Annotated in this window: 48 protein-coding genes and 1 tRNA gene (2 of these 49 only partly in view); 26 read left to right on the forward strand and 23 right to left on the reverse strand. The window is 66.8% G+C overall.

Features of this window, described 5'->3' with window-relative positions; genetic code table 11:
* Positions 1 to 835, reverse strand: partial view of an oxygen-dependent coproporphyrinogen oxidase gene (gene hemF, locus ACL58G_RS09550; RefSeq protein WP_440966512.1) — the 5' portion only. 77 nt of this gene lie to the left of the window's left edge; the window shows 835 of its 912 coding nt (coding positions 1-835); its start codon is at positions 833 to 835; its stop codon lies off the left edge, out of view.
* 456 nt (positions 836 to 1,291) lie between these two features.
* On the opposite strand from hemF, the gene ACL58G_RS09555 reads away from it, so the two are divergent.
* The 3 genes from ACL58G_RS09555 (at position 1,292) to ACL58G_RS09565 (ending at position 4,723) form a co-directional block, all read left to right on the forward strand.
* Entirely contained in the window at positions 1,292 to 3,664 is a 2,373-nt protein-coding gene (locus tag ACL58G_RS09555) for a dockerin (protein WP_440966514.1), read from the forward strand.
* A gap of 60 nt (positions 3,665 to 3,724) precedes the next feature.
* On the forward strand, positions 3,725 to 4,309 hold the full coding sequence (locus ACL58G_RS09560; RefSeq protein ID WP_413382710.1) for a VPLPA-CTERM sorting domain-containing protein: 585 nt from the start codon (positions 3,725 to 3,727) through the stop codon (positions 4,307 to 4,309).
* Positions 4,310 to 4,429: 120 nt separating this feature from the next.
* Positions 4,430 to 4,723, forward strand: a complete 294-nt coding sequence (locus ACL58G_RS09565) for a GIY-YIG nuclease family protein (protein ID WP_413382713.1) — start codon at positions 4,430 to 4,432, stop codon at positions 4,721 to 4,723.
* A 108-nt stretch (positions 4,724 to 4,831) separates the two neighbouring features.
* On the opposite strand, the gene purD is transcribed toward ACL58G_RS09565, so the two are convergent.
* The 3 genes from purD to ACL58G_RS09580 form a co-directional block, all read right to left on the reverse strand.
* Positions 4,832 to 6,103 carry a phosphoribosylamine--glycine ligase gene (gene purD / locus ACL58G_RS09570; RefSeq protein WP_413337379.1) on the reverse strand — a complete coding sequence of 424 codons (1,272 nt, stop codon included), beginning with the start codon at positions 6,101 to 6,103 and terminating at the stop codon, positions 4,832 to 4,834.
* Positions 6,104 to 6,119: 16 nt separating this feature from the next.
* Positions 6,120 to 6,845: a YebC/PmpR family DNA-binding transcriptional regulator gene (locus ACL58G_RS09575; protein WP_413382716.1), complete on the reverse strand. Its 726-nt coding sequence runs from the start codon at positions 6,843 to 6,845 to the stop codon at positions 6,120 to 6,122.
* Between the two features lie 104 nt (positions 6,846 to 6,949).
* Positions 6,950 to 7,720: a DUF2182 domain-containing protein gene (locus ACL58G_RS09580; RefSeq protein ID WP_440966517.1), complete on the reverse strand. Its 771-nt coding sequence runs from the start codon at positions 7,718 to 7,720 to the stop codon at positions 6,950 to 6,952.
* Between the two features lie 167 nt (positions 7,721 to 7,887).
* Here ACL58G_RS09580 and ACL58G_RS09585 point away from each other — a divergent pair, with 167 nt between their 5' ends.
* The 4 genes from ACL58G_RS09585 to ACL58G_RS09600 are packed head-to-tail and all read left to right on the forward strand — an operon-like array spanning position 7,888 to position 10,359.
* A complete protein-coding gene (locus ACL58G_RS09585; RefSeq protein WP_440966519.1) occupies positions 7,888 to 8,814 on the forward strand; it encodes a DMT family transporter in 927 nt (308 codons plus the stop codon).
* A 21-nt stretch (positions 8,815 to 8,835) separates the two neighbouring features.
* A complete protein-coding gene (locus ACL58G_RS09590) occupies positions 8,836 to 9,216 on the forward strand; it encodes a methylglyoxal synthase (RefSeq protein ID WP_056130395.1) in 381 nt (126 codons plus the stop codon).
* Positions 9,217 to 9,235: 19 nt separating this feature from the next.
* Positions 9,236 to 10,216: a quinone oxidoreductase family protein gene (locus tag ACL58G_RS09595; RefSeq protein WP_440966521.1), complete on the forward strand. Its 981-nt coding sequence runs from the start codon at positions 9,236 to 9,238 to the stop codon at positions 10,214 to 10,216.
* Complete coding sequence (locus ACL58G_RS09600; RefSeq protein WP_440966523.1) at positions 10,213 to 10,359, forward strand: hypothetical protein; 147 nt, start codon at positions 10,213 to 10,215, stop codon at positions 10,357 to 10,359. Before ACL58G_RS09595 ends, ACL58G_RS09600 begins: the two co-directional genes overlap by 4 nt.
* A 99-nt stretch (positions 10,360 to 10,458) precedes the next feature.
* On the opposite strand, the gene ACL58G_RS09605 is transcribed toward ACL58G_RS09600, so the two are convergent.
* A complete protein-coding gene (locus ACL58G_RS09605) occupies positions 10,459 to 11,097 on the reverse strand; it encodes a DUF4136 domain-containing protein (protein ID WP_413382728.1) in 639 nt (212 codons plus the stop codon).
* Positions 11,098 to 11,313: 216 nt separating this feature from the next.
* Here ACL58G_RS09605 and pepN point away from each other — a divergent pair, with 216 nt between their 5' ends.
* The 3 genes from pepN (at position 11,314) to ACL58G_RS09620 (ending at position 15,372) form a co-directional block, all read left to right on the forward strand.
* A complete protein-coding gene (gene pepN / locus ACL58G_RS09610; protein WP_440966524.1) occupies positions 11,314 to 13,971 on the forward strand; it encodes an aminopeptidase N in 2,658 nt (885 codons plus the stop codon).
* Positions 13,972 to 14,116: 145 nt separating this feature from the next.
* Complete coding sequence (locus ACL58G_RS09615; protein ID WP_440966525.1) at positions 14,117 to 15,118, forward strand: class 1 fructose-bisphosphatase; 1,002 nt, start codon at positions 14,117 to 14,119, stop codon at positions 15,116 to 15,118.
* A 178-nt stretch (positions 15,119 to 15,296) separates the two neighbouring features.
* Positions 15,297 to 15,372: transfer RNA gene (locus ACL58G_RS09620), tRNA-Thr, on the forward strand.
* Positions 15,373 to 15,531: 159 nt separating this feature from the next.
* Here the strand turns inward: ACL58G_RS09620 and ACL58G_RS09625 are convergent.
* The 3 genes from ACL58G_RS09625 to ACL58G_RS09635 are packed head-to-tail and all read right to left on the reverse strand — an operon-like array spanning position 15,532 to position 16,929.
* On the reverse strand, positions 15,532 to 15,909 hold the full coding sequence (locus ACL58G_RS09625) for a hypothetical protein (protein ID WP_413382737.1): 378 nt from the start codon (positions 15,907 to 15,909) through the stop codon (positions 15,532 to 15,534).
* Positions 15,906 to 16,427 carry a penicillin-insensitive murein endopeptidase gene (locus ACL58G_RS09630; RefSeq protein WP_413382740.1) on the reverse strand — a complete coding sequence of 174 codons (522 nt, stop codon included), beginning with the start codon at positions 16,425 to 16,427 and terminating at the stop codon, positions 15,906 to 15,908. Before ACL58G_RS09630 ends, ACL58G_RS09625 begins: the two co-directional genes overlap by 4 nt.
* Before the next feature lie 10 nt (positions 16,428 to 16,437).
* Positions 16,438 to 16,929, reverse strand: coding sequence for an Hcp family type VI secretion system effector (locus ACL58G_RS09635; RefSeq protein ID WP_440966527.1), 492 nt, complete (start codon positions 16,927 to 16,929; stop codon positions 16,438 to 16,440).
* A 271-nt stretch (positions 16,930 to 17,200) separates the two neighbouring features.
* Here ACL58G_RS09635 and ACL58G_RS09640 point away from each other — a divergent pair, with 271 nt between their 5' ends.
* The 3 genes from ACL58G_RS09640 (at position 17,201) to ACL58G_RS09650 (ending at position 20,497) form a co-directional block, all read left to right on the forward strand.
* Entirely contained in the window at positions 17,201 to 18,208 is a 1,008-nt protein-coding gene (locus ACL58G_RS09640; RefSeq protein ID WP_413382745.1) for an MBOAT family O-acyltransferase, read from the forward strand.
* 15 nt (positions 18,209 to 18,223) lie between these two features.
* Complete coding sequence (locus ACL58G_RS09645) at positions 18,224 to 19,504, forward strand: hypothetical protein (RefSeq protein WP_440966529.1); 1,281 nt, start codon at positions 18,224 to 18,226, stop codon at positions 19,502 to 19,504.
* A gap of 225 nt (positions 19,505 to 19,729) precedes the next feature.
* Entirely contained in the window at positions 19,730 to 20,497 is a 768-nt protein-coding gene (locus ACL58G_RS09650; protein WP_440966530.1) for a hypothetical protein, read from the forward strand.
* Positions 20,498 to 20,562: 65 nt separating this feature from the next.
* Here the strand turns inward: ACL58G_RS09650 and ACL58G_RS09655 are convergent, their stop codons facing one another.
* Genes ACL58G_RS09655 through ACL58G_RS09665 form a run of 3 tightly spaced genes read right to left on the reverse strand, consistent with a single transcriptional unit; the run spans position 20,563 to position 25,194 of the window.
* Positions 20,563 to 23,679: an efflux RND transporter permease subunit gene (locus ACL58G_RS09655; RefSeq protein ID WP_413382757.1), complete on the reverse strand. Its 3,117-nt coding sequence runs from the start codon at positions 23,677 to 23,679 to the stop codon at positions 20,563 to 20,565.
* Positions 23,680 to 23,689: 10 nt separating this feature from the next.
* The gene (locus ACL58G_RS09660) at positions 23,690 to 24,838 is read right to left on the reverse strand and encodes an efflux RND transporter periplasmic adaptor subunit (protein ID WP_440966532.1); all 1,149 of its coding nucleotides are present in this window, start codon (positions 24,836 to 24,838) and stop codon (positions 23,690 to 23,692) included.
* Positions 24,839 to 24,843: 5 nt separating this feature from the next.
* Complete coding sequence (locus ACL58G_RS09665; protein ID WP_413382763.1) at positions 24,844 to 25,194, reverse strand: DUF3147 family protein; 351 nt, start codon at positions 25,192 to 25,194, stop codon at positions 24,844 to 24,846.
* Positions 25,195 to 25,363: 169 nt separating this feature from the next.
* Here ACL58G_RS09665 and ACL58G_RS09670 point away from each other — a divergent pair, with 169 nt between their 5' ends.
* Positions 25,364 to 26,845, forward strand: coding sequence for a DUF1800 domain-containing protein (locus ACL58G_RS09670; RefSeq protein ID WP_440966535.1), 1,482 nt, complete (start codon positions 25,364 to 25,366; stop codon positions 26,843 to 26,845).
* A 17-nt stretch (positions 26,846 to 26,862) separates the two neighbouring features.
* Positions 26,863 to 28,107: a DUF1501 domain-containing protein gene (locus ACL58G_RS09675; RefSeq protein WP_440966537.1), complete on the forward strand. Its 1,245-nt coding sequence runs from the start codon at positions 26,863 to 26,865 to the stop codon at positions 28,105 to 28,107.
* 254 nt (positions 28,108 to 28,361) lie between these two features.
* On the opposite strand, the gene ACL58G_RS09680 is transcribed toward ACL58G_RS09675, so the two are convergent.
* The 5 genes from ACL58G_RS09680 to lplT form a co-directional block, all read right to left on the reverse strand.
* Entirely contained in the window at positions 28,362 to 29,114 is a 753-nt protein-coding gene (locus ACL58G_RS09680) for a 2OG-Fe dioxygenase family protein (RefSeq protein WP_440966539.1), read from the reverse strand.
* A gap of 41 nt (positions 29,115 to 29,155) precedes the next feature.
* A complete protein-coding gene (locus ACL58G_RS09685) occupies positions 29,156 to 31,144 on the reverse strand; it encodes a TonB-dependent receptor (protein ID WP_440966540.1) in 1,989 nt (662 codons plus the stop codon).
* A complete protein-coding gene (locus ACL58G_RS09690) occupies positions 31,144 to 31,629 on the reverse strand; it encodes a DUF6702 family protein (protein WP_413382778.1) in 486 nt (161 codons plus the stop codon). The genes ACL58G_RS09685 and ACL58G_RS09690 overlap by 1 nt, the downstream gene beginning before the upstream one ends.
* Positions 31,630 to 31,687: 58 nt before the next feature.
* Positions 31,688 to 34,030, reverse strand: a complete 2,343-nt coding sequence (locus tag ACL58G_RS09695; protein WP_413382781.1) for a M1 family metallopeptidase — start codon at positions 34,028 to 34,030, stop codon at positions 31,688 to 31,690.
* Positions 34,031 to 34,203: 173 nt separating this feature from the next.
* The gene (lplT, locus tag ACL58G_RS09700) at positions 34,204 to 35,418 is read right to left on the reverse strand and encodes a lysophospholipid transporter LplT (RefSeq protein ID WP_440966542.1); all 1,215 of its coding nucleotides are present in this window, start codon (positions 35,416 to 35,418) and stop codon (positions 34,204 to 34,206) included.
* A 142-nt stretch (positions 35,419 to 35,560) separates the two neighbouring features.
* Here lplT and ACL58G_RS09705 point away from each other — a divergent pair, with 142 nt between their 5' ends.
* Positions 35,561 to 36,766, forward strand: a complete 1,206-nt coding sequence (locus ACL58G_RS09705) for a GGDEF domain-containing protein (protein WP_413382786.1) — start codon at positions 35,561 to 35,563, stop codon at positions 36,764 to 36,766.
* Between the two features lie 16 nt (positions 36,767 to 36,782).
* On the opposite strand, the gene ACL58G_RS09710 is transcribed toward ACL58G_RS09705, so the two are convergent.
* The 5 genes from ACL58G_RS09710 to ACL58G_RS09730 form a co-directional block, all read right to left on the reverse strand.
* A complete protein-coding gene (locus ACL58G_RS09710; RefSeq protein WP_440966544.1) occupies positions 36,783 to 38,057 on the reverse strand; it encodes a glucan 1,4-alpha-maltotetraohydrolase domain-containing protein in 1,275 nt (424 codons plus the stop codon).
* 187 nt (positions 38,058 to 38,244) lie between these two features.
* The gene (locus tag ACL58G_RS09715) at positions 38,245 to 39,108 is read right to left on the reverse strand and encodes an NmrA family NAD(P)-binding protein (protein WP_440966546.1); all 864 of its coding nucleotides are present in this window, start codon (positions 39,106 to 39,108) and stop codon (positions 38,245 to 38,247) included.
* Between the two features lie 448 nt (positions 39,109 to 39,556).
* Positions 39,557 to 39,715 carry a hypothetical protein gene (locus ACL58G_RS09720; protein WP_440966548.1) on the reverse strand — a complete coding sequence of 53 codons (159 nt, stop codon included), beginning with the start codon at positions 39,713 to 39,715 and terminating at the stop codon, positions 39,557 to 39,559.
* Positions 39,716 to 39,763: 48 nt separating this feature from the next.
* Positions 39,764 to 40,603: a phytanoyl-CoA dioxygenase family protein gene (locus tag ACL58G_RS09725; RefSeq protein ID WP_440966549.1), complete on the reverse strand. Its 840-nt coding sequence runs from the start codon at positions 40,601 to 40,603 to the stop codon at positions 39,764 to 39,766.
* Positions 40,604 to 40,638: 35 nt separating this feature from the next.
* On the reverse strand, positions 40,639 to 41,676 hold the full coding sequence (locus ACL58G_RS09730) for a hypothetical protein (protein WP_440966551.1): 1,038 nt from the start codon (positions 41,674 to 41,676) through the stop codon (positions 40,639 to 40,641).
* 100 nt (positions 41,677 to 41,776) lie between these two features.
* On the opposite strand from ACL58G_RS09730, the gene ACL58G_RS09735 reads away from it, so the two are divergent.
* The 6 genes from ACL58G_RS09735 (at position 41,777) to ACL58G_RS09760 (ending at position 50,492) form a co-directional block, all read left to right on the forward strand.
* The gene (locus tag ACL58G_RS09735) at positions 41,777 to 42,268 is read left to right on the forward strand and encodes a DUF3828 domain-containing protein (protein ID WP_440966552.1); all 492 of its coding nucleotides are present in this window, start codon (positions 41,777 to 41,779) and stop codon (positions 42,266 to 42,268) included.
* Positions 42,269 to 42,403: 135 nt separating this feature from the next.
* On the forward strand, positions 42,404 to 43,912 hold the full coding sequence (locus tag ACL58G_RS09740; RefSeq protein WP_440966553.1) for a hypothetical protein: 1,509 nt from the start codon (positions 42,404 to 42,406) through the stop codon (positions 43,910 to 43,912).
* Positions 43,909 to 45,390, forward strand: a complete 1,482-nt coding sequence (locus tag ACL58G_RS09745; protein WP_413382808.1) for a hypothetical protein — start codon at positions 43,909 to 43,911, stop codon at positions 45,388 to 45,390. The genes ACL58G_RS09740 and ACL58G_RS09745 overlap by 4 nt, the downstream gene beginning before the upstream one ends.
* The gene (locus ACL58G_RS09750; protein WP_440966555.1) at positions 45,387 to 45,884 is read left to right on the forward strand and encodes a hypothetical protein; all 498 of its coding nucleotides are present in this window, start codon (positions 45,387 to 45,389) and stop codon (positions 45,882 to 45,884) included. Before ACL58G_RS09745 ends, ACL58G_RS09750 begins: the two co-directional genes overlap by 4 nt.
* An 18-nt stretch (positions 45,885 to 45,902) precedes the next feature.
* The gene (locus ACL58G_RS09755; protein WP_413382810.1) at positions 45,903 to 49,628 is read left to right on the forward strand and encodes a tubulin-like doman-containing protein; all 3,726 of its coding nucleotides are present in this window, start codon (positions 45,903 to 45,905) and stop codon (positions 49,626 to 49,628) included.
* A 9-nt stretch (positions 49,629 to 49,637) separates the two neighbouring features.
* Complete coding sequence (locus ACL58G_RS09760) at positions 49,638 to 50,492, forward strand: hypothetical protein (RefSeq protein WP_440966556.1); 855 nt, start codon at positions 49,638 to 49,640, stop codon at positions 50,490 to 50,492.
* Positions 50,493 to 50,498: 6 nt separating this feature from the next.
* On the opposite strand, the gene ACL58G_RS09765 is transcribed toward ACL58G_RS09760, so the two are convergent.
* The gene (locus ACL58G_RS09765; protein WP_413382814.1) at positions 50,499 to 52,286 is read right to left on the reverse strand and encodes an FAD-dependent oxidoreductase; all 1,788 of its coding nucleotides are present in this window, start codon (positions 52,284 to 52,286) and stop codon (positions 50,499 to 50,501) included.
* 102 nt (positions 52,287 to 52,388) lie between these two features.
* Entirely contained in the window at positions 52,389 to 52,808 is a 420-nt protein-coding gene (locus ACL58G_RS09770) for a PACE efflux transporter (protein ID WP_413382816.1), read from the reverse strand.
* Positions 52,809 to 52,897: 89 nt separating this feature from the next.
* Between ACL58G_RS09770 and ACL58G_RS09775 the strand changes: the two genes are divergently transcribed.
* The 4 genes in view from ACL58G_RS09775 to ACL58G_RS09790 are tightly spaced (at most 60 nt apart) and all read left to right on the forward strand, a layout consistent with a single transcriptional unit that may run on beyond the window.
* The gene (locus ACL58G_RS09775; protein WP_440966559.1) at positions 52,898 to 53,785 is read left to right on the forward strand and encodes a LysR family transcriptional regulator; all 888 of its coding nucleotides are present in this window, start codon (positions 52,898 to 52,900) and stop codon (positions 53,783 to 53,785) included.
* 60 nt (positions 53,786 to 53,845) lie between these two features.
* The gene (locus ACL58G_RS09780; RefSeq protein WP_440966561.1) at positions 53,846 to 55,255 is read left to right on the forward strand and encodes a metallophosphoesterase family protein; all 1,410 of its coding nucleotides are present in this window, start codon (positions 53,846 to 53,848) and stop codon (positions 55,253 to 55,255) included.
* Positions 55,245 to 56,498: a cytochrome-c peroxidase gene (locus ACL58G_RS09785; protein WP_440966562.1), complete on the forward strand. Its 1,254-nt coding sequence runs from the start codon at positions 55,245 to 55,247 to the stop codon at positions 56,496 to 56,498. The genes ACL58G_RS09780 and ACL58G_RS09785 overlap by 11 nt, the downstream gene beginning before the upstream one ends.
* Positions 56,495 to 56,843, forward strand: partial view of a hypothetical protein gene (locus ACL58G_RS09790; RefSeq protein ID WP_440966564.1) — the 5' portion only. Its footprint extends 5 nt past the window's final position; 349 of the gene's 354 nt are visible here — the first part of the coding sequence; it begins with the start codon at positions 56,495 to 56,497; the stop codon falls past the right edge of the window. Before ACL58G_RS09785 ends, ACL58G_RS09790 begins: the two co-directional genes overlap by 4 nt.

The raw sequence follows: 56,843 nt of genomic DNA on the forward strand, positions 1-56,843 counted from the left end.
AGTCGTAGCGCCATTTGACGATCGGCGGCATCGACATCAGGATCGCTTCCGTCCGTCCGCCCGACTGCAGGCCGAACAGGGTGCCGCGGTCCCACACGAGGTTGAACTCGACGTAGCGGCCGCGCCGGTACGCCTGGAAATCGCGCTCGCGTTCGCCGTACGGCTGGTCCTTGCGGCGTTGCAGGATCGGCAGGTAGGCATCGAGGAAGCAGTTGCCGACGCTCTGCACCATCGCATACGACTGCTCGAACCCGAGTTCGTTGAAGTCGTCGAAGAAGATGCCGCCGACGCCGCGCGCTTCCTTGCGGTGCTTGATATAGAAATAATCGTCGCACCAGCGCTTGAAGCGCGGATGCAGTTCGTCGCCGAACGGCGCCAGCGCGTCGTGGCAGACCTGGTGGAAGTGGCGCGTGTCATCCATGTCGCCGTAATAGGGCGTCAGGTCCATGCCGCCGCCGAACCACCAGACGGGATCCTTGCCCTCGGCTGTCGCTTCGAAAAAGCGCACGTTCATATGCACGGTGGGTGCGTACGGATTGTGCGGGTGCAGCACGAGCGACACGCCCATCGCTTCCCAGGCGCGTCCCGCGAGCTCCGGCCGCGCGGCCATTGCCGACGCCGGCAGGCTGGCGCCGCGCACGTGCGAAAAATTCACGCCGCCGCGCTCGATCACATTTCCGCCTTCGATGAGGCGCGATACGCCGCCGCCACCTTCGGCCCGTTCCCACGTGTCGCGCAAGAAGGACTTGCCGTCGACGTCTTCCAGCGCTTGCACGATGCGCGCCTGGAGGTCGAGCAGCCAGGCCTTGACGGCGGCCGGATTAATTGTAGCCATGTGGAAATGTGAGAGAAAAAAAGCGAACGGGGATTGTACACTGATGAACTGGATCGTGACAGGCACCCGCCAACACCGTTTCCAACACCCCTCCGGCGCGAATAAAAATCCTGCGCAAATCTCTATAATTTTCTGCACTTTTCCAGCTTTTTTCGTTACGAATGCAAGAAACGCGTACGTATTGCTAATAGTCTAGGTCGAAAGAAACCGATTTCATGCCAGCCGCACAAGCCGGTGTCGGAACGAGTTAATAACGAAAACGACGGAGACCTTCATGGAACACACGATCCCTCTTCGGCCGCGACCTTGACGCGGTCCGCACCCGGGCGGTAACGCCACCAGTCATTCCCCATCCATCATTTCGATCGTGACGGACTGTCTTCGGCCGTGCCCGGCGGGGTGGTGCATCGCAGCAAACGACCGGCAACAACGGTTCAACTTTCTCGGAGTCCAAGTATGAAGAAGCAATATCTTGCGCTGGCCTGCGCTGTGGCGGGCCTGGTGGCAGCGTGCGGTGGCGGTAGCAGCCCGTCCTCGCAATCGCCTTCTTTTGCCGCCATGATCGGCAGCGCGTCCGGCGGCGGCGCAAACGTTGCGACGACGGGTAGCCGATGGCAGAGCGTCAAGTACGGCGGCAGCGGCTACGTGACCGGGCTGATCTTCCACCCGACCAGCCCGAACGTGCTGTATGCGCGCACCGACATGGGCGGGGTCTACCGCAGGGATACGGCCACTTCCGGCTGGACGCCGATCACGGACAGCTTCGGCATCCGCGAAGAATTCTATAACGGGGCCGAAAGCGTGGCCCTGGATCCGACCGACGACAAGCGCGTGTACCTCGTCACGGGCATGTACGACTGGTCGGGACCCAATGCCCGCCTGTATATTTCCACCGACCGCGGCGACAACTGGACGCACGTGGACCTGCCGTTCCGCGCCGGTTCCAACGATCCGGGCCGCGCCATCGGCGAGCGCCTGATGGTCGATCCGAACCAGCCGTCGGTCCTGTACTACGGTTCGCGCACGTCGGGTTTGTGGAAGAGCTCGGACTACGGCCAGACCTGGAACCAGGTCACGTCGCTGACGTCGTTCCAGTATCCGGGCGACCAGATCGGTTCCCTGCCGGGCCGTACCTCGGGCGGCATCGAGAGCGTGCTGTTTGACACCTCGACCACGGGCGCGGGCACGGCCACGCAGACCATCTACACGGCGGTGGCCCCGGATTACGCCGCCGCGGCCGGCCTGACCGCCAACCTGTACAAGTCGACCGACGGCGGCGCGACCTGGACCGGTATCGCGACGCCGGTCACGGGCTACTATATTCCGCACATGGTGCGTGCCAAGGACGGCATCATCTACGTGGCGTTCACCAGGGACATGGGCCCCGGCGCCGGCGGCCCGGCCCGCCTGTACAAGTTCGACGGTACGAACTGGACGCTGCTGAAGAGCTACGATACGGAGCAATGGGTGAACTTCGGCATGGGCGGCCTGTCGGTCTCCGGTTCCGGCCCGACCACCCGTATCGCGCTGGGCGTGTCGAACTCGTGGGGTAACTGGCAGGGCCAGCCGGTCGTGCAGGTGTCGGACGACGCCGGCCTGACCTGGCGCGAGATCGCGTCGATGACTCCGCACACCCCGTCCGACGTGGACTTCTCCGGTTGGGTGGACGACGTCGAGATCGATCCGAACAACCCCGACCACATCCTGCACGTGTTCGGCGGCGGCATCTGGGAGACGAAGACCGCATCGGCCACCACGCCCACGTGGAACCTGGACGTGACCAACCTCGAGGAAACCGCGACGATCAGTCTGACGACCCCGCCGAAGGGCGCCAACTATGCGCTGCTGCGCAGCTCGGGCGACATCGGCACGCACGTGCAGACCGAGGTGCTGAAGAAACCGACGCGCGGCCCGCTCGGCTACTTCAGCAATGGCCACTCCGCCGACACGGCCTGGTCGAATCCGGCCTACATCGCGGCGGTCGGCACCGGCGGCTGGGTCCAGAACAACCCGCGCGGCGCCTACTCGACCGACTCCGGCGTGACCTGGACGCCGTTCGCCAGCAAGCACCCGGACGCGGCATCGAACGACCACCAGGGCGGCGAGGAAACGATCGCCGTGACGGCGCCGGGCAAGGCCGTGTGGGCACCGTCCGGTGCGCGTCCGGCCTACACGACCGACAACGGCGCCACCTGGACGTACACGAACCTGCCGGACCTGCCTGCGGTGGGCATCGGCCGCGGCTACCGCGTCGTCGCCGACCGCAAGAACCCGAACAAGGTCTATGCCTTCAACTCGGGCGGCGCGTGGTGGAACCAGTGGGCGGACACGTCGCACTTCTGGTACTCGAACGACGGCGGCCACACCTTCACCGAGAGCACGACGTTCGTGAGCGCCGGCGCGCGGGTGGCGGCGTTCTACCAGTCGTCGATCGCCGTCAATCCGAATGCCGAAGGCGATGTCTGGGTGGTCGACGGTTTCAGCATCCTGCACTCGACCGACTCGGGCGCAACCTGGACGAAGCTGGACGTGACGGCGCCGGACTGGGGCAGCAACGAGACGTGGAGCTACCCGCAGGTGTACGGCGCGACGTCCATCGCGCTGGGCAAGGCGCCCGCCGGTGCGACGTACTCGTCCTCGATCTACATCGTCGGCATCATCAACAACGTGTGGGGCGTGTACCGCTCGGATGACGGTGCCAAGACCTGGCGCCGGATCAACGACGACAAGCACCAGTACGCCGGCATCAGCAACCTGGCGGCCGACCAGACCGTACCTGGACGCGTCTATGCCGCCGGCGCGGGCCGCGGCGTGTTCTTCACCTACTGATGATGGCAATGCCGGCGCCCGCGATGGCGCCGGCGGTATCGAATATTTTCGGAGACTTTCATGAAATTCAAATCCATTCTCGCCGCCGTCGCCTTCATGGCAGCAGGCAGCGCCGGCGCCACCGTCCTGAACTTCGATGGCCTGACCGAGATGATGTACGGCGACGGCTTCCCGCTGGCCGCCAGCATGACGTACAACGGCCCGAACCTGACCTATGTGGAATCGGGCTTCCAGGTCACGCTGAACGCGCCGGGCGCGGACGCGGACGCGGCCCACGTCGGCGACGGCACGTACGAGCCGTCGACGTACAACTGGCACGACGGCATGGAAAACGGCTGGGACACGTTCGTCACGCTGACCCGCGTGGGCGGCGGCAAGTTCAACCTGAACAGCTTCGACTACTTCATGGATTGGAGCGACGTGTCGGCCGACGGCGTGTCGGTCGGTTCGATCCAGGACTCGGGTACGTGGAGCACGGTCCTGACCGGCATCACCGAACTGCGCATCGGCTCGGGTGCCTACAACCAGATCGACAACGTCAACGTGGAAGCGGCCGCGCCGAGCGGTTCGGTGCCGCTGCCGGGGACGCTGGCGCTGATGCTGGGGGGACTGGCCGCGGGTGGCGTGGCGCGTCGCCGGAAATAACGTCGTTCCCGCGGAGGCGGGAACCTAATTTCGCCTTCGAAGTCGATTTTCTTGCGACTTCTCAGCATCACATCGAGTCCTCGACCCGACCATGCCGTTTTCGGAACCGGGGACTCGAACATGGACAAGTCGAGCTACGTCTATATGCTCGCAAGCGAACCTTACGGGACGTTATACGTCGGTGTAACGTCCGATCTTGTCAAACGCGTTTGGCAACATCGCCAGGGTTTCGTCGGTGGATTCACGAAAGACCACGGTACGAAACACCTCGTCTGGTACGAGGTACACGCCGATATCATGCAGGCCATTACGCGCGAAAAGCAGATCAAGCGATGGCGGCGGGATTGGAAGGTCAATCTCATCCAGGGGATGAATGCCGGTTGGCGGGATCTCTACGATGAGATTTGCAGGTAAGTTACGAAAACTTGGATCCCCGCCTGCGCGGGGACGACGTGTTCAATGTGTTGGCCTCAAAACCGTCGTCCCTGCGAAGGCAGGGACCCAATTTCGCTAAAGCAGCGCTTACGCCTGCTTGATCCCACGCCACCCGATGTCGCGCCGATACTGCGCACCATTGAAGTGGATCTTCTCGACGGTCTCGTACGCCTGCTTCTGCGCCATCTTGACGCTGTCGCCCAGGCCGACGACGCACAGTACGCGGCCGCCCGACGTCTGCAGCGTGCCGCCCACGATCTGGGTGCCGGCGTGGAAGGTGACGCATTCCGGCGTTTCGGCCGGGATGCCGTCGATGATGTCGCCCTTGGCCGGCGCGTCCGGATAGCCGGCCGCCGCCATCACGACGCCCACCGCCGTGCGGCGGTCCCATTCCAGTTCCACCTTGTCCAGGGTGCTGTTGCAGGCGTGTTCGAGCACCGTCACGAAGTCGCTCTTCAGGCGCGTCATGATCGGCTGCGTTTCCGGGTCGCCCATGCGGCAGTTGAATTCGATGACCTTCGGCACGCCGGCCGCGTCGATCATCAGGCCCGCGTACAGGAAGCCGCTGTACGGGATGCCGTCCTTGGCCATGCCCTGGATGGTCGGGTTGATGATCTCGCGCATCACGCGCGCGTGGATCGACGGCGTGACGACCGGTGCCGGCGAGTATGCGCCCATGCCGCCCGTGTTCGGGCCCTGGTCGTGGTCCTTCAGGCGCTTGTGGTCTTGCGACGTGGCCAGGGCGATGACGTTCTTGCCATCGCACATGACGATGAAGCTGGCTTCTTCGCCGGCGAGGAATTCCTCGATGACGATGCGTGCGCCCGCGTCGCCGAAGCGGTTGCCCGACAACATGTCGTCGGCCGCCTGGTGCGCTTCTTCCAGCGTCATCGCGACGACGACGCCCTTGCCGGCGGCGAGGCCGTCGGCCTTGATGACGATCGGTGCGCCCTGGGCGTCGATATAGGCGTGGGCCTGGGCGACGTCGGTGAACGTCTGGTACTGCGCCGTCGGGATGCCGTGGCGGTGCATGAAGGCCTTCGCGAAGTCCTTCGAGCTTTCCAGCTGGGCCGCTTCCCTGGTCGGGCCGAAGACCTTCAGGCCGCGCGCGCGGAACAGGTTGACGATGCCGGCCGCCAGCGGCTGTTCCGGCCCGACCAGCGTCAGGTTGACGTGTTCCGCGACGACGAAGTCGGCCAGCGCGGCCGGGTCGGTGATGTCGATGTTGATCAGGCGCGCATCGCGCGCGGTACCGCCATTGCCCGGTGCGACGTAGACCATCTGGACGCGATCGGATTGGGCCAGTTTCCAGGCCAGGGCATGTTCACGGCCGCCAGAGCCGACTACCAGGATTTTCATGGATTGCTTTCGCTGCTTACTCTTCAATGACTGCGTTCGTATAGACTTCCTGCACGTCGTCCAGGTTTTCCAGGGCGTCGAGCAGTTTCTGCATCTTGAGCGCGTCTTCGCCGGTGAACACCGTCTCGGTGTCCGGCTTCATGATGACTTCGGCGGAATCGGCCTTGAAGCCGGACTTTTCCAGGGCTTCCTTGACGCCGGCAAAGGCGTTCGGGTCGCACAGCACTTCGAAGCCGCCTTCGTCGTCCGGGATGACGTCGTCGGCACCGGCTTCCAGCGCCGCTTCCATCAGCTTGTCTTCTTCGACGCCGGGTGCGAACAGGAACTGGCCCGTGTGCTTGAACATGAACGCGACGGAGCCTTCGGTCCCCATATTGCCGCCGAACTTGCTGAACGCGTGGCGGACTTCGGCCACCGTGCGTACGCGGTTGTCGGTCATGCAGTCGACGATGATCGCCGCGCCGCCGATACCATAGCCTTCGTAGCGGATTTCTTCGTAGTTGACGCCTTCCAGGCCGCCCGAACCGCGCTGCACGGCGCGGTTGACGTTATCCTTCGGCATATTGGCGTCGGCCGCTTTTTCGATGGCGAGGCGCAGGCGCGGGTTGGTGTTGGCGTCGCCGCCGCCCATGCGGGCCGCGACGGTGATTTCCTTGATCAGTCGGGTCCAGATCTTGCCGCGCTTGGCATCAGTGGCGGCTTTCTTGTGCTTGATGTTGGCCCATTTGCTGTGTCCAGCCATGTCGAGTCTTCCTTAGACAGGGAACCTCGGCAAACTGCAATCTTCGAGGTCCCGGGTATTGATAATCCTCGACATTTTATCATAGCGCATCCGTCTAAATACTGTCAGGGAAACAACAACGCCGTGCCCAGTCCGACCAGCCCGAGCCCGGTCGCGCACGCCACCACGTGCCCGCCGGGCAGCAGTTTTTCGGCGAGGATCAGCGCGATGAGCCCGGCGATGACGGGCAGGTTCAGCACGCCCGCCGGCAGCACGAGCGCGAGCAGCAGCCAGCAGCAGCCCGTGCAATACCGCGCATCCGCGATGCCCATGCGGAACGCGCCCCACATCCCGCGGCGCCAGTGCGTCAGGACGAACGCCAGCGGCGCGCGGCAGTTGTCGAGGCACACGTGCTTGGCGGGCGTCCACTGGTAGACGCCGGCCGCGACGAGGGCGAGGGCGCCGACCGTCGGGTGCGCGATGGCCATCGTCTCGTCGAGCCCGCCGGCGTCGTGCAGCTGCCAGTCGGCCAGCGTCGCGGCGAGGGCGCAGCAGGTCCAGACGAACAGATAGCCCAGCATGAACAGGAACGTGGACGGATAGACCCAGCGCTCGCGCACGAGCCGCTTCACGCGGGCGTACAGCAGCACGGACGGCGCGGCCGCCGGCAGCATCATCGCGGCGATGACGACGGTCCACAGCGCCAGCAGGCGCGCGAGGTCGTCCTCGCGGTACGGCCCGACCCGGAAATGGGCCGCGTTACCCGTCCCCAGCGGCGACAGGCGACCGACGCGAAACAGCAGAAACGCCCAGCACAGCGCCGCGAGCAGCACGAGCAGGGTCAGGACGACGGTGCGGTCGGCACCGGGGCGGCCGACGCCGCTGGCGCGGCTCATCGGGGGCGCGCTCCGGCCGGTTGCGCGGTTGCGTGGTGTGCCATGGACATCTCCCGAAAAGTTGAGCTGTGATGCGGTTGAGTATCGACAGCGATTGGACCGCATCCGGCCGGCTGCGTTCGGAGGCGTCCTCAGCCGGCTATGCGGATTCCCCGTACAATCGTCGGATGAGTAAAACCGCAGCCGACTTACCTGTTGTACCGACCATACGCCCGGCCGCGCTGGGCGGCCTGGCGATCGCCATCGGCGGTGCCGTTCTGTTTTCCACGAAGGCCATCGTCGCCAAACTGCTGTACCGCTACCACATCGACGCCGTCACATTGATCGCGTTCAGAATGCTGTTCTCGCTTCCGGTGTTTGCGGCCGTGGCGGTGTGGAAGATGCGGACCGAGCCGCCGCTCGCCGTGCGCGACCGCTGGCGCCTCGCCGGACTGGGCCTGATCGGCTACTACCTGTCGAGCTACCTCGATTTCCTCGGCCTGCAATACATCTCGGTGGGCCTCGAGCGCCTGATCCTGTTCCTCACGCCGACGTTCGTCCTCCTGATCACGGCGCTCGTCTTCAAGCGCCGCATCGGCCGCGCGGAGTGGATCGCGCTCGCGCTGTCGTACTGCGGCATCGTGCTCGTGTTCGCGCACGACCTGAAGGGCGGCGGGGGGAGCACGGTCACGGGCTCGCTGCTCGTGCTCGGTTCGGCGGCGTGCTACGCGGCCTACCTGCTCGGCACGGGCGAGATGGTGCGCCGCATCGGTTCGCTGCGCCTCGTCGCGTACGCGATGTGCGTGTCGAGCGCCGCGTGCATCGCGCAGTTCTTCATCCTGCGGCCCGCCGGCATGCTGGTGCAGCCGCTGCCGGTTTACGGGCTCTCGCTCGTGAATGGGATATTCTGTACCATCTTCCCCGTCTTCATGACGATGGCGGCGGTCCAGCGCATCGGTGCGACGACGGCATCCCAGGCCGGCATGATCGGTCCGGTGTCGACGCTGTTCCTGGGCTGGGCGCTGCTGGGAGAACCGATCACGACCGTGCAACTGGCCGGAACGGGCCTGGTGCTGGGCGGGATCTATTTGCTGTCGAAGAAAAAAACACCCTGACAAACCGAAACGGAACGGAACATGAAACCTCGCATCGCCCTGATCGCCCACGACAAGAAAAAAGACGACATGATCGCCCTCGCCGCCGAGTACGTGGATTTCCTGCGCGGCTGCACGTTGTCGGCCACCGGCACCACGGGCGGCCGCCTGATCAACGAGCTGGGCCTGGAGGTGACGCGCATGCATTCCGGTCCCGTCGGCGGCGACCTGCAAATCGGCGCCCAGCTGGTCGAGGGCGAGATCGACTGCGTGATCTTCCTGCGCGACCCGATGACCCCGCAGCCGCACGAACCGGACATCAACGCGCTGGTCCGCGCCTGCGACGTCCACAACATCCCGTGCGCGACGAACGTGGCGAGCGCCCATCTCGTGCTGTCGCAGCTGCAGTCGAAGGCCGACTGATTCCCGGGGGAGAGCGGCCATGACGACGGCAAAGGCGATCCGCTTCGCGCGCACCGGCGGGCCCGAGGTGCTGGAATACGTCGACGTCGAGGTCGGCGATCCCGGCCCCGGCGAGGCACGCGTGCGCAACCACGCGATCGGCGTGAATTTCATCGACACGTATTTCCGCTCCGGCCTGTACCCGCTCGACCTGCCGAACGGCCTCGGCCAGGAAGCGGCGGGCGTCGTCGAGGCGGTGGGCGAGGGCGTCACGCACGTGAAACCGGGCGACCGCGTGGCGTACGCGGCGCGCCCGAACGGCGCCTACAGCCAGCTGCGGGTGATGCCGGCCGACGTGCTCGTGCACCTGCCGGACGCCATCCCGTTCGAGACGGGCGCCGCGATGCTGCTGCAGGGCCTGACCGTGCAATACCTCCTCAAGCAGACTTATGCCGTGCAGCCGGGCGAGACGATCCTGTTCCACGCGGCGGCCGGCGGCGTCGGCCTGATCGCGTGCCAATGGGCGCGTGCACTGGGCGTGAACCTCATCGGCACGGTGGGGTCAAACGAGAAAGCGGCGCTGGCGCGGCAGCGTGGGGCGGCGCATGTCATCAACTATCGTGACGAGGATGTCGTGCAGCGCGTACTGGAGATCACGAACGGAGCAAAGGTGCCGGTCGTCTACGATTCGGTCGGCAAGGACATGTTCACGCGCTCGCTGGACTGCCTGCGGCCGCGCGGGCTGATGGTCAGCTTCGGCAATTCGTCGGGACCGGTGGCGCCGTTCTCGCTGAACGAATTGTCGGCGCGCGGCTCGCTCTACATCACGCGGCCGACCCTGCAGTCGTATGCGGCCACGCGCGCGCAGCGGGAGGCGATGGCGGCCGACCTGTTCGACGTGGTGGCGAGCGGTAAAGTGAGCATCGACATCCACCAGCGTTTTCCCCTCGCCGACGCGGCCCAGGCCCACATCGCCCTCGAAGGGCGCCGCACGACGGGCAAGACCATTTTGCTGCCATGAGAGAATTTAGCGACGACAACGAACCGCCGATCGATCCGCAACCGGCGGCGGAGCCGCACTTCGGGCGCTTGCTCCTGGTGCTGATGCTGGCGGTGCTCTTGATTATCGGGATTACGTTCCTGTCGGAAGCGTACCTGGGATGAAACCAACGTCGTCCCCGCGCAGGCGGGGACCCAAGTTTGCATGAACGCACAGGAAATTGGACCCCCGCCTTCGCGGGGGCGACGGTAATTTTGCGGCACTTAGCCGTTCTGCCGGGGCTCCTGCTTCAACTCGATCACGCGCGACCCGCCATTCGGTCCCGGGAACCCTTCGAACGCGCTCTGCACGAGGGCCGGCATCACGGCCGGGGTCGACATCTGCCGGCTCACGTTGCGCACCGTGACGTCGAACAGGCGCTTGCCGTCCGCGGCCGAGGCGATCGACAGCTGCAGTTGGCGGTGGTAGCGGTGTTCTTCCTGCACATCGTACGCTGGTACCGGGCCCCAGAACGGATCGTAGAACGGGCTGTACCAGCCGCCCCAGTAGCGCCGGCGCCAGCCCATGTAGGCGAAACGGGGCGAGTAGTACGTCGGCGCGAAGGTCGGGTACAGCACCTGCGTGGGCACGTCGATGGTCGAGAAGCGCATCGATACCTTCAGCGCGGGCGCCCCCTGCGCCTCGTGGAAACCGAGGCGGGCGAGCTGGGCGCGCACGAGGTTTTCGTAGCTCTGCAGCTCGAGCGTGTTGTCCTGCGGAGGCGGCGTCTCGAACGCATAGCTCTTGTCGGGCAGCTGGGCGGGCCACTGGTTGAAGGTGGTGACGTCACTGCGGATCGTCGTCGCGCAGCCGCCCAGCAACAGGCTCAGCGATGCGACCGCCGTGATCATGGTACGTTTCATGACGAGCTCCATCTATTCGGTTCCCGATGTGTCGGGTTTCAATTCCTGTAATCGGTCTTGTTCAGGAGTACATCTTATTCCTGATGCGTGATGTACGTCGATACATTTACGCGTGGTTACTACCTGTACATGGTGATACATTCGAAAGGTACGGATCGTGGTGTAAAGCTGTTGGTAAAATAAGCATCCCACCAACGGCTTTGCGGACTCCCGACCATGCGCACCGATACGCCCCAGACTATCTACCGGAAGGATTACACTGCCCCCAGCTACCTGGTTGATACCGTCGAACTCGGCTTCGACCTCGACCCGGCCCGTACCGTCGTCGCCAACCGGATGACGGTGCGCCGCAACCCTGCCAGCGCGCAGCGCGAAATCGAGCTGTACGGCGAAGACATCGAACTGGTGACCTTGCGCCTGAACGGCCGCACGCTGGCCGAGGGGGATTACGTGATCGAAGGCACCCTGCTGCGCATCCCCAACGCCCCGGAAGAAGCGACGCTGGAAATCGAGACCATCTGCGTTCCGGAGAGCAATACTACCCTCAGCGGCCTGTACACGTCCAATGGCAGCTTCTATACGCAGTGCGAAGCCGAGGGTTTTCGTCGGATCACGTATTTTCCAGACCGCCCGGACGTGATGGCGCGCTTCACCGTCATGCTGCGCGCCGACAAGGACAAGTACCCGGTGCTGCTGTCGAACGGTAACCTGATCGAGGAAGGCGACCTTCCCGACGGCCGCCACTACGCGCTGTGGGAAGACCCGTTCAAGAAGCCGTCGTACCTGTTTGCCCTCGTCGCCGCGCGCCTCGTCTGCCAGGAAGAGAATTTCGAACTGGCCGACGGCCGCACCGCGCTGCTGCAGGTCTGGGTGGAAGAGGGCAACCTCGACAAGACGGACTACGCGCTGCAGTCGCTGAAGCACAGCATCCGCTGGGACGAGCAGCGCTGGAACCTGGAACTCGACCTGGACCGCTTCATGATCGTCGCCGTGGGCGACTTCAACATGGGCGCGATGGAAAACAAGGGCCTGAACATCTTCAACACGAAGTTCGTGCTGGCCAATCCGCGCGTCGCGACGGACGTCGACTTCCAGGGCATCGAGGCCGTCGTCGGCCACGAATACTTCCACAACTGGACGGGCAACCGCGTCACCTGCCGCGACTGGTTCCAGCTGTCGCTGAAGGAAGGCCTGACCGTGTTCCGCGACCAGGAATTTTCGGCCGACATGATCGGCACGAACACGGGCCGCGCCGTCACCCGCATCGACCAGGTGCGCACCCTGCGCCAGGCCCAGTTTCCGGAAGACGCGGGCCCGATGGCCCACCCGGTCCGTCCCGACTCCTTCGTCGAGATCAATAATTTTTATACCGTCACCGTCTACGAAAAGGGCGCCGAGGTCGTGCGCATGTACCAGACCCTGCTGGGCCGCGAAGGCTTCCGCAAGGGCATGGACCTGTACTTCCAGCGCCACGACGAGCAGGCCGTCACGTGCGACGATTTCCGCCTGGCGATGGCCGATGCCAACGGCCGCGACCTGACGCAGTTCGAGCGCTGGTACAGCCAGGCCGGCACGCCGGTCGTGCAGGCCGAAACACGCTGGGACGAGCAGGCGCAGACCTACACCCTGCGCCTGATCCAGTCGTGCCCGCCGACGCCGGGCCAGGCCGAGAAACTGCCGTTCCACATCCCGGTCGCCGTCGGCCTGCTGGGCCGGGACGGCCGCGACCTGCCGCTGACCATCGACGGCAAGGACCATGGGACGACGGCCGTGCTGGAGCTGACGGAGGCGGACCAGACCTTCGTCTTCACGGGCGTGATGGAACAGCCGACGCCGTCGATCCTGCGCGATTTTTCCGCCCCGGTGATCCTGAAGCATGGCTACAGCGACGCCGAACTGGTGCACCTGTTCAGCCATGACAGCGACCCCGTCAACCGCTGGGAAGCGGGCCAGCGCCTCGCGATGAGCCGCCTGCTGAAGCTGGCCGGGCAGGTGGCCGGCGCCGGCAACGTCGTCGACCGGCTCGACCTGGACGACACGTTCGTCGACGCCATGCGCAAGATCCTCGTGGACGACACGCTCGATCCGTCCTTCCGCGAGCAGGCGCTGCTGCTGCCGACGGAATCGATGATCGCCGACCAGCTGGACGTCGTCGACCCGCTCGCCATCCACCTGGCGCGCCAGTTCGTCCGCGCCGACATCGGCGCGCGCCTGCGCACCGAGCTGCTGGCCCAGTACGATGCCAACCAGACGCCGGGCGAGTACAGCCCGGATGCCGGGTCGATCGGCAAGCGCGCCCTGAAGAACCTCGCGCTGGCCTATCTGAATGCCGCGCCGGACGAGGCGAGCCTGGCCCTCGCGCAGAAACAGTTCGACGGCGCGACGAACATGACGGACCGCGTGGCCGCGCTGTCGGCCCTCGTGCATGCGCGCGCGCCCGCGGCGGCGGATGCGCTGCAGCGCTTCTACGACGAGTTCCAGGGTGAAGCGCTGGTCGTCGATAAATGGTTCGCGATGCAGGCCGCGGCGCCGACCACGGACGTCAACCGCGTACGCGAATTGATGACGCACAAGGCCTTCACGCTGCGTAACCCGAACCGTGCGCGCAGCCTGGTGTCTACGTTCTGTGCCGGCAATGCGGTGGGCTTCCATGCGCCGGACGGCAGCGGCTACGCATTCTGGGCCGAGCAGGTGATCGCGCTGGACGCGCTGAACCCGCAGGTCGCCAGCCGCCTTGCCCGTGCGATGGACCGCTGGCGCCGCTACACGCCGGACCTGCAGGCCCACATGAAGCGGGCGCTGCAGCAGGTCGCGGGGCAGGCGAAGCTGTCGAACGACGTGCGCGAAGTGGTCAGCAAGGCGCTCGCGAATTGATGGGATGCAGGGTGGGCACGGGGTGCCCACCCTACGGTTGTTTTTGTCGCGATCGTGAATACATGACGGACCGTAGGGTGGGAGGCCTCCGCCCACCATTGCGCAACCACCGCAATAACGAATTTCCACAAACCAAAGGAAGTCCATGAAACGTGTCAGCCTGACGCAATACCTCGTCGAGGAACAGCGTCTCCACAACAATATCCCGGCATCGCTGCGCCTCCTGATCGAGGTGGTGGCCCGCGCCTGCAAGACCATTTCCCACTCGGTCGGCAAGGGCGCGCTCGGCGACATCCTCGGCAGCGCGAACACGGAGAACATCCAGGGCGAGGTGCAGAAGAAGCTCGACGTGATCTCCAACGAGATCCTGCTCGAAGCCAATGAATGGGGCGGCCACCTGGCGGCGATGGCATCGGAAGAAATGGAATCCATCCACCCGATTCCGAACCGCTATCCGATGGGCGAATACATGCTGCTGTTCGATCCGCTGGACGGCTCGTCGAACATCGACGTCAACGTCTCCATCGGCACCATCTTCTCCGTGCTGAAGGCGCCGGAAGGCATGACGGCCCCGACCGAAGCCGACTTCATGCAGGCCGGCAGCAAGCAGGTCGCAGCCGGCTATGCCGTGTACGGCCCGCAGACGATGCTGGTGCTGACCACGGGCGCGGGCGTCAACTGCTTCACGCTGGACCGCGAGATGGGTTCCTGGGTCCTCACGCAGAAGGACCTGCAGATCCCGGAAGAGACGAAGGAATTCGCCATCAACATGTCGAACCAGCGCCACTGGTATCCGCCCGTCACGCGCTATGTCGACGAAATGTTGGCTGGTAAAACCGGCCCGCGCGGCAAGGATTTCAACATGCGCTGGATCGCCTCGATGGTGGCCGACGTGCACCGCATCCTGAACCGCGGCGGCATCTTCATGTACCCGGCCGACCAGCGCGACCCGTCGCAGCCGGGCAAGCTGCGCCTGATGTACGAAGCGAACCCGATGGCCTTCATCGTCGAGCAGGCGGGCGGCGCCGCGACGGACGGCAAACAGCGCATCCTCGACATCGCGCCGCAGAAACTGCACCAGCGCGTGCCCGTGTTCCTGGGCTCGAAGAGCGAGGTGGAACGCGTGACGAGCTACCACCAGGAATAATTTTCAGCGTGTCCGCATAAAATTGCCGAGCCGGACTAGCAAGTTTGCGGAGTTGTTGTTAGAATGCGGGCTCCTTCGCGCTGCAGCTCATCTGATGAGCGAAGCGCGCGAGACCTCGGGTCGCCAACAGTCTGATGGCAGGTAGCACGGACACAGGTTAAACGGTTGTTCCGGTTTAGCCGCTGTAGCTCAGTCGGTAGAGCAGCGCATTCGTAATGCGAAGGTCACCAGTTCGATTCCGGTCAGCGGCACCAAAATTCAGCAGTAAGATCAAAGGGTTACAGGCGAAAGCGTGTAACCCTTTTTTCTTTTCGGCGCCACTCTCGGGCTTGTGTAACCGCTGTGTAAGCCGCGTGCACCTATACTGTTGGCCAAGGTGGATACGAAGTTGATCCACCAAACCCGACATGCGATCAGCAGATCGACCCGTTCGTGCTCTTGCCTGTTGGTACGTCAAGACCAAAATAGCAAGAATATCCCTCCTTCTCGGTGTAGGTGCAGGAGAGGTCGCCTTTGTTCCTCTCTCGGTAATCCTCGGCACCGCTACAAGGGGTCTTTGTGTCTGGCCCAATCTGGTCGAACAGCCCCTTCGCGAGTGGCCCCTTGAACATGAACGCCACCTTCTGGTCCTTTTTCGTTGGGGGCATCATGTCACCCAGCTCGCCGCCGTACACTTGGTAGTCGCCCTTCAGCGGCTTCGGGCGGCCGTCCCAGGCTTCCGGCTTCTCGGCGGCCTGGGCTAGCGTGTACAGGGCAAAGGCCGCGACGATGAACACCGCGCGCGCGCTCATGATGCGTACCTCGGCCAGAGCTCGACGTGGAAGTGGTCGTTGTGGTTTATGACAGTCTTCACGCGCGCGGGACCTAGCGCTTTTTGCGCCACCTCGTCATTGAAAAAAACGATCCTCGTCCACGGGTGATCTAGGAACAGACGAATCAGCGTGACCGTGGCCTCCTGGTCGTACACCTTGTCCTTGTAGTTGCAGCGAGCGCCTTGGCCCGTCACGTAGTCTTTGCGCACCGGGCGGCAGTCCATCTCGATACCGAGCTGGTGCGTTTTGTGTCCGTCGAACGGCTCGCCTCCGTCGATGCTGATGTTCCCGATCCCGAACTTCCGGTCACACATGGCTTGCCACTCTCGTTCGATCTGGAAAATGAAACTGAGCATGTTGGGGTGGGCGTACTGCGCCAGATGGCCGGTGCCAGGCACTTGGTGCAGGTTCCCGTACACGTAGTAGCCCGCATCCTCGGGCGCTTGCGGCAGCATGAAGTAGCCGCGCTGGTCTTTCGGTTGAATCGGGATCGCCATGGCGAGTTCCTTAAGCGCACTTCTTGGCAGCAAGGTCCCAGCCACCGGAGGTGCTGCCACTGGCGCCCCCGCTGATCTTCTGCTGGGTATAAGTCCACTTGACCTTGGAAAAGCACAGTCCTATCTCGTCCTGGACCAGGCCGCCGTCACGCATTACCTGATCCATATGGGAGATCATGACGTTGTCCAGCTCGATCTGATAGTACTTCACCGGTTTGCCGTCACCGTCGGCTCGCATGAATTCCAGCTTGGCTTTCGGGATCGTTTTACCTGTCGAGCAGTGCTGCATCAGGACAGGTGATGCAAGGTCAGCCAGCTTGGTGAGAGACAACGTACGGTGTTCGCTGTGCCCGGCCGTATGGCCGCCGGCAGTCGATACGCTGGTGCTCCTGGGTTGCGTTACGCCCCAATGAGCGGAGGCGATCTCGATCCAGCCCTGATGCGCAAAATCGGCCGATTCTCCTTTGATGCCATCAATTTGCAAATATGCATCGATTGCCATGTCTGATCTCCGATGAGTTGAGTGCATCGAACATTCTTCTGTAGTCAGTCGTGTCGACGGTTGGGACGGCGCAATCGATTGGCGAGATAGGTTTGCTGCTTTGTGTTATTGCAAGCATGTCTTTCTGCCTTGGTCGCGCCGTTTTGCTTGTTGTCAGCCTGCCTCATCCTGTATTGATGACAAGGAAACGATGCTATATTGCCGGGATGGCCAAGATGAGACCGTCCGGCCTGACGCCGCCCCAGCCGTTTTTCCTACCCGACCGGTCGCGATGCTCTTTAATTCCTTCACGTTCCTGCTCCTGTTCCTGCCCGGCACCGCGATCGGCTACTTCCTGCTGGCACGCAGGATTCACGTCCAGGCCGCCGCTTGGCTGGCGCTCGCGTCGCTGACGTTTTATGGCTGGTGGAGCTATTACTACATTCCGCTGCTGCTGGGCTCCATCGTCTTCAACTACTGGATCGGGCAGCGCATCGGGCACGCGGCCGGTCCGGCGCGAAGGCGGTGGCGGCCGGCGGCCGTGGCCACCGACCTGGGCCTGCTCGCCTATTACAAGTACGCCAACATCGTCGATTTCTGGCGCCGTTGGCACATGACCCTGTCGCGCTTCCTGCGCGACTACCTGTACGTGCCGCTGGGCGGCAACCGCAAGGGACCCGTGCGCCGCTACGTCAACCTGATGACGACGATGCTGCTGGGCGGCCTGTGGCATGGCGCGGGCATGAACTTCGTCATCTGGGGCGCGCTGCACGGCATCTATCTCGTGATCAACCACGGCTGGAATGCGGTGGCCGACAGGCTGCGCCTGCCGCGCGGCCGCGCCTGGGCCGTGTTCAGCTGGGCGCTGACGTTCGCGGCCGTGTGCGTGGCGTGGGTGTTCTTCCGCGCCACCAGCTTCGACAAGGCGATGACGATCCTGCACGGCATGGCCGGCCTCGACGGCATCGGCCTGCCGGCGTCGATCGGCCTGCAGCTCGGACCGCTGAAGGCGCTGCTCGAGCAATGGGGCGTGACGTTCTACCTGGGCGGCGGGTCGCGCTTCATCGAGACGTGGCAATGGGTCGTCATCGGCGGCTTCATCGCGTTCTGCCTGCCCAATACCCAGCAGATCATGGGCCGCTACGAAGCGGCGCTCGGCACGATGGCCGGGCCGCGCCTGGCCGCCCGCTGGCAGCTCTGGCAGCCGTCGCGGCGCTGGAGCTTGTATATCGGGGCGATCCTGCTCGGCAGCCTGCTGTCGCTCAGCCGTCCCGCCGAATTCCTGTATTTCCAGTTCTAAGTCCGGGGGAGCCCAATGGAACAGATCCAACGCTACGACGACGAGGCCCCGGTCCTGGTGGGAGCGCCGGCGACCGCCGCGGCGCAAGCCCCAGTGTCCTACAAACGCTTCACCGCATGGTGCGCGACGGTCGTCGGTGCCGGCGTGCTGCTGGTGACGGGCTTCGTGGCCGTCATCGACCCCTACCACCTGTACGGGTTCGTCGACAGCCCGGCACTGAACCACGTGAAGCCGTTGCCGGAACAGTACCGCGAGCAGATCAAGCTGGCCCAGGCCACGGCCGTGCGGCCCGACCTGATCCTGCTGGGAAATTCGCGCGTCGAAGTCGGCCTCGATCCGGACAGCCCGCAGGTGAGCGCGCATGGCCGCACGGCGTACAACATGGGGCTCTCGGGCACGAGCCTGACCACCTCCGAGCGCATGTACGTGCAGCTGCGCGAGAGCGCGGCGCCGGCCGCGATGGCCGTGATCGGCGTCGAGTTCCTGGATTTCCTCGTCAAGCCGGACGAAGCCCCGGCGCCGCCTGCGTCCAGCGGACCGTTGCCGTGGCAATGGCGGTTCGATACGCTGTTCTCGATCAAGTCCGTGTCCGACGCGCTGCGTACCGTGCGCCTGCAGAAGGCGGCCGATCCGGAGACCATGACGGGGCGCGGCCAGACCCCGCTGCGCAATTACCACCAGTTCGCGCGCCAGGAGGGCTATTACGCGATCTTCCAGCAAAAGGCCGGGGACAACGCGAAGAACCTCGTGCGCAAGCCGCACAACCTGTTCGTTGCCGGCACGAACCGTTCGGAAAGCATCGATCGCCTGCGCACGCTGCTGGACACGATGGCGCGCGACCGCACCGAGGTACACCTGGTGATCTACCCGTACCACGCGCAGTTGATGGCCATGTTCGAGGAAGCCGGCCTGCAATCCACCATGGACGACTGGAAGCAGCTGCTGGTGCGCGAGGCGGACGCCGTGCGCGCCCGCTATCCGAATGCCCGCATCAACGTGTGGGACTTCAGCGGCTATGGCGGCATGCGCTGCGAACGCATCCCGGCCCCCGGCGACACGCATACGGCGACGCGCTGGTACTGGGAAGCCGGCCACTTCAAGTCGACGCTGGGCGAGCGCATCCTGCAGCGCATCCTCGGCGGCGAAACGGCGTTCGGCTTCCGCCTCGGCGCGGACACGCTGGCCGCCAACCGCCAGCGCATCGCCGCCGAGCGCGCGCAATGCGCCGGTGACTATCCGCAAGTCTTTGCCGGTGCGCGCGACCTCGTCGCGCACGCCCGCGTGTCCGCGCCCTGAGCGTCGCGCTCTCTTCCGTCCTGCGCTTTGTTATATAGCGCACAGTCCGGATCGACTAAAAGTTATATTTTTTTTATTGAGACACCGCATTGCGTCGGTGTCGCTCCGACATCGCGCTTGGGCGCGACGTGAAGGACCGCCTATCGGTCGAACTTTTGAACGGATGCACGGTCAAGAAGATCGGTTATCTCCGCATTGGTCAAAATCTTACAAGAGGAATTCATCATGGATAATCAGAAGTCGAGCGAAGCAAAAGGCAGCAACCTGGGTTCGGGCAACCAGGGCAAGGACAGCAACCTGCCGAACGCCAGCGGCTCGGGCAATATGGGCAGCGCGGCCGGTTCGGGCAGCCTGAACAAGAGCAGCCAGCAGAGCCAGGGCAAGGACCAGCAGAGCTCGACAACCGGCAGCAGCACCGGCGGCGCCACCGCGTCCAGCACCGGCGCCGTGGGCGGCACCAGCAATGCCGGCAGCGCATCGTCGTCGGGTCCGGGTTCCATGGGTTCGATGAGCGCCTCTGGCTCCAGCGCCAGCGGCACGAACTCGAGCATCGGCGGCAGCTCGCTGGGTTCGAGCAGCAGCGGCAGCCAGAACAGCCAGAGCGCCGGCGCCGCCACCGGCTCGGGCATGGGTGGCGATTCGAAGGACCTGGGTGCGCAAGTGAATGCCCGCGCGCAAGGCCTGCACGATTCGATCGACAAGGCCGCCGACGCCGCCAAGCCGATGGTCGACAAGGCCGTCAACAGCGTGCAGCCGGTCGTCGACCGCCTGGCCTCCAGCGCCCACGCCGGCGTCGACAAGCTGCAGGGCGTGCTGAGCGGCGCCTCGCTGAACCTGGGCCAGCGCCAGCAACAGCTGACCGACGCCTATGGCCAGTGGAAGGAAGCCAGCTTCGAGTACGTGCGCCAGAAACCGGGCACCGCCATCGCCATCGCCGCAGCCGCCGGCTTCGTGCTGGCCAAGCTGCTGGGTGGCCGCAACCGCGATTACTGATCGCGCCTGCGCGCCTGCGCGCCTGCGCGCCTGTGAAAAAGCCGGCAACGCGCCGGCTTTTTCTTTTACTTCACCACGGTTTCCCGGCTCGGCACCGGCGGATGCGGATGCCGCCGCAGCCGCTGCGCCAGGCGTCCGAACCAGTGCTCGATGTCGTCGACGTAGGTGAACACGGCCGGCACGACCAGCAGGCTCAGCAAGGTCGACGTGATCAGGCCGCCGATCACCGCGACCGCCATCGGCGAGCGGAAGCTCGGGTCGCCCGACAGGCCCAGCGCCAGCGGCAGCATGCCGGCGCCCATCGCGATCGTCGTCATGACGATCGGGCGGCTTCGCTTGTGGCAGGCGTCGACGAGCGCGTCGAAGCGGTTCATGCCGGCCTTGCGCGCGAGGATCGCGTAGTCGACGAGCAGGATCGAGTTCTTCGTCACGATCCCCATCAGCATGATCAGGCCGATCATCGTCGGCATCGACAGCGCGTTACGCGTGAGCAGCAGCGCGACGAACGCGCCGCCGATCGACAGCGGCAGCGCCGCAAGAATCGTCACCGGCTGCAGGAAGTCCGTGAACAGCAGCACCAGCACGCCGTAGATGCACAGCACGCCGATCAGCATCGCGAGGCCGAAGCTGGCGAACAGGTTCTGCATCTCCTGCGCGTCGCCCAGTTCCGCGATCGACACGTTCGGCGGCAACTCCTTCAGCGCGGGCAGGGCGCGCGCTTCCGCGTTCACCTCGCCCAGCGAGCGGCCGTTGAGCTCCACTTCCAGCGTCACGTTGCGGCTGCGGTTCAGGCGGTCGATCTGCGCCGGGCCGCTTTCCATCGTGATGGTCGCCACGTTCGCCAGCAGCACCGGGCCGTTCTTGCCGGGCACCGTCAGGCGGCCGATGGCATCCAGGTCCGCGCGCACGGTGTCCGGCAGTTTTACGCGGATCGGCACCTGGCGCTCCGACACGTTCATCTTCGACAGTACCTGGTCGTAGTCGCCGGCGGTGGCCACGCGCACGGTCTCGCCGATGCTCGCCGCCGTCACGCCCAGGTCCGCGGCGCGCGCAAAATCGGGGCGCACGATGATTTCCGGGCGCACGAGCGACGCGCTGGAACTGACGTTGCCGACGCCAGGCAGCGTGCGCAGTTCGCGCTCGGCGCGGCGGGCGGCGGCCGTCAGCGCAACCGGATCCTCGCTGCGCAGCACGAGCTGCATCTTGACGCCCGTGTCGGGCGGGCCGACCGTGAAGCGGGCGCCGGGGACGTCGGCCAGGCGCGCGCGCAGCGCCGATTCGACGGCCGACAGTTTTTCCTTGCGGTCCGCGCGCGCGACGGTGGTCACCGTCAGCACGGCGCGCCGCGCTTCGGCCGCCGCGCCGGGCGCGAACGCGTCGCCGCTGGAACCGCCGCCGATCGAGCTGAACACGCCCTTGACGTTCGGCGTGCCCATCGCCACTTGGCGCACCCGTTCCGCGACGGCGCGCGTCTCCGCCAGGGTGGACCCGGGCGGCAGCTCGACGTTGATCTGCGTTTGCGAGCGGTCGGCGGGCGGTACGAAGCCGGTCGGCAGCAGCGGCACGAGCGAGATCGAGCCGACGAAGAACAGCGCGGCCGCGATCATCGTCAGGCCGCGGTGGCGCAGGCACCACTGCATCGTGCGCATGTAGCGGCGCATGATCGCGCCGTCGCGCTCCTCCGCGTGCGGCAGCGGTTTCAGGAGATACGCGGCCATCATCGGCGTCAGCAGGCGCGCGACGAGCAACGACGCGAGGATCGCCAGCACGGCCGTCCAGCCGAACTGCTTGAAGAATTTGCCGGGGATGCCGCTCATGAACGCGGTCGGCAGGAACACGGCGACGAGCGAGAACGTCGTTGCGATCACGGCCATGCCGATTTCGTCGGCCGCTTCCAGCGCGGCCTGCATCGGCGTTTTCCCCATGCGCAGGTGGCGCGAGATGTTCTCGATCTCGACGATCGCATCGTCCACGAGCACGCCGACGACGAGCGCCAGCGACAGCAGCGTGACCATGTTCAGCGTGTAGCCGAACAGGTATTGGCCGAGGAACGCGGGGATCACGGACAGCGGCAGCGCGGCCGCCGCGACGAGCGTCGCGCGCCAGTCGCGCAGGAACCACCACACGACCAGCACCGCGAGCACGGCGCCCTCGTACAGCATTTCCATCGACGCGTCGAAGTTGTCCTCGACGGGCGCCGCGTTGTCGATCGTTTCGCGCAGCACGACGTTGCCGTGCTTTTGCTGCAGCTCGGCGACGGCCTTGCGCACGCCGTTCGCGACGTCCATCTCGCCAGCGCCGCGCGTGCGGAAGATTTCGAAGGCGACGACCGGTTTGCCGTCCTGCTCCGCGATGGCGCGCGGCTCGGCGACCGTGTCGGACACCGTCGCGATCTCGTTCAGGCGCACGTGGCGGCCGTCCGGCAGCGGGATCTCCATGCGCGCCAGTTCCTGCGCCGTCTGCACGGTCGCCAGCGTGCGCACGGATTGCTCGGCGCCGCTCACGTCGCCGCGGCCGCCCGGTTCCTCGCGCTGCACGTTGCGCAGCAGGCGCGAGACGTCCAGTGCCGACACGCGCAGCGCGGCCATCTTCTGGTCGTCGAGCTCCACGCGCACTTCGCGGTAGACGCCGCCCACGCGCTTGACCGCGCCGACGCCCGGCACGCTGAGCAGGCGTTTGGACACCGTGTTGTCGACGAACCAGCTCAGGTCGGGCGCGTCGAGCGCCGGCTTGCCGTGCGCGTCGGCCGCCTGCGCCGTGAACGTGAGCACGACGCGGCCCGCGGTCGTCGTCTTCGTCACGCTCGGGTCGCGCATCTCCGCGGGCAGGTCGGCGCGCACGCGCGAGACGGCGTCGCGCACGTCGTTGACGGCGTCCGACAGGTCTTTCTCGAGGATGAACTCGACGGTGATCGTGGCCACGCCGTCCAGCACGCGCGCATAGATGTTCTTGACGCCCTGGAGGGTCGCGACCGAGTCCTCGATCTTGCGTGCCACCTCCGTCTCCAGCTGCGCCGGCGCGGCGCCGTCGAGCGTCGCGACGACGGTGACGATGGGCAGTTCGATGTCCGGGAAGTCCTGCACCTTGTTCGCCTTGAACGCCAGGATGCCGGCGAAGGTGAGGAGGGCGAACAGCATGATCGCCGGGATCGGGTTGCGGATCGAGAGCGCGGAAAAATTCATGACCGTGCCCTCAACGCGCCGCCAGCGCCGCCGGCGCGGACGCCGGCGCGTTGCGTACCAGATCGCCATCGTTGAGGAAGCCGGCGCCGCTCGTGACGACCAGCGCGTCCGCGGGCAGGCCGTCCGTCACTTCGACGCGGTCGTCGAGCCGGCGGCCCGTCGTGACTTTCAACTGGCTCACGCGGCCGTCCGCATTCAGGCGGAATACGTACGCGAAGCCGTCGCGCACGGCGACGGCCTGCTGCGGCACCGTCAGCGCGGCCGACTCCCCCAGCGCGAACTGGCCGCTGGCGAACATGCCGGCCTTCAGCGGCGCATTGGCCGACAGCGCCGGCGGCAGGTCGACGTAGACGAGGGCGACGCGGCTCTGCGCATCGACGGTCGGCGCGACCGTGCGCACCCGGCCCTGCACCCTGGTGCCGCCGGCGGCCTGCACGACGGCCTTCTGGCCCGGCTTGATGCGCGGGAGCTCGGCGGCCGTCACCTCGGCGCGCCATTCCAGGCGGCCCTGGCGGATCATGCGGAACATCTCCGCGCCCACGCCGGCGACGGCGCCCACGGTGGCGTTGCGCGCGGAGATCACGCCGGCATCCGGCGCGACGATCTTCGTGTACTTCAGGCGCAGCTGTTGTTGTGCCAGCGTCGCCTTCGCGGACGCCACGCGCGCGGCGGCCGTGCGCTCGGCCGTCATGTATTGCGTGATCTGCTGTTCGCTGAGCGCGCCCGAGCTTTGCAGGGCGCGCGCCCGCTTCGCATCGGCGCGGGCGGCGGACGCATTCGCCTCCGCTTCCTGGACGGCGGCTTTCGCCTGCGCGACGTCCGCCTCGACCGGCGCCGCATCGAACACGGCGAGCACCTCGCCCTTCTTGACGACGTCGCCCACGTTGACCTTCACCTCCTGCAGGCGCAGACCGTTCGACTCGCTGCCGATCACGGCTTCCTGCCACGCGGCGACGTTGCCGTTGGCGGCAAAGCTGAGCGGCAGGCGCGATTGCTCCGGCTTCGCCGTCGTGACGGTCAGCGCGGGGCGCGGGGCCGCCGCCTTCTTGTCGTCGGCGGCATTGCTGGAGACGAGCACGCCCACGGTGCTGGCCAGGATAGCGGCGATGGAGACGGCGAGGGCGGGCCGGGACATGCGGCGGAGTTGGGCGGGAGTCATGGCGTTCAAAGTAGATGGATGCCGAAGCGTTTCAGCAGAAGGGCGAACAGGAGTATGCTGGCCACCGTGATCGCGATCCCCGCGCCCAGCGCCGGCCAGAAGCCGAGGCGCGCCAGCAGCCACGGGAAGGCGGCGAACATGGGGAGGGTCGGGATCACGTACCACAGCGTGTACCAGGCGTGGTTGGCGATCTTTTCCTGGGGCTGGCGTTCGACGTGCAGCCAGATCAGCGTCAGCACGGTCACGAGCGGCAGGGACGCGACCAGGCCGCCGAGGCGGTCGGAGCGCGCGGCAGCTTCCGACACCAGGACGACGACGGCGGCGCTGATCAGGTATTTCAAGACGATCCAGGACATGGTGGAACCAGAAGTCAAACTGCGACAGTGTAACAAAGCACACTCGAGGACGCCTGTTCCGTACGGTCCCGGCTGTCATGTTCCGTTACAAATCCTTACCACTGAAACGTCGCGTCGATATTCCCGCTCATCCATTCGCGGTTAAATGGCGGCCAACATGGAGCTCAACATGATCCGACGCGCATCGCTTGTCCTGCTGGCCGCCTTGATGGCGACGGGTGCTGCATCGGCCGCTGATGGCGCATCTGGCCCCGATGCGCAGGCGCTGCATGTGCTCAACCGCCTGGCGTACGGCCCGCGTCCCGGCGACGTCGGGCGCGTGGCGCAGATGGGCGTGCAGCGCTGGATCGACCAGCAGCTGCACCCGGAGACGATCCCGCTGCCGGCCGACCTGAACGCACGCCTGGCCGCACTGGACACCGTGAACCGCAGCGCCGGCGAATCGCTGGCCGAGTTCCTGGGACTGCGGCGCGCCGTGCGGATGGACGACGAGGGCGCGAAACAGCGCCGGCGCGAGGCCGAGATGCGCGTGGCGCGCCAGGCCGCGGAAGCCCGGCTGCTGCGCGCCGTCGAGAGCCCGCGCCAGCTGGAAGAAGTCATGGTCGACTTCTGGTACAACCATTTCAACGTCTTCGCGGGCAAAGGAATCGACCGCGCACTGGTGACGAGCTACGAACGCGACGCGATCCGCCCGCACGCGCTCGGCTCCTTCCGCGCGCTGCTGGGCGCGACGGCGAAGCATCCGGCGATGCTGTTCTACCTCGATAACGTCGTGTCGTCGGCGCCGCGCCCGGAAGCGAAGGGTAAGGCGCGGGGGCTGAACGAAAACTATGCGCGCGAACTGATGGAGTTGCACACGCTGGGCGCGGACGGCGGCTACACGCAGCGCGACGTGACGGAGCTGGCGCGCATGCTGACCGGGTGGACGTTCGACCAGAAGCGTCTCGCGCGCACGGGCGAGACATTCCGCTTCGACGCCGGCCGCCACGATGCCGGCACCAAGACGTGGCTGGGCCGCGCGATCGCGCCGGCCGGCCAGCAGGAAGGGGAGTATGCGCTGGACGTGCTGGCCATGCACCCCGCCACCGCGCGCCACGTGAGCCGCGAGCTGGCGCAGTACTTCGTCAGCGACGAGCCGCCACCAAGCCTCGTCGACCGCATGGCGGCCACGTGGCAGAAGTCGCAGGGCGACATCCGCGCCGTGCTGGCGACGCTGTTCGCGAGCCGCGAATTCATGGACGCGGGGAGCGTCGGCGCGAAGTTCAAGACGCCGTACCAGTTCGTGGTATCGGCCCTGCGGGCGAGCGGTATGCAGGTGGCGAACGTGGGGCCGCTCGTGAATACGATGAGCCAGCTGGGCATGCCGTTGTACGGCTGCCAGACGCCGGACGGGTACAAGAACACGCAGGACGCGTGGCTGAACCCGGACGCGCTGACGCGGCGCATCGCCTTCGCGAGCGCGCTGGCCGGCGGCAAACTGCCGCTGGCGACGGTGCCGGCCGATGCGCCGCCGGCGCCGCTCGATCCGGTCCGGCTGCAGGCGACGCTGGCCGGATCGATCTCGCCGCGCACGCTGGGCATCGTCCAGCGCAACCCGGACAACCTGCGGGCCGCCATGCTGCTCGGCAGCCCCGATTTCATGCAGCGCTGATTCGATCGGAGGAGCTCATGCGACGCAGGCATTTTCTCAACGCGGTGGGTGCCGGCCTCCTGCTGCCCGCCGGCCGCGGCGCGTGGGCCGTGAGCGCGCCGGCCGCCGGCCCCACGAACAAAAAACTCATCGTCGTGATGCTGCGCGGCGCCGTCGACGGCCTGAACGTCGTGGCGCCCGTCGGCGACGGGAACTACCTGCGGCTGCGGCCCACGATCGGCCTCGCGGCGCCCGGCATGGAGGGCGGCGCGCTGGACCTGGACGGCTACTTCGGCCTGCATCCCGCGCTGGCCAGCCTGCAGCCGCTATGGGCCGCGCGCAAGCTCGCGTTCGTGCACGCCAGCGGTTCGCCGGACGCGACGCGTTCCCACTTCGACGCGCAGGACTACATGGAATCCGCGACACCGGGCCGCAAGAACACGCCGGACGGCTGGATGAACCGTCTCGTGGCCGCGCTGCCCGGTCCGCAGTCGCCCAGCCGGCTGCTGGGCATCGGCCCGGTGCTGCCGCGCATCCTGTCCGGCCACGCGGCTGCGGTGAACCTGCCGAACGTCGCGGCCGCCGCGCGCGCGGACCTGCTCGACCGGCCGGCCGTCAAGGCCGCGTTCGACGAACTGTATGCGAACCACCCCCGCTTCGGGCGCGCGTACGCGGAGGGGCGCAATGCCCACCGCGAAGTCATGGATGCCCTGGAACAGAACCAAATGAGCCGCGAGATGCAGGCCGCCGACCGCGGCGCCCCGCTGCCGAACGGTTTCCCCGACGATGCCGCCCGCCTTGCGGGCCTGATGCGCAACGACCCGAAGATCCAGCTGGCCTTCGTCGCGCTGGGCGGCTGGGACACGCACGCGAACCAGGGCGCCGCGACCGGCCAGCTCGCGAACCGACTCGCACCGCTGGGGCAGGGCCTGGCCGTGCTGGCCGAGCGCCTTGGCCCATTGTTCGACGACACGGTCGTCGTCGTGATGTCGGAATTCGGCCGCACGGCACGCGAGAACGGCAACGGCGGCACCGACCACGGCCACGGCAATGTGATGTGGGTCATGGGCGGCAAGGTGCGCGGCGGTAAGGTGTATGGCGACTGGGAAGGTGTCGGCGACACGAAACTGAACGAGGGGCGCGATTTGCCGGTTACGACCGACTTTCGTTCGGTGTTAGCGCAAATATCTGAAGAACATTTAATGTTAGGCGACCAGCGTCTGGAACAGGTCTTTCCCGCAATGCCGCAAAAACGTGCTGGATTCCGTATCGTTGGTGCCTGAGCCTCTACTCTAGAGGCTGCCCTCTACATATAGTAGTTCTACCGTATTGCGGTGCACAATAATTAGGGCTATAGTTGCACCTGTCTCCTCCAGTTTTTCTCCGAAAACCTGGATTCAGCCCGCACCGCAAGGTCGCGGGCTTTTTTTTATCAGAAATTGTCCGACGCTAACATTTGTGGGCGCATGCAATGGCGCATGCCTTTCTTTTGTTCAGTCGGGAAGCGCGGCGCGAACGGCCGCGCGCGCGGGATGGCTCAGGCGCCGGTCGTCTCGGCGTCGTCGCCCTGGAAGGCGCCGGCGCGCCAGGTCAGCACGAGCGTGTCGCGGTGGCCGTCGGCGCCGATGGGCTGGATCGGCGTCGATTCGTGGATGACGGCAGCGTCGTCCAGCAGCAGCAGGGTCCATGGATCCGTCATCGTGAAGCGCTGGCCTTTCGGGCCGTCCGCCTCGAACACGCGCGTCTCGCCACCCTTGATGTTCTCGCGCCCGATCAGGATGACGGCAACGAAGTCGACGCCGTCGCGGTGCGCGCCTTCCGGCGTGGGGCGGCCGATGCCGTCGGCGGTGTCGATGCGGAACTGGTGCGCCTCGACGTACCAGGTCTGCCGGCCTTTCACCTGCGAGCACACGGCGCCCAGCGCGCGCAGCAGCTTCGGCCAGGCCGGCTGCTCGACGGTGGACGGTTCGATGGGGACGAACAGGCGGTGCATGCCGCCGTGCAGGGCGTTGTACTCGACCGGTTGCCAGTGCGCGCGGTGCGGGCTTTGCGTGAGAGTCTCGCCGCTGTCGACGAAGCACGAATGGCGGCGCCGGCGATAGCGCCCGCCGTCTTTCAGGTAGTTGTCGAGCTCCAGGCGGTTCCAGCTCGGCGCCAGCGCCTTCAGCTCAGCGAGCGAACATCCGGCCAGTTGCGCCACGTCGGCCGGGCGCAGCAGCGCATAGCCGTCGCCGCGCAGTGCATCGGCGATGCGGGCCGGGTCGGTATAAGGTGGTTGCGGTGTTGTCATCCCGGTAGCCTAGCACTTTTTGTGCGCGGCCGTGCCGGCCATCACCAGTTCCTGACGAGCGTCAGCCGGAACGAGCGCGCCTCGATCGGGTGGAAATGCACGTCCTCGCGCGGCGCCGTTTCGCCGCGCAGCTGCGACGCATAGTAGTAGTCGATCGCGGACGCGCGCCGGTTCGCCAGGTTGAACCCTTCCAGTTCCAGCCGCAGGTCGCGGCTCATGCGGTAGCCGAGGCGGCCGTTCAGGGTCGTGCTGGCGCGCGAGCGCACGCTGTCGTCTTCGACGAGCGGACGCGGCCCGAAGTACCGCAGGCGCAGCGCGCCTTCCCATGGGCCGACCTGGCTCACCGTCAGCGCGAGCTGGGCGACGCCCTCGATCGCCTCCGGGATGCGGTCCTGCCCCGGCGCGACGCCGCGCGAGCGCGCATGCGCGTAAGCGGCGTCGAAGTCGACCGACAACCATTTATACGGTTTATAGTAATTCGAGAACTCGATGCCGATGCGGCGGCTGGGCGGCCCGGCCTCGGTCGTCCCTTCGTCGCCCACGTACGTCAGCTCGGAATCGAAGTCCAGGCGGTACAGGGAGAGGGCCGTCTGCATCGTCGGGATGGCTTCGGTGCGCAGGCCCAGCTCCATGCCGCGCGAGCGCACGAGGCCGGGCGCCGCGAGCGTCCCGCGCGCATCGTTGCTGTGGAAGCCTTCGCCGTAGTTCACGTAGAACTCGGCTCGGCGCCAAGGGCCGAACACGACGTTGGCGGACGGGCTGGCCAGCGAGTCGCTGCCGTCGACGCCGCCGGTGCGCACGCGGAAGCGGTAATCGTCCGCGCGCACGCCCACCGTCGAGCGCAGCCACGGGTTCCAGCGCGTGGCGTTCTCGATGAAGGCGCCAAGACTCGTCTCGACGATGTGGTCCGCGCGCGTCACGGACAAGGTCTTGCGCGCGGCCGTGCGATACAGGCCGTTGAAGATGTTGTCGTTCTGCGCTTCCAGGCCGACGGTGATGTCCGACGTCGACGTCCCGCCCCGGTGCACGTGCCAGCTGTGCGTGGCATTGACGCCGCTCGTCACGCGCCGGTCCGGCTGGGCGAACTGGTCGCCGTTGACCGGGTCGTTCATGAAGTACGTGAAGTCGGACCACAGGTCGAGCTGGTTGCGGATGACGTAAGCGCTGACCTTCGACGCCGAATCCTGGCCCGTGCGGCGCCATACGCCCGACAGGCTGAAGCGCTTCGCTGCGCCGCCGTCGGTGGCGTCGATCGCGTCGAAGCGGCCAAGCTGGCCGGCGGCCACGGCGCGCTCGGGAATCTGGTCCGTCGCATTCCACCGGCCCCGGTACGCCATCGCCGTCACGCTCCAGCCGTTGTTCGCATAGCCGCCGCTGTAGCGCAGCACGCCGTTCAGCTTCTGGTAATCGTCCGGGTGCATGTACGGGCCGTCGTTGTGCAGGGCTTCCAGCGCATACGTCAGCACGCCGTCGTCGATCTCCTTCGATGCCGCCAGCGCCGTGCGCGCGTAGCCGTCCTGGCCGATGCTGATGGTGGCCACGTTGCGCGCGAGGCGGTTCGCGTACGTGATCGATGCACTGCCGGCCGACGCGAAATCGCCTTCACTGGCCGAGTACGGGCCCTTCTTGTAGTCGAGGCGCGCCGTCAGTTCCGGGATCAGGAAGTTCAGGTCGGTCCAGCCCTGGCCGTGCGCGTGGCTGCGCTGGTTGACGGGCATGTCGTCCAGGTACGTGGCCAGGTCCGTGCCGTGGTCGAGGTTGAAGCCGCGCAGGAAGAACTGGTTCGCCTTGCCTTCGCCGCTGTGCTGGCTGACGATCAGGCCCGGCGCCGCTTCCAGCAGTTCGCCGGGCCGGTACACGGTGCGCATCGCCAGTTCCTTCTGGTTGACGGTGCCGGCGCTGGCGGCATCCGCGATGCCCAGCTGGCTCGTGCGCGCGCCCTCGACGAGCACGCGCTGGATGACGGGATCGTCCGCCCACGCGCAGGCGGGAACGAAGGCGGCGGCAAGCAGCAGGGCGATCGGGCGCATCAGTGGACGGGGAGTTCGGTGCGGCTGCTGGTGAAGCCGAACGTACGCAGGCTGCCGCTCGCCGTCAGGTTCGCGGTGTTCTGCTGGTCGGGCAGGAAGTCGCTCAGCACGGCATCGTGGATCGTCTCGACGTTCACCACAGGCGTGCGCACCGCTTCCTGGAACACGACGACGCTGTCCGTGTCGACCGTCACGCCGACCCAGTTCAGCGGCAGGCGGCGGCCGTCCCTGTCGGCCAGCCAGAACTGCTTTTCCACGTACTTGCGCAGCACGGCCTGGTCCTCGGGATCGGACAGGTCGAACTGGCGCTGGTACAGTTCCGTCAGCAGCGCCTCCACGTCGTGCGCCATGTACGTGTGCACGACTTCCGTGCTGCCCGTGCGCTCGTTGTAGCTGATGTCGGTGATGCCGGCGTGGAAGCGGTGCGCGGAGGCGTGCAGGCATACGCACGCGCACAGCAGGACGAGGATGCGACGCAAATTCATTCGATACCTTCTTATGCATGCGGTTTGTTGACATCCGCGTGGGCACGGGGTGCCCACTCTACTTCTTGAGCTTCTCGTTGAAGTCTCTCATCAGGTTGTTCTTGTCATGCTCGGTCTTGTACAACTCCAGGCGCGACGGCATCGCCTTGCGCGGCCAGCTGTTGTTGCCGGTGTCCGTGTCGGCTGTCTCCCAGTACGGGTCCTGCGTCAGCGCGACCATTGGCTCGTCCGTGATGATCAGCTTCGTGATCTTGGTGGGAGTGTAGCGCCACACCTCGGCCGGGATGCGCTCGATGGTCTTTTTCCCGCTCTGCAGGGTGATCTCCAGCACGAGAGGCGTCACGAGGCCGCCCAGGTTGCTGAAGTCGACGAGGTACAGATGCTTGCCTTCCTTGAGCAGTTTCTTCTCCCAGTCTTCCAGGTCGCCGATCGCCTCGTTGTACTTGTTGCGGTCGTGGTTCGTGACCGTGAACTCGTCATGCTCGTTGTAGAAGTCCTTCAGTTCCGGATGCGCGTCGACGCGGCGCGGCAGGGTGCCCTTGTTGCGCTGGTCCGTGATCGAGATCGGTTCCGCATCGCGTTGCGCCTTCTTCCACGCTTTCTCGATCTCGGGATCCTTCGTGCCGACCGTGTATTCGCTGATGCCGTCGACGCTCACGTCCACGTGGTCGGTCGTGTAGAACCAGCCGCGCCAGAACCAGTCGAGGTCCGTGCCCGACGCATCCTCCATCGTGCGGAAGAAATCGGACGGCGTCGGACGCTTGAACTTCCAGCGCTGCGCGTATTCGCGGAAGGCGAAGTCGAACAGCTCGCGGCCCAGCACCGTCTCGCGCAGGACGATCAGCGCGGCCGTCGGTTTCGCGTACGCGTTGTAGCCGAGGGCGGCGATGGATTCCGAGTTCGTCATGATCGGCACCTGGTTGGTGCTCTTCATGTAGTCGACGATGGCGCGCGGTTCGCCGCGCGACTGCGGGTAATGCTCTTCCCACGCCTGTTCGGCCAGGTATTGCAGGAAGCTGTTCAGGCCCTCGTCCATCCACGTCCACTGGCGCTCGTCCGAGTTGACGATCATCGGGAAGTAGTTGTGGCCCACTTCATGGATCACGACGCTGATCAGGCCATACTTGGTGCGGCTGGAGTACGTGAGCTCGCCCGTCGTCTTGTCCTTCGTCGGACGCGGGCCGTTAAAGCAGATCATCGGATATTCCATGCCGCCCACCGGACCGTTCACGGAAATCGCGACGGGATACGGATAGTCGAAGGAATACTTGTTGTACTCGGCGATCGTGTGGATCACGGCGGCCGTCGAGTATTTTTCCCACAGCGGATTGCCTTCCTTCGGGTAGAACGACTGCGCGAGCACATTGGTCGCGTCCTTCTTGAAGCCCTGCGCGTCCCAGATGAACTTGCGGCTCGACGCCCACGCGAAATCGCGCACGTTCTTCGCGCGGAAGCGCCACGTTTTCGTGCCGCCGGCGCGGGTCTGTTCGCGCGCCTCGGCCTCGGCCTGCGTGGCGATGACGACGGGCCTGGTCGCCGTGCGCGCCTGCTCCAGGCGCTGGCGCTGGGCGGTGGTCAACACGTCGCCCGGGTTCTGCAGCTCGCCGGTGGCGGCCACGATGTGGTCGGCGGGGACGGTCAACTGCACGTCGTAGTCGCCGAATTCCAGCGTGAATTCGCCGGTGCCGAGGAATTGCTTGTGCTGCCAGCCCGTTACATCGTAGTACGCGGCCATGCGCGGGAACCACTGGGCGATCTCGAACAGGTCGTTCTTGTCTTCGTCGAACTTCTCGTAGCCGGAGCGGCCGCCGAGCACCTTCTGCTCGTTGATGTTGTAGCTCCAGTCGATCGAGAACGCGACCTTCGCGCCCGGCTTCAGGGGCTGCCGCAGGTCGATGCGCATCATCGTGCGGTTGATGACGACGTGCAGAGGGCGGCCGCCCGCATCCTTCACGGCGGCGATTTTAAAACCGCCGTCGAACGTGCTCTTTTCCAGCACGGAGCGCAGCGCGTCGAATTTATAGCCGTCTTCCGGCCCGCGCGCCTTGGCCCAGGCGTCGCGCGAGGGGACGGTCGCCGTCATGCGCGCGTCGGAATCGCGTTTATAGATGTTCTGGTCGAGCTGGATCCACAGGTAGGACAGCGTGTCGGGCGAATTATTGTGATACGTGATCGTCTCGGTGCCGCTGATGGCGCGCCGGCTTTCGTCCAGCGTGGCGCGGATCGCATAGTCGGCGCGCTGCTGCCAGTACGCGTGTCCCGGGGCGCCGGAGGCGGTGCGGATCGTGGTCGGGGTGGGCAGCAATTCGTCGAGCTGGCGGAATTTGTCGTCGAAAGGTTCCGCCGCGATTGCCGCCATGCTGAGGCATAGCGCCGCCAGGCCGATCGGGAAACGTATCATATTTACCCTGCATTCATGGTTGAAAGAAGGAAAATATTCTAGTCTTGACGTTCCGCCATTACTGTATTTGATGTGTAACAAGACTGATACATACGGATGGGCGTGGCGCGTGCGATACGGTCGGACACGCGGACACATGAACGGACACCAGGCGGACACCGCCGGCGGACAGGTCAGTCGATCCGCGCCGCCGCCATCCCGCGCAAGACCAGCGTGACGAGCACGATCAGGAGGCCCAGCAGCACGAGCACGGTATCGAGCCGCAGCTGCGCCTGCAGGGCCAGCGCATAGGTGGACGTCATCAGGAGGATGGCGAGGTTCTCGTTGAAGTTCTGCACGGCGATCGACTGGCCGGCAGGCATCAGGCGGTGGCCGCGGTGCTGCAGGATCGCGTTCATCGGCACGACGAACAGGCCGGCCAGGATGCCGATCGCGAGCAGCAGCGGCAGCGCCACCGCGACGGAATGCACCCACACCATCGCGCACAGCCCGCCGCCCATCACGGCCCCCAGCGGCATCACGGACAGGGAACGCACGAGCGGCACGGCCTTGCCGGCGACGGCGGCGCCCACCGCGACGCCGAGCGCGAACACGCCCTGCAGCGCCGCGGCACGGTCCAGCGTGAGACCGAGCACGTTCTGCGCCCACGTCAGCAAGAGCACCTGCAGCACCATGCCGCTGCCCCAGAACAGCGACGTGACCCCCAGCGAGATGCGGCCTTCGCGGTCCTGCCACAGCGTCCGGTTGCAGCGATAAAAATCGGCGAGCAGCGAGGGCAAGGGACGGCGCGCGTCGGCCGGGCGGGCGCCGGCGTGCATCACGGGCAGGTTCAACAGCGTCGCCAGCAAATACGTCATGACGATCACGGCAACCGCCATGCCGACGGGCGTGGCCCGCCATGGCAAGGTCAGGTGCAGCAGCCACGCGATCGTCTGCGGATTGGCGGAAAGGGCGCCGCCCAGCACCGTGCCGAGGATCATGGCGAGCACGGTCGTGCCCTCGATCCAGCCGTTGGCCGCCACGAGGCGGCGCGGCGGCAGCACCTCGGCCAGGATGCCGTACTTGGCGGGCGAGTATGCGGAGGCGCCGAGCCCCACGATGCCGTAGGCGAGCAGGGGATTGGCCTTGGCCAGGATCAGCGAGCAGCCGAGCATCTTGACGGTGTTCGTCAGCAGCATCACGCGGCCCTTGGGAAAGCGGTCGGCGAAGGCGCCGGCGAACGGCGCCAGCACGATGTACGACAGGACGAAACCCATCTTCAGCATCGGCGTCATCCACTGCGGGAACGACAGCGTGGCGACCAGCGACACGCACAGGATGAACAGCGCGCTGTCCGCCAGCGACGAAAAGAACTGGGCGCCGACGATGGCGAAGAATGCGGCATTCATGGAAGCGGTATATCACAGCCGTCCCGGAGGCCGGATTCGCTTGCTGTAAATACAGAAACTTTGCGATTGCGACAATTGGTTAGATTTGCATATAAACAATAGTTTTATACTTAAGAAATTATCTATACAGGTTGGATGGCGCTTGGACGCTTTCACACTCATCGTGGCCGCCGCGCTGGCGGCATTGACCATGGCTGCCAGCATGGGGCTGCTGTACCTCGCCAGCGCGCGCCAGGCCTGCCTCGTCGACTGGACGGTCGCCGCTGCGTTATTCGCACTGAGCAACGGGCTGGGCGCCATCGGCCTGCACCAGCAGGCGGGCGCCATTCTGTTCATCGCCTGCGTCAACGCGCTCCACATCGGCGGCCATTTCGGCATGCTGGCCGGGGTGCGGCGCCACCTGCACCTGGCGCCCGGCTGGCGCTGGGGCGTGCTGCTGATGGTCGCCGTGCTGGCGGCGCATGCGCTGATGTTCGCGCGCGGCGCGCCGCTGTACCGGCTCGTGCTGTTCACACCGTTCGTCGGCGCGCTCAATCTCGGCGCCGCGTGGCTGCTGTGGCGCCGCAGCGAGCGCGAGGCGTGCGCGGCGCATACGCCGCTGATCGTGCTGCAGGTGCTGTCCGCACTGCAGCAGGTCGCGCGCATGGCGATCATGCTCGTGTACGACGGCCACCCGCCGGGCTTCCTGGGCGGCGATTTCTTCCGCACGTCCGGCGCGCTGGCGATACTGGTGTACATGTCGCTGGCGACGATGTGCTGCGCGCTGATCGTCAGCCACCAGCAGACATTGGCGTTGCGCCGCGCCTCGCTGACGGACGTGCTGACCGGCTGGCTGAACCGGCGCGCCCTGCACGACGTGGCCACGCGCGACTTCCGCCGCTGCCGCCGCAACGGTTCGACCATGTTCTTCATCACGTTCGACATCGACCACTTCAAGCCCATCAACGACCGCTACGGCCACGGCGTGGGGGACGCGGCGATCTGCCACGTGACGGCACTGTCGGCGCGGGTGCTGCGCGGGTACGATGCGCTGTTCCGCATCGGCGGGGAAGAGTTCGCGGTACTGGTCGTCGGCGAACATGCGGGGAACGTGGGCACCATGGCCGAACGCCTGCGCGAGGCCGTGGTGGCGGCGCCGCTGACCGTCGAGGGGACGCCGGTCCCGATGACCGTCAGCGTGGGCGTGGCCGCGCTGGATGCGCACGACCAGAAATGGGAAGACATCCTGAGCCGCGCGGACGTGGCGCTGTACCACGCCAAGCAGAACGGCCGCAACCGCGTCAGCGTGCATGGCCGCGATGTCATCGGCCGCGGCCAGGCGGCGCGGCTGCAGGCGGTGGTGGCCTGAGCCGCTTCGTGCGCTTTTATTTCATCCAGACGGCGTAGTTGTTACCCGACGTCTGCAACGTCCAGCCGGCACCCGGGCTCCAGCTGTTCGGGCCGATCTTCATCGCCAGCTGGTGCGTCGTGCCGGTGATGATGGCTGCGTACAGGCCTTGCGTCGCCTGCTGGATCGCGACCGCCGATGTCGAATTCACGCCCGCATTCTTGCGCGCCGCCATCAGCGCCGCGATCTGCGTCTTGAGATTCCAGTTGTAGATGTGCGGGTAGAACACGGTCGGGATGCCCGGATGCGACAGGATGTAGGCATACCCTTCCAGCACCGAACCGCACGGCACCGGCCACAGGTTCTGGCCCGTGCCGCAGCTTTCGGCCGGGCCGGTGTCGTGGTTGTCGACGAACGTCACCGACATCGCCGGCCACCAGCCGATGGCGCCCTGCGGCTTGCCGTCGGTCGCCTTCAGGCGCCAGTAATTGCCGTTGGCGAGGGCGTCGTTGAGGATGCCCTTGGTCGTGAAGTCGAACGCGCCGCAGCTGTTGCTGGTGCCGTTGATCCAGTCCATGATCGCCTGGCGGTTCGCGTTCAGGTTGTTCAGGTCGAACGAATCCGGCCACATCTCGCCGACGCAGAAATCGGGTGCGAACGCGTTCGAATACTGGCCCGCGTAGCTCGCCGAAAAGCCCTTCACGTAGTCGAAACGCAGGCCCGAGAAGCCGACCGGCTTCAGCGTGTAATTCAGCCAGTTGATGATGCCGTTCTGGACTTCGCCCACGTTCTTGTGGTCGAGGTCGCGCCCGGCGGAAAAGCCCTGGCCCGTGTCGGCGTTGCCGAGGCCGCAGTTGCACTCGTCGCCGTTGACGATGGAATAGGTGGTCCAGTTCGGGTTCGTGAAGTCGGACCAGCCGGTGGTGCCCACGCGGTGGTTGACGACGACGTCGACGATGGATTTGACGCCCTTGCTCTTGAATGCGCTCACGACATTCGTCAGCTCGGCCGCGCTGCCATATTTGGAATCGAGCTTGTTCAGCTGGCGCGGCAGATAGCCTTCCTTGGCGCTCGAATCCGACGGCGGCGGGAACCACACGTGGGTGAATCCCATCGCGCTCAAGTCGCCGACGTTGTTCAGCAGGGTGTTGTACCAGTCCGGGCCGGTGTAATTGGCCGAGTTCCAGTGGAAACCCTGCAGGACGATGGCCGTGCTGCCGCCGGCCTGCTGGGTGGGGGTGGCGGCCCCTGCCGGGGCCATGGACGTGATCATGCCCGCCGCCAGCAGGGCGACGATGGTGCTCTTCTTCATGCTTCTCCTCCGATGTGATACGGGTAAGGTCCCGGCGAACAACGGAGATCGTGCAAAAGTCCGTTGCTCAGTCAGGTACTTTTACTACGTATCGGGCGACCATTCTGTGATGTTTTCGTGCCCGACGGGGGAGATTCTTAGCTATACGTATTTTCGTGTCAATCTAATTTGCATGAACTGTGTAGTTTTAATACTTTCGATTTGCGCTTTCGCAAATGAAATTCTCGAGCGACGTCGCGCCGCGGACGGGGTCGTCCGGCCAGCGGTCCTGCTCGTCCAGCACGGTCCCGGTCATGCACGTATAGCTGCGCGCCGCTTCCACCGAAAAGCCGAGCTGGCGGAACGTCTGCTCCCAGGCGTGGCGCGGGACGACCTCGACGTCGACGGGGCGGCCGAGTGCCCGCGCGAACGCGTCGGCGACGTCGCGCGGCGTGTAGCGGCGCGGGCCTTCGATGTAGAGGGTCCCGGTCCGGTCCGCGGGCTCCATCAGCCGCTGCGCGGCGGCTTCGCCCAGGTCGCACGGCGCGACCATCGGGATGGCGGCATCCTCCGGAAAGAAGCTGGGCAGCTTGCCGCGGTGGCGCACCGTGTCGAGCATCTCGGTCCAGTTGCTCATGTAGTAGGCGCCGCGATTGACGGCGACGGGAACGGCCTGCGCCCGCAGCTTTTCCTCGAATTCGAACAGCACGGTGAGGTCGCCGCACGGCTCGCCGGCGCGCGCGCCGAACGTCGAGACGGCGATGGCCTTGCGCAAACCGGAGTCCGTCACCGCGTCGACGATGGCGGCGGCGTTCGCGCGCTCGACGGCGTCCGTGTCGGTGAACGGCGCGGCCGGTGGATTCAGCAGCAGCGCGGTGGTGCCGGTACGCAGGATGGCGCGCAGCGCGGGCACGTCGCGCACGTCCGCGACGGCGACTTTCGCGCCGGCATCGCGCAGCCAGGCCGCATGGCCGGCATTGCGCGTGACGACCGTGACGGGTTCGCCCCGGCGCAGCAGTGCGCGGGCCGTGGCCGAGCCGACGTGGCCGGTGCCTCCGATGATGATGTGCATGACGATCTCCTTTCGTTACCGAAGAAAGGAAGATTTTAAGAGGGAGCCCTGACAGTTTTTGTCAGGAGCGACAGAAGGTCAGCGGCCGATCATCAGGTGGGGCGCGGTTTTCTTTTCGTACGTCGGTGAGCTTCGCCGACGAACGTATCCTCAGCTATATTTTGCTTTACTTGGGCTGACGTAATCGGGGAATCAGGCGTGCCCGCGGTCGTTTCGTGCAGTCGCACGATCTTGTGTAATTCGTCGTCCAGTGCGGCAGCCCTCAAGTTGCGTGCCCGAATGTAGCTGGAAAGTTCTTCCTGCTTCGCGAGGGCATTATGGATGGCCTTTGAAAACTCCGTGTCATGGTGCGTCGTGATTATTCGGTCACTGACTCTTCAGTTCCTTATTGCGCATGGCCAGGTTGAGCACGTCGCGCCGGATGAACTCGACGGTCTCCGCAGGCGGCTCATCGACCGCGTTTCGAATCGCTTCCGAAGGCGTAGAGCAGATCGTATTCGAACACACAGTCGTTCGGCCGGAAGCCATTCCGCACCACATCGGAGAAGCTTGCCTGCGCCGCTTCCAGCCACTCGCCTTCGAGAAAAATCTCGATATGACAGTCCATGCCCGGCTTGTGCTTTAAAAGTGCATTAAAAGATACTGGAAGAGTATATCAATCGAAGCCACGTACGGGAAAATCCGCATCCCGCTGGATCCAGTTGCGCGGCGAATACGAAGTGCGCGCATCCGTCACGTGCAAGGTAAACGCGTGCCGCGAGACAGGCGACCGGTTCGGTGCGCTGTAGTGCGGCAGCAGCCCATGGAAGCAGACGAGATCCCCGGCCTTCGCGGCCAAAGGCACGGCCGTGCTGTCGTCGGGCCACGGCGTGCCGTCCAGTCTTTCCATCGCGATGGCATCGCCGTCGCGCAGGAAACGCTCGCGCAGCGGGCCGCGGTGGCCGCCCGGTTCGACCCACAGGCAGCCGTTCTCGATGGTCGCGTCTTCCAGCGCGAACCAGAACGTCGTCACGCTGATCGGCGTGGAATCGAAGAACGTCGCGTCCTGGTGCCAGCGCACTTCGCCGCCGATGCCGGGCTGCTTGAAGATGTACATCGATTGCCAGATCTGCGGCTGTTCGAGGCCCAGGTCGCGCGCGACGGCCGCCAGCTTCGCATCGTGCGTAAACGCCTTGAACACGGGGTCGAGGTCGTGCATGGCGTGGCCGATCTTGTTGATCGACAGGGCCTTGGCCTGCTTCAGCCGGCCGTCCGGGCCGAAGGCTTCCTCTTCGAAGAAGCAGCGGATCGTGTTGTCCGAGCCGAGGAACCAGGCGTCGCTGGCTCTCGCCTGGTCGCGCGTCGTGAAGATGGCGCGCGACTCCGCTGGGTCGAACGCGTCGACGATGTCGCCGGCGCGTGCACGCAGGCGCGCGATCTCGTCGGGCGCTTTGAAATTCGGGATGACGATGTAGCCGTCGCGCCGGTACCGGTCGCGTTGTTCGGGAGTGAGCATGGCTTGGTCCTTCGACTAAACCATGCCATTGTAGATCAGGCGGCCACCGTCCACGCACCGTCCGCATACACGCGCTCGTCGTCCAGGTACACCGCGTCCGTCACGACGAACACGTCGATGTGGTAGCGCGCATCCTTGCGCTTGAACCCCGGTTTCGCATACACGCCATGCTTGGCGCCCAGCGACAGGTGGATGCCGCACATGCGCTCGTACGTGCCGATGTCGTCCACGCGGCGCTCGCGCGTGAAGGCGCGGTTCATGCCGAAGCCGAGTTCGCGCACCCACACTTCGCCCTCGTCGCGGCGGATGATGTCGAGGACTTCCTGGAACGCCGGCGTGACGTTCTCCGTGCCGACCACGCGGCCCTTCTCGATGACGAGCGTGATCGGTGACTCGGGCCGGTTGACGAGGTAGGACGTGTCGCCGAACACGTGGACTTGCGCGCGCCCGCTGACGGCTTCCAGGTCGCGCGCTTCCGTGAACACTTCGCCGATCGGGAACTGGCCGCCGACATTGTGCATCGCGCTGTAGTCGCCCACGTTCAGCTTGGCGCTCTCCAGCGGCGAATCGAATACGAGGACGTCGCCGCCGCCATGCACCTCGGCACGGCGGGCACGGTCGATGCGCGCCTTCAGCGCATGGCCCACGCCGCGGAAGTAGGCGGGATCGTAGGCCAGCGCCTCGATGTAGTGCCCGCCCTGCGCGCCCGGCATGCGCGACAGGTGCACGTGCTCGATCACCTTCAGGCCCAGCTTGAAGAGTTCCACGCGCAGGCGGAAGCCGTCGAGGCGGAAGTTCGTCGACTGCACCAGGACGACGAGATCCTGCGGCGCCAGCGTGCGGAACGTCGCGAGCACCTCGTCGGGGGCCACCGTGTCGAAGTCGACGAAAGACGCGTCCGGCAGGTTCGCGCGGTACGCGGCGACGAGGGCGCGGGCCAGGGCCGTGCGGGTGTCGAAGACGACCAGCGCGCGCCGCTCGGGCGTGTGTTCGAGCGCGATCGCGAGCACGTCGCGCAGGTGCGCGGTGGCGGAGTCGATGGCGGCGGCGGGCAGGGCGTCGGTGGTCGTCATGGCATGGGTGAAGGGGAAGACAACCCGGCATTATACCCTTGCGGCAGGTCACGATCAGGCCGGCCGGAATGCTGCACAGTCTGGCTGTCAGGAGCCCATCATGTTGATTCGTAAAGGAAATTTCCTAAAGCTCATTCTGTTTGGCGTGCTGCTGGTTTGTCTCTCGGCGCATGCGGCGGCGTTGCGCGCACCGGAGATCGTGGCCGCGGAATTCTATGGCTGGTACCTGCAGACGCTCGACGCCGACCAGGATCCCCTGAGCGACCGCTACGATCGCCTGAATGCATACGTCGCGAAGCCCCTCGTCGACCAGCTGGTGAAACGCCTGCAGGAGCAAAAGGCGGCGGCGGGCGACTACTTCCTGCAAGCGCCGCGCATCCAGGGCGCATGGCTGCGGGGGCGCGTGCAGGCCGTCACCCTGCGCCGCCAGGCGCGCAGCGCCGACGTCCTCGTCACCCTCGACGGCGACGGCGACGCGAAACATGAAGTGGTACTGACGATGGTGCTGGACAACGGCACCTGGAAGATCCGCCACGTGAACCGCGCGGCACTCGATGCTGCCGAAAGTTCCACTTCCCGCGCCGCTATTTGATCCCTGAAGCACAGCCACGCGCTACTCCGTGAACAGGGCGCCGTCGCCTTGATCCCGGCGCTATGATTTCAAAACGATAACGGTCCCGACGTTGGGGGGACCGTCGAACTTTTGACGATCAGACGGTGGGAGCGCATGGCATACCGATGGGAAACGCCGGCCAGTATCTGGCTGGAGGATGAGCGCAGCGGACAGTTCGAGCTCGTGTCCAGCGACGGGCTGGGCCGGATCGACTGGCAGGCCGCCGCGCGCGGCCGCCTGGCCGATTGCGCGCACCTGCTCGGCGCCTCGCTGCCGCGGTCCTGCGACCACGCCGCCATCTATCCCGAGGGGTTCGCGTTCTGTCCCACGTGCGGCCGCCCGCTCGACCGCCTCGGCGTCGCGCCCGAGCGCCATCCCGACTGGTGGGGGCCGTATGCGGATGCGCTGCTGCCCCGGCACGTGCCGCATGGCCTGCCCGTGACGTCGCTGGCGCTGGGCGACAGCCTCGAAGAGCGGCCTCCCGCGCCGGAAGTCGGCCGCTTCGACGCCGCCATGCCGCCGCCGCCGAACGCCCATTGCGTATTCGCAGCCGCCACCTTCGGCTTTCCCGAACAGCGCCTGCTCGCGCTGGCGCCGGGGCGGGGCGTGCTGCAATACTGGGATCCGCTGGCGGAAGTCTGGCACGTGCTGTTGCCGGAAGAGGGCGCGGCCGACCTCGCGTTCGGCGCATCCGATTACGGCTGGCTGCCCACGTCGCACCTGCAGGTGCCCGCGCGCCGCGGCGACGTGGCGCTCGTGCCGACCGCGCGCGGCCTGTACCGCCTCGCCATCAATCCGGTCAGCGAGACCTGCCGCACGGAGGCCGTGCTGGCCGCGCCGGTCGTCGCGGCGCCCGGCCTGATGCGGCGCCAGCTGGGCGTCCTCGTGCGCAATCCGGGCGGCACGCTGGGCCTGTGCGGGCTCGGCGCCGACCTGTCGCCCGGGCCGCAATTCGATTGCGGCGCGTTGCCGCTGACCGGCTGGACGCGGCCCATCGGCTACGACGGCCAGCTGTTCTGGCTGCACGGCGAGGGCCAGCTCGCGTGGCGGCCCGGCGAGGCGCCGCGCTGGCTCGCGTGGCCGGACACGTGGCTGCCCAGCCTCGACCTCGGCGGCCCGACGTTGAGCCGCGACGGCCGCATGTGGCTGATCGGGCATGACGGCTTGTCGTATTCGTTCCTCGAACTGGGCGCAGAACGAGTACAAGCGCGCCCGCAGCGCGAACCGATCGACGGCGCGCGCCTCGGCTTCGCCAACCTGCTGTTCCGGCGCGGCCATCCCGTCGTCGACGAACCGTGGTCCGGCGAGCACGTCGAGGACCAGCACGAGGACGATTCCCTCGTCCTGCCGCTGCTGCGCAGCTTCAACAATAACCGCAGCCAGCCCAGCGGGCTCGTGCTGCGCTTCCACAAATACACCGGCCGTGCCGAAGACGCGCTGGCCAACCGCGTGATCGCCCGCACCACGGTGGAGTGGATCGGCCGGCGCAACGTGATCCTGGACGAAGTGGCGCGCCTCGCGCGGCCGCTCGAGTGCGTGCCCTTCGTCTACGCCAACCGCCTGTGGCTGCACCACCCAGACTGGAACCGGATCCGCGGCTGGAATCTGGAAGCGCCGACGTGAGGGCCTTCGTCCTTTTCCTCGCGCTGTGCGGCGTGATGCCCGCCTGGGCCGTGCCGCAAGTGGCTCAGGTTATTCTGGTGCAGAATTCCGGCTGGATGGAGCCGTTCTACACGGACCCGCAATCGCAGTTCAAGCCGCTGGTCGCGGCGCTCGCGGGCAATGTCGCGCAGCCGGGCGACGCGCTCGTGCTGGCCGCGTTCAACCAGTCGCTGCCCGGCGCGCCGTCGCCGCGCGCGCTGCTGTCCGAGCAGGTGACGAAGGACACGCCCGCGCACGTGCGGGCCGCGCTGGCGGGGCTGCAAATGGCCCGCAAACCCGGCGGCACGGCGCTCGCCGACACCGACCTGGGCGAGGCCGTGGAGACGACCGTCACCAAAGTCCTGGGCGGGAAGGCGGGCCTCGTCTGGCTCGTGACGAACAACCGCAACAGCCCGAACAACGACCAGGCGACCGCGCAGCGCAACCGCGAGTTCTATGCGCTGATCCACAAGGGCGCCGCGATCACGAAGGCGCTCGCCTTCCCGCTGCGGATGCCCGTGCAGGGCCAGCACTACCACGCGAACGGCCTGATGGTGTACGTGTTCGCGGTCGGTCCGGAGGGTGCGCGCGCCCTCGACGCGATGCTCGCGGCGGGACGCGTGCAGCGCGTGATCACCGAACCGCCCGCGCGCCTGAAACCGCTCGACCGCGACACGGTGCGCCTCGTGCCGCGCAAGGTCGAGAACGCACCCGGCGTCGAGTTCTCGATGGATGCGGCGGGCCGCCTGCGCGCGGACGTGTCGCCCGCCGCGCGCACGCCCAGCGCGACGATCCAGTGGCAGCTGCAGAACACGATGTATCCGTACACGATCGCGGGGGCGACGATCTCCGCGCGCTCCATGCTCGGCGGCGAGAACCGCCCGATCGCGCTGAAGACGAATACCGTCACGCGGCTGGCGCCGGGCCGCGCGGAGCCGCTCGCATCGACGGTGCAGCTGCCCGTCGCGCAGCTGCCGGGCAAATGGTCGATGGCGGCGCTGAAATCGGCCGGCTCCGCGTACGTGCTGCCGGGCCGGATCGAACTGCACCTGCAGGGCCAGCGGCTGGAACTGTCGCAGGCGTTCCGCGAGCGCATGGCGGCGCTGTTCCCGGGCGATCCGCTGCCGGACATCTTCACGCCGCCGGCCGACATCCAGGCCTCGACGGCCGTGCTGCCCGTCGAGGTGCATGTCCATTACGGCTCGGGGCCGCTCGTCGCCTTGCTGGCCGGCGGCCTCGCGCTGCTGGCCGCCGGCGCGGGCGCCGCGTATGCGTACGGCCGGCCGCGCCGGGTGCAGCTCGTCGTGGAAGACGAATTGCGCACCGTGCACACGCGGGCGGGCGCCACGCAACCGATCTACGACAAGGCGGGCAATGAAGTGGCCCGCCTGAAGACGACCTTGTTCGGCCACCAGTTGCTGGACCTGCGCGAAGGCGCGCAGGTGCGGCTCGGCCGATGAACCCACGGGAACCCTCCACCATGCAGAACGACCAGACCAAGCCCGCCCCCGACACCGCCGGCACCGACCCGGGCTTCAAACTCCCCGGCCAGACGGCGACCACGCCGCAGGACAGCCTGCCGAAGACGACGCCCGACACCGCGACGCAGCCCGTCGAGATCGCGCCCGGCGGCGCCACCAACACGAGCGCGGCGCCGCTGCGCGACACGGCCGGGCGCGACATGGCGATCGGCGCCGTCGCCTTCGTCGTGCTGCTGGTGATTTACTTCTTCGTGCGCAACGCCTACGTGCACCACCTCGTCGTCAAGCGCGTGGCGCCGTCGGCGGCCGGGAGCGCGGGCTGGCTGCTGTTCGTCGGCATGGGCTTCCTGTCGGCCGCCGTCGTGCTGGCAATCGTCAACGCGAGCAGATACCTGACGCCCGCCATCACCGGACCGCTGGTCGTCGTCGGCGTCGTCACGCTGGTCGCGGCCTTCTTCGTCGGCCGCCGCTGACCTTTCAAAGAGAACACCATGGCAGATTTTCCCGATCCCGCATCCCTGGGCAACAAGGCAGAGTTAAAAGTCGACCTGCGTCCGACGCTGTTCATCGGCGCCGGCGGCACCGGCATGGAAGTCATGATGCGCATCCGCCGCCGCATCCTCGCGGCCGTATGGAACCGCCGGCATCCGACCCGCGTCGAATCCATCGCCGACTTCCCCGTCGCGCGCTTCCTCCATTTCGACCTCGATGCGAACGCCGTCATCGACGAGGGCAAGTCGCAGCGTACGGACCCGTGGTTCGAGCTTGTGAAGTTGTCCGATGAAGAGCGCCTCGTCGAACCGCTCGACCTGCCGCAGTACCACGAGTCGGACGACAGCCTCGCGCGCTTCCCGCTGATCGAAAACTGGATGCCGCTGCGCCCGAAGAAACTGCGCTCGCTGGGCATCGATCCGTCCAAGGGCGCGGGCCAGATCCGCGCGCTCGCGCGGCTGTACCTGTTCGACAAATACCCGAAGCTGCGCGGCCGCATCAAGGGCGCGTTGAATTTCCTGAGCAGTAACGCGGGCATCGAGCGCAAGGAGAATTACCAGCGCCTCGGCCTGCAGGTCGACACGTCGAAATTCCGCATCGTCGTCATCGCGTCCAACGCGGGCGGCACGGGTGCCGGCAGCGCCATCGACCTGGGCTGGATCGCCAAGGCCGTCGCGCGCCAGGAAGTGTCGGACAGCCAGGTCGACCTCGTGATGTTCCTGCCGTCCGGCTATGCGAAGGCGAACAAGGAGCGCACGGAGGCGAACGCGTACGCCACGTTGATGGAGCTGGAGACGAGCATGCGCGACATGAACGCGCGCGTGCAGTGGATGGAACCGGACAGCATCGTCGGCCGCGGCACGCCGTTCGACGACGTGTACTTCGTCGACACGGCGAACCTCGCGAACAAGGCGACGCAGGACGTGAAGGACGTGTACCAGATGGTGGCCGACACGCTGTTCGAGGATTTCGCGTCGGCCGACTTCGCCAACCGCAAGCGCTCCGTCGCCGTCAACCAGCAGCAGCACAAGCTCGGGCCGTACAACCCGCGCGTGCCGGAGCAGCGCTTCGGCGACATGCGCCTGTCGTACTCGAAGGTGTATTCCGCGTTCGGCCAGTCCGTGCTCGACACGCAGCAAAGCCTGCGCGAAGACATCCGCGCCTACGAACTGGCGGCGCTGATGGTGAAGGCGTTCTTCGGCCTCGTCGCGGCCGATGGGAGTGCCGCGCGGCGCGCGACCGACCAGGAACGGGACGCGTTCATGCGCGAGCAGATGGGCATGGCCGAGCATCCGTTCACGGAATTCCCCGATTTTAAAAAGGGCACCGTCGACGTCACGCCGTTCCCGGAATATGCGCTGACGGACATGCTCCTGCTGGACAAGGACCAGCGCTCGCTGCTGGAGCGCGTCGAGAGCAAGGTGCAGCTGGAGATGGACCGCATCATGGCCTCGTACGACCTCAAGCTGTGGCGGGAAAAGGTCGTCGAGCTGCTACCGAACCTGGAACGCGACGCCATCCGCGAGGCCGGCGCCACGGCAGAGACGAGCGAGGACCGCATCAAGCGGCATACGGGCGAGCTGCTCGCGCAACTGCGCCTGAACGTGCGCGGCCGGTTGTACATGCTGCTGGACGACCGCAAGCAGGGCGGCCTCGAATTCGTGCTGTCGCTGCTGGAGCAGGTGAAGGCGCGGCTCGCGCAGCGCGACCTGGCCAGCGTCCAGCGCAACGGCAAGCGCTACCGCGACGTGCGCGACGCGCTGCGCACGCGCCAGGTCGAGGAATCGCTGAACCACCTGACGCAGGCCGCGGGCCGGCTGTTCGGCAAGGATGCGCAGGCGAGAGAGATCATGAACCACCTGAAGCGCGATATCGCCGACTACCTGCGCTTCCACCTGCTCGCCGTCGCGGCGGGACAATCCATCGAGGTGATGCAAAGCCTGTCGTCCTGGCTCGGCGAACCGCAGGCGCCGGACGAACACGGCCAGGTGCGCTGGAGCGGCGTCGCCGGCGAATTCCAGGAAGGGCGGCGCAACGTGGGCGCGATGCTGGCCGCGGTCGACCAGCGCATCGGCCAGCTCCGTGCCGACGCGCGCCAGGAACACGCCACCTACATCAAGCTGGCGAGCGACGTCCTGCCGGAACCGGTGCGCCTGACGGGCGACGTGAGCGCGTGGAGCGAAGAGGTGCTGCTGGAATTCGGCGGCTCCGCGCGGCTGTTCCCGCAATTGGGCGACGAGAGGCTGCGTGCCGACCTGCTGTTAAAACTGTTCCGGCGCGCGCAGCTGCAGCTGTCGGGCGAGCAGGCCGTCGCCGAGCTGCCGGACCCGCTCGTGGAACGCCTGGGCGCGATGTCGCCGCAAGAGCGGCATCGCATCTTCTCCGAGTGGATCAAGAGCGCCATGCCATGGATTAACGCGCGCTTCTCGGCCGAGTTCACGCCCAGCGCGGACCAGTTCAAGTGCTTCATCGGCGTGGGCGATCCGGCCGCGTGGCGCAGGCTGGAAGGGGAAATCCGCGCCGCCGTGCCGACTGGGTTCTTCCACGGCGACCTCGTGTCCGTCGTGAACACGGGCGTGCCGGGACGTGCGGTGTGCTATATCGAGCTGTCCGGCTACCCGATGACGGTGCTGCGCGGCCTGCCGACGTGGCGCGCCAGCTACCAGATCGAAAACCCGAAGATTCCGACGCACCTGCATTTCGATTCGACGCGTTTCCGCCACCCGATCTCGCCGTCGATGGACGAGCTGAATCGCCTGGCCGACGACTACGAATTCTTCCTGGCTGCCGTCGCGCTGGGCGTCCTGCGCCGCAAGCAGGACGCGGGCGACCGCGAGGCCGCGTTCCAGCCGCGCGGCCAATACCTGTTCGAGGTCGAGCAGGGCTCGGGCGAATGGCTCCAGATCGGCAACGAGTACGCGATCCGCTCCAACGGCCTGCCGCCGTACTACCGCGAGCAGGTGATCGCGGCGACGCGCCAGCGCCTGGCTGCGATGGGCCCGCACCAGCTGGCGCTGCTGGCCGCGCTGATGCGCCACTACCAACTGCGCGTGTACGAGCCGAAGCTGGAAGTGGACGAAACGGGCGCGCAACTGCCGTCGCCTTCGCTGCCGTACATCACGGCGCGGCGCCTGTACGACCAGTGGATGCGGCGGGCCGTCGGCATCGACCCGGCGCTGTCGCCCGCGCAGGTGGAGGCGGCGCTCGCGCAGCTCGACACGTGGACGGAGACCGTGCCCGATTCGGCGTCCGACGCGTACGCGTGGGAAGTCGAACGCCCCACGGACAAGCGCGTGATCCGGCCCGAGTTCCTGTCGGCCGACGCGCGCGCCGCGCAGGCGCTGGAACGGCGTGCGGCGATGCCGGTCATGCCGTCCGCGCAGTTCGCGCCGGCCGCGCCCACCGTCGTCGCACCGACGCCGGGCGCCCCGGATGCAGTGCCTTCGCCAGGCCTCGGGCCGGCCGCGTACGTCGTCGGCGCGACACCGATCCCCGTGCGCTACAAGCTGTTCGTCGGCGGCGTGCAGCGCGGACCGTTCGCGCTGGACGAGGTCGTGCAGCAGCTCACGCGCGGCGAGATCGACACGGGCACGCGCATCTGGAACATGCAGTGGAATCCGCGCGCGGACAAGTGGAAGACCGTGGCCGACATCCCGGAACTGATGGCGGCCGCCGGCGCCGCGATTCCCGATCCGGACGACGACGGCATTCCGGACCCCGAATAAGGACGCACCGTGCAGGACGAAGCAATCTACCGCTGCATCAACACCGCCTGCGCACGCGGCATGCCGCGCCGCGTGCAGTACTGCCCGTATTGCGGGACGGCCCAGCAGGCGGGCGCACCGCCGCCACCGCAGGACGATGGACGTGTACGCCGCGATGCCGCCGATAACGTTACAACTGCCGCTGCCGCGGCAGCCGGGGCGGAGGCCGTCGCCGGATTGTCGGGCTGGTCGGATGCGCCGGATACCGTGCAGGAGGCGCCACCGCAGCCGCCGCCGAAGCCGACGCCGTCCGCGACGGCCTTCGGCCACGGCGGCCGCCCGGTCGAGGCCCATACCGCGCCGCCGCCGGAGCGGGGCCGCGGCATCCCGTGGTCGCCGCACCCGACGCCGCCGCCTTCGCCGGCACCGGCGGGCCGCCAGCCGATCCGTCTGCGCTGGTGGATCGTCGCGCTGGCCGTTCTGTGGGGCGTGTGGCTGTGGGCCAAGCCGTCGGCGAAGAAGATCGACAAACGCATCGACGGCGCCATCGCGCTGGCGCAGGCCTGCCAGGGCAAGCAGGCGCAGGCCGAGCTGATCGCGCTGCGCAGCAGCCGCGCCACGCCGCAGCAGCTGGAACGCCTGCAGCGCGAACTGAACGAGGCGTCCAGCGCGTGCACGCGCAAGCGCCAGCGCGCGAGCGCGTGGGCGGTGGCGCGCGGTCCGATCGAATCTTCGCTGGCGTCGGGCAGCGTCGAGCGGGCGCGCACGCGCCTGCAGGCGTTCACCAAGCGCTGGGGCGAGGACGACAACACGCGCGCGCTCAAGGCGCGCATCGACGCCGCGCGCGCCGAGCATCCGCTGGCTATTCCGCCAGACGCGCAGTAACGGGAGTCACGCGTTGCGTGTAAATCCGTCCTCGCTCCAGGCTTCGCTGCCCACGCCGTGGCGCACGAAGAACAGGCCATCCGGATCGTACTTGCGCTTGACCTGCGCGAGCCGCGGATAGTTGGCGCCCCAGAAGGCGTCCTGCCAGCCGGCCTGGAAATAATCGCTTTCGGAGACATAGGAACCGGCCTTCGGCGCCACCGCGAGCAGCGCGTCCATCGCCCGGCCGATCGCCTGCGCGCGGGTGCGCCCGCGGACCGCATCGACGGCGCCGCCGGGCATGCCGGGGAAGCGCGGCCCGTCGCCGCCCGCGATGATCGCGAGCGCGAACGCGTCCAGCACGGCGGGGTTGGTCGCGGTGTCGCGCGCCGCATCGATGTCCGCCTGCGGCGCGCCGGCCAGGCCCTTGTTGAAGTGCAGGCCCACGCTCCAGTGCCGGCTCGCCTGGAACAGCGCGTCGGCGAGGCCGGCCTGGCGTTTCGGATCGAGCAGCCCGGCCGGCAGCCACGCCGACTTGTAGCCGTGGATGAACCAGCCCTCCTGGTCTGTGTCGCCCTTCCAGATCACGTGGTGCGCGGGCGCGCCCGGACGCGGATCGGCGACCATGAAGCCGGGCGCGTGTTCGCGGAAGAACGCCGCGTCCCACATATGCCGCGCGGGCAGGGCCAGCACCTGGAACGGCTTCTCGAACGTGTAGCCGGGATGCGCGCGCAGCCAGTCGAGCAGCGGCGCCCACGTGCGGGAGGCAGCAGCTTCGTCGAGGTCCTGGAACACCATCGAGACGTCGACGGTGTTGTCGCCGTGGATGCCGATCTGTTCGCCCCAGTGCGGATTGAACAGGTCCTTCGCATAGAACTCGACCAGCTTGCCGACCAGCGCACGGAATGCGGCATCGTCGGCCGCGCGCATCTTGCAGAAGACGGCGCCGAACGTGGCCGGCAGCTCGCGGGTGCGCAAGGTGAGGCGCGTGACGATGCCCACGCTGCCGCCACCGCCGCCTTTCAGGGCCCAGAACAGGTCCGCGTTCGTGCACGCGTTGGCGATGCGGACCTGGCCGTCGGCCGTCACGACTTCCGCCTCCAGCAGGCCGGCCGCCGCCGTGCCGTAGCGCTTGGAAAAGCTGCCGAAGCCGCCGCTTTGCACGAGCCCCGCCACGCCGACGGTCGTGCAGCCGCCGCCCTGGACGTAGCGGCCGCCGCGCGTCGTCACCGCATCGTAGGCGTCGATCCACATGGCGCCCGCGCCCACCGTGACGGCCGGCTGCGGCGCGGCCCCGCAGTTGCGCGCGACGAAGGCGGGTTCCAGGCGGACGTCGTTCATGTGCCGGGTCCAGACGAGCAGCGAATCGGGCGCGTCGGACGTGCCCTGGTAACTGTGCCCGCCGCCCTTGACGACGAGGCGCAGGTCGTGGGTGCGCGCGAAGTTCACGGCCGCGGCGACGTCGGCCGGCGTGCGCGCCGCGACGGCGTACGCGCTGGGCTGCGAGGACCAGGCGTCCAGCCAGCCGCTCGTGTGCGTGAAGTTCGGCTGGTCGCCCATCTCGAAACCGTTTTTCAGCCGCGCCAGCGCGGCCACGCACGAGGGCGCATCCGCGCTTGCGGCGCAGCCGGCGAACGGCGCGTCGAGCTTGACGAGGCGGCCGCCCACGCCGCGTTTCAGGTCGTCCCACGCGGCGGCGGACGGCCACAGCGGATCGCCCGGCCGCACGCGCCGCCGCAGCGGTGCGGCGGCCGTGGCGCCTGCGAATGCGAACGGCAGCGTCGCCGCGGCCTTGAGAAGGAATCGTCGTTTCACGGTGTCTCCTGACTGGATCGAATGCCGGTCAGGCTACGCCGGCATGCACGCGCGGGCGAGCGGAATGTGGCGAACCGGGAGACGGCCGGGGCGAACCGGACGTCAGGCCGCCGCCTTCGGCAATCCGAACACGAGGTCGAACGCCCAGTTGAACGCGAAGCTGTAGAGGACGAAGAACGCGACGAGGCCGATGTCGAGCAGGAAGGCGTCGACGAGCGACGTGTCCAGCGCCCACGCGAACATCGGCACGATGGCGAGCACGAGGCCGCCCTCGAAGCCGATGGCGTGGACGACGCGGCGCAGCAGGCTGCGGCCGCGCGTGGCTTGCCGCGCTTCCCACGCTTCGAACAGCGTGTTGTAGACGAGGTTCCAGACGACGGCCGTCGCCGACGCGAGGACGGACGCGATGCCGGCGGCGCCCGCGTCATGGTCCGCGAGGCCGGCCAGGCCGGCCGTCGTGCTCGCGATGGCGATGGCTTCGTACAGTGTGACGTAGACAATCTTGCGTTTGATGCCCTGCATGGTGTTGCGCTTTCCAATCTCGATGGCGTCAGGATATGTCGGTCGAGTTGATGTATAAAGTCAGGATCTTTCAACTTTATTGACAGGTCATGGCATTCACCAGCGACAGCGTGCGTATCTTCCTGGCCGTGCTCGACCACGGCTCCTTCTCGGCGGCGGCCCGTGCGCTGGGACGCGTGCCGTCGGCCGTCAGCATGGCCATCGCCCAGCTCGAGGCGGAGCTGGATTTGATCCTGTTCGACCGGTCGGGACGCGACCCGCGTCCGACGCACGCCGCGCGGGCGCTGGAGCCGCGCGCGCGCCACGTCGCCAGCGAAATGCGGCGGCTGCAGGCGGACGCGCTCGCGCTGCACGGCGGGCTGGAACGGCGGCTGACATTGGCCGTCGTGCCGGAACTGATCGCGGGCCGCTGGAGCGCGCCGCTGGCCGTGCTGGCGCGCGAATTTCCGTCGCTCGAAGTGGAAGTGCTGTCGGCGCCGCAGGCGGATGCGCTGCGCCTGCTGCACGACGGCGGCGTGCAGCTTGCCCTCGTGTTCGAGCGCGAGCGGCTGGACGACCGCGAGGCGTTCCAGGAAGTGGGCAGCGAACTGCTCGTCGCGGTCGTGGCGCCCGGCCATCCGCTGCTGACGGGCGGCGCGCCGCGGCTGGAAGACCTGATCGACCAGCGCCAGATCGTCGTCGCGGGCCGCGATGGCGCGGGCAGGGATCCGCGCTTCGTGCACGCGCGCGACGTGTGGCGCGTGGACAGCTACCTCGCCACCCTGAACCTCGTGCAGGCGGGCCTCGGCTGGGCGTATCTGCCGCGCGCGCTCGCGCAGCCGCTGGTGGCGGCCGGGAGCCTCGTGGAGATCGGCTTCGACAACATCAGCAATGCGCTGCGCCTGTGGGTCGACGTCGTGTGGTCGCGCGAGCGGCCGCTGGGCCTGGGCGCGCAACGTTACGTGGACCTGATGCGCGAGGACTGGCGGATGTCATAGCCGGGTCACATTGCGTCCTTATCGTGTTGCGATTTCAATCACGCACGAAGGGACACCCAGATGATCGGATCGAACGGCCGGGCGCTCGGCGCCATCGCGCTGGCGAGTTTGCTGGCCGCTTGCGGCTCGACGCACATCGACGAGGCGACGAAGGACGGCTACGTGAAATACGCGTGGGTCGTGATGGGCGACGGCGGCAAGCCGGTCGCGCGCGCGGCCACCACGTACGGCACGTGCCCGGTGATCACGGTCGACGGCGCCGATACGCGCATGACCCTGCGCGCGGCCGCAGGCACGCCGGCGCAGCGCACGACGGCGAGCGCCGCCGCGGATTCGAAACCGTCCGCGTTCCCGCTCAACGTCTGCGAGGCGGCGGTGGCGGCGGATGCGAAAGAGGCGCACGTCGGCAGCAGGGCGCTGCCGCTGCCGAAGGCGGCGCCGCAACGCATCGTCATCCTGGCCGACACGGGCTGCCGTTTGAAGAAGGCCGACAACGCCTGGCAGTCGTGCAACGACGCTGACGCGTGGCCGCTCGCGCAGATCGCCGCCACGGCCGCGAAGCTGCGGCCGGACCTCGTCATGCACATCGGCGATTACCATTACCGCGAAAACGCCTGCCCGTCCGACATTGCCGGCTGCAAGGACAGCCCGTGGGGCTATGGCTGGGACACGTGGGAAGCGGACCTGTTCAAGCCGGCCGCGCCGCTGCTGGCCGCGGCGCCGTGGATCGTCGTGCGCGGCAACCACGAGGAATGCGCGCGCGCCGGCCAGGGCTGGTTCCGCCTGCTCGACACGCAGGCCTACGGCGCGAAGCGCACCTGCGACGATCCGGCCAACGACGCCATCGCCAACTACACGGCGCCGTATGCCGTGCCGCTCGGGAGCGACACGCAGGTGATCGTGTTCGATTCCGCCAAGGCCGGCAAGGCGGCGCTCGCGACGAACGATCCGCAATTCCTCGCCTACCAGGACGAGTTCAAGACGGTCGCCCAGCTGGCCGGCAAGGCGAAGACGACGAGCCTGTTCGTCAACCACCACCCGATCCTCGGCTACGCCCCGCTCGCGGGCAGCGCGCCGGCGGGCGGCAATGCGGCGCTGCTGTCGGTGATGCGGCAGCTGAACGCGACCGCGTACTATCCGGCCGGCGTATCGCTCGCGATCCACGGCCACGTGCACGACTTCCAGGCGATCAGCTTCGCATCGAACCACCCGGCCACGTTCGTGAGCGGGAACGGCGGCGACAACCTCGACGTCGCGCTGCCCGACCCGTTCCCGGCCGACCTGCCGCCGGCGCCGGGCGTGACGGTCGAGAGCATCACGCACGGCAATACGTTCGGCTTCATGCTGATGGAGCGCGCGGGCAGCGGCTGGACCTACAAGGCCTACACGAAGACGGGCACCTTGATGGCCACGTGCGCGCTGGCCAACAACCGCCTCAATTGCGACAAGGCGGGCTTCCTTGCTGGGTAAGTCAGTGATCGTCGCAGGCGTGCTGGCGGCATCCACCGCATTCGCCGGCACGCCGCAACTGCCCGCGATGCCCGGCGTCGCCGGCCCGTTCTCGCCCGCGCTCGCGCGCGTGGCGCTGGGCCGGCAGGTGTTCTTCGACACGCGCCTGTCCGAGCCGGCCGGCACGAGCTGCGCGAGCTGCCATGATCCCGCCCAGGGCTTCGCGGGCAACCACGGCTCGCGCATCGGCGTGGCGCTGGGCAGCCGGCCGGATCTCGTCGGCAGGCGCAACGTGCCGTCCGTGCTGTACGCCGCCTACGTGCCGCCGCTGTTCTTCTACCAGGACGACGACGCACTCGCGCCCACGCCGTTCGGCGGCCTGTTCACGGACGGGCGCGTAGACTCCCCGGCGGAACTGGTGCGCCATCCGCTGCTCGATCCGCTCGAGATGCACAACCGCAGCGACGCCGCTATCGCCCGCAAGCTGCGCACGGCGCAGTACGCGGACGGTTTCAGACAGGCCTTCGGCCCTGACGTATTCAGGACGACGGCCACCACGCTGGCCGCGCTCGGCGCCGCGATGGACGCGTTCCTGCAAAGCCGCGACATGTCGCCGTTCTCGTCGCGCTACGACGCCTGGGTGCAGGGAAAGGCGACGCTCACGCCGCAGGAACTGCGCGGGTTAAAACTGTTCAAGGACCCGGACCGCGGCAACTGCGCCAGCTGCCACAAGTTCAACGAGACGTCGACCAATCCGGCCCGCTCGCTGTTCACGGATTTCGGCTACGATGCGCTCGCCGTGCCCCGTAACCGGGCCATTCCGGCCAACCGCGACCCGCGCCACTTCGACGAGGGCCTGTGCGCCACGGGGCGTGCAAAAGGATGGAAGGAGCCCGGGCAGTGGTGCGGCTACTTCCGCACGCCGAGCCTGCGCAACGTGGCTGCGCGCGAGCGCTACATGCACAACGGCGTCTTTTCCGACCTGCGCGACGCCGTCGCGTTCTACGCCACCCGCTCGATCGAGCCGGAACGCTGGTACGGGGACGGCCGCCAATTCGACGACGTGGCGCCGCGCCACCTCGGCAACGTCAACGTGGCCACCATGCCGTACAACCGCCGCAAGGGGATGAAGCCGGCGCTCGACGATGCGGACATCGACGCCATCGTCGCGTTCCTGCGTACGCTGACGGATGCGCCGTTCGAAGCGTCCGCCGCGGCGCGTGCTGCAGGTGTATATTCGGCAACAAAGGAGGGTGCAAGATGAAACGGATATCCATCATCGGCGCGCTGCTGGCGGGCTGTCTCCTGGCGGCGTGCAACCGTGGTACGGACGACGTGGGCCCCGCCCAGCAGGCCGGCAAGGCCATCGACGACGCGGGCGCCCGCGCGCAGGCGAGGGTCGACGAGGCCGGCGCCCGCGTGCAGGAAAAGCTCGATCACGTGAACGACAAGATCGAGCGGATCAACGAGAAGGTCGAGGACAAGGTCCAGGCCCAGGTCCAGAAGGCCGACCAGGCCGTGCGCGAGGCGCGTGAGGGCGCGAAGGAAGCGACGGGGCGGGTCGGGCAGAAGGTCGAGGAGGCCGGGGAGAAGATGCAGCAGGCGGCGA

Source organism: Massilia sp. GER05 (assembly GCF_052056005.1).
GTDB classification, from domain to species: Bacteria; Pseudomonadota; Gammaproteobacteria; order Burkholderiales; family Burkholderiaceae_D; genus Telluria; species Telluria orientalis.

What these genes read in the sequence shown, in the direction of transcription:
- ACL58G_RS09555 (WP_440966514.1), top strand. Translation starts at nt 1,292, where the DNA reads ATGAAGAAGCAATATCTTGCGCTGGCCTGCGCTGTGGCGGGCCTGGTG.
- ACL58G_RS09560 (WP_413382710.1), top strand. Translation starts at nt 3,725, where the DNA reads ATGAAATTCAAATCCATTCTCGCCGCCGTCGCCTTCATGGCAGCAGGC.
- ACL58G_RS09565 (WP_413382713.1), top strand. Translation starts at nt 4,430, where the DNA reads ATGGACAAGTCGAGCTACGTCTATATGCTCGCAAGCGAACCTTACGGG.
- purD (WP_413337379.1), bottom strand. Translation starts at nt 6,103, where the DNA reads ATGAAAATCCTGGTAGTCGGCTCTGGCGGCCGTGAACATGCCCTGGCC.
- ACL58G_RS09575 (WP_413382716.1), bottom strand. Translation starts at nt 6,845, where the DNA reads ATGGCTGGACACAGCAAATGGGCCAACATCAAGCACAAGAAAGCCGCC.
- ACL58G_RS09580 (WP_440966517.1), bottom strand. Translation starts at nt 7,720, where the DNA reads ATGAGCCGCGCCAGCGGCGTCGGCCGCCCCGGTGCCGACCGCACCGTC.
- ACL58G_RS09585 (WP_440966519.1), top strand. Translation starts at nt 7,888, where the DNA reads ATGAGTAAAACCGCAGCCGACTTACCTGTTGTACCGACCATACGCCCG.
- ACL58G_RS09590 (WP_056130395.1), top strand. Translation starts at nt 8,836, where the DNA reads ATGAAACCTCGCATCGCCCTGATCGCCCACGACAAGAAAAAAGACGAC.
- ACL58G_RS09595 (WP_440966521.1), top strand. Translation starts at nt 9,236, where the DNA reads ATGACGACGGCAAAGGCGATCCGCTTCGCGCGCACCGGCGGGCCCGAG.
- ACL58G_RS09600 (WP_440966523.1), top strand. Translation starts at nt 10,213, where the DNA reads ATGAGAGAATTTAGCGACGACAACGAACCGCCGATCGATCCGCAACCG.
- ACL58G_RS09605 (WP_413382728.1), bottom strand. Translation starts at nt 11,097, where the DNA reads ATGAAACGTACCATGATCACGGCGGTCGCATCGCTGAGCCTGTTGCTG.
- pepN (WP_440966524.1), top strand. Translation starts at nt 11,314, where the DNA reads ATGCGCACCGATACGCCCCAGACTATCTACCGGAAGGATTACACTGCC.
- ACL58G_RS09615 (WP_440966525.1), top strand. Translation starts at nt 14,117, where the DNA reads ATGAAACGTGTCAGCCTGACGCAATACCTCGTCGAGGAACAGCGTCTC.
- ACL58G_RS09625 (WP_413382737.1), bottom strand. Translation starts at nt 15,909, where the DNA reads ATGAGCGCGCGCGCGGTGTTCATCGTCGCGGCCTTTGCCCTGTACACG.
- ACL58G_RS09630 (WP_413382740.1), bottom strand. Translation starts at nt 16,427, where the DNA reads ATGGCGATCCCGATTCAACCGAAAGACCAGCGCGGCTACTTCATGCTG.
- ACL58G_RS09635 (WP_440966527.1), bottom strand. Translation starts at nt 16,929, where the DNA reads ATGGCAATCGATGCATATTTGCAAATTGATGGCATCAAAGGAGAATCG.
- ACL58G_RS09640 (WP_413382745.1), top strand. Translation starts at nt 17,201, where the DNA reads ATGCTCTTTAATTCCTTCACGTTCCTGCTCCTGTTCCTGCCCGGCACC.
- ACL58G_RS09645 (WP_440966529.1), top strand. Translation starts at nt 18,224, where the DNA reads ATGGAACAGATCCAACGCTACGACGACGAGGCCCCGGTCCTGGTGGGA.
- ACL58G_RS09650 (WP_440966530.1), top strand. Translation starts at nt 19,730, where the DNA reads ATGGATAATCAGAAGTCGAGCGAAGCAAAAGGCAGCAACCTGGGTTCG.
- ACL58G_RS09655 (WP_413382757.1), bottom strand. Translation starts at nt 23,679, where the DNA reads ATGAATTTTTCCGCGCTCTCGATCCGCAACCCGATCCCGGCGATCATG.
- ACL58G_RS09660 (WP_440966532.1), bottom strand. Translation starts at nt 24,838, where the DNA reads ATGACTCCCGCCCAACTCCGCCGCATGTCCCGGCCCGCCCTCGCCGTC.
- ACL58G_RS09665 (WP_413382763.1), bottom strand. Translation starts at nt 25,194, where the DNA reads ATGTCCTGGATCGTCTTGAAATACCTGATCAGCGCCGCCGTCGTCGTC.
- ACL58G_RS09670 (WP_440966535.1), top strand. Translation starts at nt 25,364, where the DNA reads ATGATCCGACGCGCATCGCTTGTCCTGCTGGCCGCCTTGATGGCGACG.
- ACL58G_RS09675 (WP_440966537.1), top strand. Translation starts at nt 26,863, where the DNA reads ATGCGACGCAGGCATTTTCTCAACGCGGTGGGTGCCGGCCTCCTGCTG.
- ACL58G_RS09680 (WP_440966539.1), bottom strand. Translation starts at nt 29,114, where the DNA reads ATGACAACACCGCAACCACCTTATACCGACCCGGCCCGCATCGCCGAT.
- ACL58G_RS09685 (WP_440966540.1), bottom strand. Translation starts at nt 31,144, where the DNA reads ATGCGCCCGATCGCCCTGCTGCTTGCCGCCGCCTTCGTTCCCGCCTGC.
- ACL58G_RS09690 (WP_413382778.1), bottom strand. Translation starts at nt 31,629, where the DNA reads ATGAATTTGCGTCGCATCCTCGTCCTGCTGTGCGCGTGCGTATGCCTG.
- ACL58G_RS09695 (WP_413382781.1), bottom strand. Translation starts at nt 34,030, where the DNA reads ATGATACGTTTCCCGATCGGCCTGGCGGCGCTATGCCTCAGCATGGCG.
- lplT (WP_440966542.1), bottom strand. Translation starts at nt 35,418, where the DNA reads ATGAATGCCGCATTCTTCGCCATCGTCGGCGCCCAGTTCTTTTCGTCG.
- ACL58G_RS09710 (WP_440966544.1), bottom strand. Translation starts at nt 38,057, where the DNA reads ATGAAGAAGAGCACCATCGTCGCCCTGCTGGCGGCGGGCATGATCACG.
- ACL58G_RS09715 (WP_440966546.1), bottom strand. Translation starts at nt 39,108, where the DNA reads ATGCACATCATCATCGGAGGCACCGGCCACGTCGGCTCGGCCACGGCC.
- ACL58G_RS09720 (WP_440966548.1), bottom strand. Translation starts at nt 39,715, where the DNA reads ATGGACTGTCATATCGAGATTTTTCTCGAAGGCGAGTGGCTGGAAGCG.
- ACL58G_RS09725 (WP_440966549.1), bottom strand. Translation starts at nt 40,603, where the DNA reads ATGCTCACTCCCGAACAACGCGACCGGTACCGGCGCGACGGCTACATC.
- ACL58G_RS09730 (WP_440966551.1), bottom strand. Translation starts at nt 41,676, where the DNA reads ATGACGACCACCGACGCCCTGCCCGCCGCCGCCATCGACTCCGCCACC.
- ACL58G_RS09735 (WP_440966552.1), top strand. Translation starts at nt 41,777, where the DNA reads ATGTTGATTCGTAAAGGAAATTTCCTAAAGCTCATTCTGTTTGGCGTG.
- ACL58G_RS09740 (WP_440966553.1), top strand. Translation starts at nt 42,404, where the DNA reads ATGGCATACCGATGGGAAACGCCGGCCAGTATCTGGCTGGAGGATGAG.
- ACL58G_RS09750 (WP_440966555.1), top strand. Translation starts at nt 45,387, where the DNA reads ATGAACCCACGGGAACCCTCCACCATGCAGAACGACCAGACCAAGCCC.
- ACL58G_RS09755 (WP_413382810.1), top strand. Translation starts at nt 45,903, where the DNA reads ATGGCAGATTTTCCCGATCCCGCATCCCTGGGCAACAAGGCAGAGTTA.
- ACL58G_RS09770 (WP_413382816.1), bottom strand. Translation starts at nt 52,808, where the DNA reads ATGCAGGGCATCAAACGCAAGATTGTCTACGTCACACTGTACGAAGCC.
- ACL58G_RS09775 (WP_440966559.1), top strand. Translation starts at nt 52,898, where the DNA reads ATGGCATTCACCAGCGACAGCGTGCGTATCTTCCTGGCCGTGCTCGAC.
- ACL58G_RS09780 (WP_440966561.1), top strand. Translation starts at nt 53,846, where the DNA reads ATGATCGGATCGAACGGCCGGGCGCTCGGCGCCATCGCGCTGGCGAGT.